General features: G+C 69.4%; 52 protein-coding genes and 2 pseudogenes. 32 read left to right on the forward strand and 22 right to left on the reverse strand.

The window, feature by feature from the left end:
- Positions 1 to 591 precede the first annotated feature (591 nt).
- The 10 genes from KBB57_RS14210 to KBB57_RS14255 form a co-directional block, all read right to left on the reverse strand.
- A complete protein-coding gene (locus KBB57_RS14210; RefSeq protein ID WP_290751402.1) occupies positions 592 to 1,311 on the reverse strand; it encodes a GntR family transcriptional regulator in 720 nt (239 codons plus the stop codon).
- A 126-nt stretch (positions 1,312 to 1,437) separates the two neighbouring features.
- Complete coding sequence (locus tag KBB57_RS14215) at positions 1,438 to 2,127, reverse strand: GntR family transcriptional regulator (RefSeq protein WP_290751404.1); 690 nt, start codon at positions 2,125 to 2,127, stop codon at positions 1,438 to 1,440.
- A gap of 89 nt (positions 2,128 to 2,216) precedes the next feature.
- Complete coding sequence (locus tag KBB57_RS14220) at positions 2,217 to 2,411, reverse strand: 4-oxalocrotonate tautomerase family protein (protein ID WP_290751406.1); 195 nt, start codon at positions 2,409 to 2,411, stop codon at positions 2,217 to 2,219.
- A 14-nt stretch (positions 2,412 to 2,425) separates the two neighbouring features.
- Positions 2,426 to 3,454 (reverse strand): proline racemase family protein, encoded by a 1,029-nt coding sequence (locus KBB57_RS14225; RefSeq protein WP_290751408.1) that lies wholly within the window; start codon positions 3,452 to 3,454, stop codon positions 2,426 to 2,428.
- 75 nt (positions 3,455 to 3,529) lie between these two features.
- Positions 3,530 to 4,633 carry a mandelate racemase/muconate lactonizing enzyme family protein gene (locus tag KBB57_RS14230; RefSeq protein ID WP_290751411.1) on the reverse strand — a complete coding sequence of 368 codons (1,104 nt, stop codon included), beginning with the start codon at positions 4,631 to 4,633 and terminating at the stop codon, positions 3,530 to 3,532.
- A gap of 55 nt (positions 4,634 to 4,688) precedes the next feature.
- Positions 4,689 to 5,411, reverse strand: a complete 723-nt coding sequence (locus KBB57_RS14235) for an amino acid ABC transporter ATP-binding protein (RefSeq protein ID WP_290751414.1) — start codon at positions 5,409 to 5,411, stop codon at positions 4,689 to 4,691.
- Complete coding sequence (locus KBB57_RS14240; RefSeq protein WP_290751416.1) at positions 5,404 to 6,057, reverse strand: amino acid ABC transporter permease; 654 nt, start codon at positions 6,055 to 6,057, stop codon at positions 5,404 to 5,406. The genes KBB57_RS14235 and KBB57_RS14240 overlap by 8 nt, the downstream gene beginning before the upstream one ends.
- A gap of 15 nt (positions 6,058 to 6,072) precedes the next feature.
- Positions 6,073 to 6,738, reverse strand: coding sequence for an amino acid ABC transporter permease (locus tag KBB57_RS14245; RefSeq protein ID WP_290751419.1), 666 nt, complete (start codon positions 6,736 to 6,738; stop codon positions 6,073 to 6,075).
- A gap of 66 nt (positions 6,739 to 6,804) precedes the next feature.
- On the reverse strand, positions 6,805 to 7,611 hold the full coding sequence (locus KBB57_RS14250; RefSeq protein WP_290751423.1) for a transporter substrate-binding domain-containing protein: 807 nt from the start codon (positions 7,609 to 7,611) through the stop codon (positions 6,805 to 6,807).
- A gap of 266 nt (positions 7,612 to 7,877) precedes the next feature.
- The gene (locus KBB57_RS14255) at positions 7,878 to 8,249 is read right to left on the reverse strand and encodes a hypothetical protein (protein ID WP_290751426.1); all 372 of its coding nucleotides are present in this window, start codon (positions 8,247 to 8,249) and stop codon (positions 7,878 to 7,880) included.
- A 5-nt stretch (positions 8,250 to 8,254) separates the two neighbouring features.
- On the opposite strand from KBB57_RS14255, the gene KBB57_RS14260 reads away from it, so the two are divergent.
- Complete coding sequence (locus KBB57_RS14260; RefSeq protein ID WP_367272703.1) at positions 8,255 to 8,677, forward strand: Lrp/AsnC family transcriptional regulator; 423 nt, start codon at positions 8,255 to 8,257, stop codon at positions 8,675 to 8,677.
- Between the two features lie 97 nt (positions 8,678 to 8,774).
- Positions 8,775 to 9,734: a dihydrodipicolinate synthase family protein gene (locus KBB57_RS14265; RefSeq protein ID WP_290751428.1), complete on the forward strand. Its 960-nt coding sequence runs from the start codon at positions 8,775 to 8,777 to the stop codon at positions 9,732 to 9,734.
- Between the two features lie 60 nt (positions 9,735 to 9,794).
- Here KBB57_RS14265 and KBB57_RS14270 read toward each other — a convergent pair whose 3' ends face one another.
- Positions 9,795 to 10,826, reverse strand: a complete 1,032-nt coding sequence (locus tag KBB57_RS14270) for an Ldh family oxidoreductase (RefSeq protein ID WP_290751430.1) — start codon at positions 10,824 to 10,826, stop codon at positions 9,795 to 9,797.
- Between the two features lie 213 nt (positions 10,827 to 11,039).
- Between KBB57_RS14270 and KBB57_RS14275 the strand changes: the two genes are divergently transcribed.
- The 8 genes from KBB57_RS14275 (at position 11,040) to KBB57_RS14310 (ending at position 19,472) form a co-directional block, all read left to right on the forward strand.
- The gene (locus KBB57_RS14275; protein WP_290751432.1) at positions 11,040 to 12,287 is read left to right on the forward strand and encodes an FAD-binding oxidoreductase; all 1,248 of its coding nucleotides are present in this window, start codon (positions 11,040 to 11,042) and stop codon (positions 12,285 to 12,287) included.
- A 3-nt stretch (positions 12,288 to 12,290) separates the two neighbouring features.
- Positions 12,291 to 13,292: a 4-hydroxyproline epimerase gene (locus KBB57_RS14280; protein ID WP_290751435.1), complete on the forward strand. Its 1,002-nt coding sequence runs from the start codon at positions 12,291 to 12,293 to the stop codon at positions 13,290 to 13,292.
- Positions 13,289 to 14,965: an aconitase family protein gene (locus tag KBB57_RS14285; protein WP_290751437.1), complete on the forward strand. Its 1,677-nt coding sequence runs from the start codon at positions 13,289 to 13,291 to the stop codon at positions 14,963 to 14,965. The genes KBB57_RS14280 and KBB57_RS14285 overlap by 4 nt, the downstream gene beginning before the upstream one ends.
- 260 nt (positions 14,966 to 15,225) lie before the next feature.
- The gene (locus KBB57_RS14290; protein ID WP_290751440.1) at positions 15,226 to 16,449 is read left to right on the forward strand and encodes a sugar ABC transporter substrate-binding protein; all 1,224 of its coding nucleotides are present in this window, start codon (positions 15,226 to 15,228) and stop codon (positions 16,447 to 16,449) included.
- A 100-nt stretch (positions 16,450 to 16,549) separates the two neighbouring features.
- Positions 16,550 to 17,467 (forward strand): carbohydrate ABC transporter permease, encoded by a 918-nt coding sequence (locus KBB57_RS14295; protein ID WP_290751442.1) that lies wholly within the window; start codon positions 16,550 to 16,552, stop codon positions 17,465 to 17,467.
- Positions 17,467 to 17,931: a hypothetical protein gene (locus KBB57_RS14300; protein ID WP_290751445.1), complete on the forward strand. Its 465-nt coding sequence runs from the start codon at positions 17,467 to 17,469 to the stop codon at positions 17,929 to 17,931. The genes KBB57_RS14295 and KBB57_RS14300 overlap by 1 nt, the downstream gene beginning before the upstream one ends.
- 15 nt (positions 17,932 to 17,946) lie before the next feature.
- Complete coding sequence (locus KBB57_RS14305) at positions 17,947 to 18,297, forward strand: carbohydrate ABC transporter permease (protein ID WP_290751527.1); 351 nt, start codon at positions 17,947 to 17,949, stop codon at positions 18,295 to 18,297.
- A gap of 14 nt (positions 18,298 to 18,311) precedes the next feature.
- Positions 18,312 to 19,472, forward strand: coding sequence for an ABC transporter ATP-binding protein (locus KBB57_RS14310; protein WP_290751447.1), 1,161 nt, complete (start codon positions 18,312 to 18,314; stop codon positions 19,470 to 19,472).
- Between the two features lie 14 nt (positions 19,473 to 19,486).
- On the opposite strand, the gene KBB57_RS14315 is transcribed toward KBB57_RS14310, so the two are convergent.
- Positions 19,487 to 20,281 (reverse strand): GntR family transcriptional regulator, encoded by a 795-nt coding sequence (locus KBB57_RS14315; RefSeq protein WP_290751450.1) that lies wholly within the window; start codon positions 20,279 to 20,281, stop codon positions 19,487 to 19,489.
- Positions 20,282 to 20,376: 95 nt separating this feature from the next.
- Here KBB57_RS14315 and KBB57_RS14320 point away from each other — a divergent pair, with 95 nt between their 5' ends.
- From KBB57_RS14320 to KBB57_RS14350, 7 genes are all read left to right on the forward strand, one after another.
- A complete protein-coding gene (locus tag KBB57_RS14320) occupies positions 20,377 to 21,576 on the forward strand; it encodes a mandelate racemase/muconate lactonizing enzyme family protein (protein ID WP_290751452.1) in 1,200 nt (399 codons plus the stop codon).
- Between the two features lie 8 nt (positions 21,577 to 21,584).
- Complete coding sequence (locus KBB57_RS14325; protein ID WP_290751454.1) at positions 21,585 to 22,352, forward strand: SDR family oxidoreductase; 768 nt, start codon at positions 21,585 to 21,587, stop codon at positions 22,350 to 22,352.
- A 22-nt stretch (positions 22,353 to 22,374) separates the two neighbouring features.
- Positions 22,375 to 23,406 carry an L-idonate 5-dehydrogenase gene (locus KBB57_RS14330; RefSeq protein WP_290751456.1) on the forward strand — a complete coding sequence of 344 codons (1,032 nt, stop codon included), beginning with the start codon at positions 22,375 to 22,377 and terminating at the stop codon, positions 23,404 to 23,406.
- A gap of 21 nt (positions 23,407 to 23,427) precedes the next feature.
- On the forward strand, positions 23,428 to 24,357 hold the full coding sequence (locus KBB57_RS14335; protein WP_290751459.1) for a sugar kinase: 930 nt from the start codon (positions 23,428 to 23,430) through the stop codon (positions 24,355 to 24,357).
- A gap of 32 nt (positions 24,358 to 24,389) precedes the next feature.
- Positions 24,390 to 25,460, forward strand: coding sequence for a DctP family TRAP transporter solute-binding subunit (locus tag KBB57_RS14340; protein ID WP_290751462.1), 1,071 nt, complete (start codon positions 24,390 to 24,392; stop codon positions 25,458 to 25,460).
- Positions 25,461 to 25,638: 178 nt separating this feature from the next.
- The gene (locus tag KBB57_RS14345; protein WP_290751465.1) at positions 25,639 to 26,166 is read left to right on the forward strand and encodes a TRAP transporter small permease; all 528 of its coding nucleotides are present in this window, start codon (positions 25,639 to 25,641) and stop codon (positions 26,164 to 26,166) included.
- A complete protein-coding gene (locus KBB57_RS14350) occupies positions 26,166 to 27,446 on the forward strand; it encodes a TRAP transporter large permease (RefSeq protein ID WP_290751468.1) in 1,281 nt (426 codons plus the stop codon). The genes KBB57_RS14345 and KBB57_RS14350 overlap by 1 nt, the downstream gene beginning before the upstream one ends.
- Before the next feature lie 107 nt (positions 27,447 to 27,553).
- Here the strand turns inward: KBB57_RS14350 and KBB57_RS14355 are convergent, their stop codons facing one another.
- Both KBB57_RS14355 and KBB57_RS14360 read right to left on the reverse strand, forming a co-directional pair.
- Complete coding sequence (locus KBB57_RS14355) at positions 27,554 to 27,859, reverse strand: hypothetical protein (protein ID WP_290751470.1); 306 nt, start codon at positions 27,857 to 27,859, stop codon at positions 27,554 to 27,556.
- A 674-nt stretch (positions 27,860 to 28,533) separates the two neighbouring features.
- Complete coding sequence (locus KBB57_RS14360) at positions 28,534 to 28,851, reverse strand: DUF2934 domain-containing protein (protein ID WP_290751474.1); 318 nt, start codon at positions 28,849 to 28,851, stop codon at positions 28,534 to 28,536.
- Between the two features lie 164 nt (positions 28,852 to 29,015).
- Here KBB57_RS14360 and KBB57_RS14365 point away from each other — a divergent pair, with 164 nt between their 5' ends.
- The 3 genes from KBB57_RS14365 to KBB57_RS14375 are packed head-to-tail and all read left to right on the forward strand — an operon-like array spanning position 29,016 to position 32,388.
- Positions 29,016 to 29,663 (forward strand): DUF6766 family protein, encoded by a 648-nt coding sequence (locus tag KBB57_RS14365; RefSeq protein WP_290751476.1) that lies wholly within the window; start codon positions 29,016 to 29,018, stop codon positions 29,661 to 29,663.
- A 2-nt stretch (positions 29,664 to 29,665) separates the two neighbouring features.
- Positions 29,666 to 30,304 carry a cysteine hydrolase family protein gene (locus KBB57_RS14370; RefSeq protein ID WP_290751478.1) on the forward strand — a complete coding sequence of 213 codons (639 nt, stop codon included), beginning with the start codon at positions 29,666 to 29,668 and terminating at the stop codon, positions 30,302 to 30,304.
- 26 nt (positions 30,305 to 30,330) lie between these two features.
- Positions 30,331 to 32,388 (forward strand): NAD(+) synthase, encoded by a 2,058-nt coding sequence (locus tag KBB57_RS14375; RefSeq protein ID WP_290751481.1) that lies wholly within the window; start codon positions 30,331 to 30,333, stop codon positions 32,386 to 32,388.
- 102 nt (positions 32,389 to 32,490) lie between these two features.
- Here the strand turns inward: KBB57_RS14375 and KBB57_RS14380 are convergent, their stop codons facing one another.
- Positions 32,491 to 33,501, reverse strand: coding sequence for a LacI family DNA-binding transcriptional regulator (locus KBB57_RS14380; RefSeq protein ID WP_290751483.1), 1,011 nt, complete (start codon positions 33,499 to 33,501; stop codon positions 32,491 to 32,493).
- 103 nt (positions 33,502 to 33,604) lie between these two features.
- Between KBB57_RS14380 and iolG the strand changes: the two genes are divergently transcribed.
- The 4 genes from iolG to KBB57_RS14400 all read left to right on the forward strand — a co-directional run bounded on the left by iolG (position 33,605) and on the right by KBB57_RS14400 (position 38,109).
- Positions 33,605 to 34,615: an inositol 2-dehydrogenase gene (iolG, locus tag KBB57_RS14385; RefSeq protein ID WP_290751485.1), complete on the forward strand. Its 1,011-nt coding sequence runs from the start codon at positions 33,605 to 33,607 to the stop codon at positions 34,613 to 34,615.
- Between the two features lie 193 nt (positions 34,616 to 34,808).
- Positions 34,809 to 35,732, forward strand: coding sequence for a myo-inosose-2 dehydratase (iolE, locus tag KBB57_RS14390; protein ID WP_290751488.1), 924 nt, complete (start codon positions 34,809 to 34,811; stop codon positions 35,730 to 35,732).
- Positions 35,729 to 36,895, forward strand: a complete 1,167-nt coding sequence (locus KBB57_RS14395) for a Gfo/Idh/MocA family oxidoreductase (protein WP_290751491.1) — start codon at positions 35,729 to 35,731, stop codon at positions 36,893 to 36,895. Before iolE ends, KBB57_RS14395 begins: the two co-directional genes overlap by 4 nt.
- Before the next feature lie 212 nt (positions 36,896 to 37,107).
- Positions 37,108 to 38,109: a Gfo/Idh/MocA family oxidoreductase gene (locus KBB57_RS14400; protein WP_290751494.1), complete on the forward strand. Its 1,002-nt coding sequence runs from the start codon at positions 37,108 to 37,110 to the stop codon at positions 38,107 to 38,109.
- Between the two features lie 57 nt (positions 38,110 to 38,166).
- On the opposite strand, the gene dnaE is transcribed toward KBB57_RS14400, so the two are convergent.
- Positions 38,167 to 41,607 carry a DNA polymerase III subunit alpha gene (gene dnaE / locus KBB57_RS14405; RefSeq protein ID WP_290751497.1) on the reverse strand — a complete coding sequence of 1,147 codons (3,441 nt, stop codon included), beginning with the start codon at positions 41,605 to 41,607 and terminating at the stop codon, positions 38,167 to 38,169.
- 476 nt (positions 41,608 to 42,083) lie between these two features.
- Here dnaE and KBB57_RS14410 point away from each other — a divergent pair, with 476 nt between their 5' ends.
- The 5 genes and pseudogenes from KBB57_RS14410 to KBB57_RS14430 all read left to right on the forward strand — a co-directional run bounded on the left by KBB57_RS14410 (position 42,084) and on the right by KBB57_RS14430 (position 45,622).
- Entirely contained in the window at positions 42,084 to 42,953 is an 870-nt protein-coding gene (locus tag KBB57_RS14410; protein ID WP_290751500.1) for a hypothetical protein, read from the forward strand.
- A 74-nt stretch (positions 42,954 to 43,027) separates the two neighbouring features.
- The gene (locus tag KBB57_RS14415; protein ID WP_290751503.1) at positions 43,028 to 43,759 is read left to right on the forward strand and encodes a heme ABC transporter permease; all 732 of its coding nucleotides are present in this window, start codon (positions 43,028 to 43,030) and stop codon (positions 43,757 to 43,759) included.
- Entirely contained in the window at positions 43,756 to 43,941 is a 186-nt protein-coding gene (gene ccmD / locus KBB57_RS14420) for a heme exporter protein CcmD (RefSeq protein WP_290751529.1), read from the forward strand. Before KBB57_RS14415 ends, ccmD begins: the two co-directional genes overlap by 4 nt.
- 209 nt (positions 43,942 to 44,150) lie before the next feature.
- Positions 44,151 to 44,690, forward strand: a complete 540-nt coding sequence (locus KBB57_RS14425) for a DsbE family thiol:disulfide interchange protein (RefSeq protein WP_290751505.1) — start codon at positions 44,151 to 44,153, stop codon at positions 44,688 to 44,690.
- Positions 44,691 to 44,903: 213 nt separating this feature from the next.
- A pseudogene (locus KBB57_RS14430) lies at positions 44,904 to 45,622 on the forward strand (alpha-amylase family glycosyl hydrolase).
- Between the two features lie 226 nt (positions 45,623 to 45,848).
- Here KBB57_RS14430 and KBB57_RS14435 read toward each other — a convergent pair.
- From KBB57_RS14435 to KBB57_RS14450, 4 genes are all read right to left on the reverse strand, one after another.
- Positions 45,849 to 46,853 (reverse strand): ABC transporter ATP-binding protein, encoded by a 1,005-nt coding sequence (locus tag KBB57_RS14435; protein WP_290751508.1) that lies wholly within the window; start codon positions 46,851 to 46,853, stop codon positions 45,849 to 45,851.
- A 17-nt stretch (positions 46,854 to 46,870) separates the two neighbouring features.
- The gene (locus tag KBB57_RS14440) at positions 46,871 to 47,695 is read right to left on the reverse strand and encodes a carbohydrate ABC transporter permease (RefSeq protein ID WP_290751510.1); all 825 of its coding nucleotides are present in this window, start codon (positions 47,693 to 47,695) and stop codon (positions 46,871 to 46,873) included.
- Positions 47,695 to 48,687 carry a carbohydrate ABC transporter permease gene (locus KBB57_RS14445; RefSeq protein ID WP_290751512.1) on the reverse strand — a complete coding sequence of 331 codons (993 nt, stop codon included), beginning with the start codon at positions 48,685 to 48,687 and terminating at the stop codon, positions 47,695 to 47,697. Before KBB57_RS14445 ends, KBB57_RS14440 begins: the two co-directional genes overlap by 1 nt.
- A gap of 123 nt (positions 48,688 to 48,810) precedes the next feature.
- A complete protein-coding gene (locus KBB57_RS14450; RefSeq protein WP_290751514.1) occupies positions 48,811 to 50,028 on the reverse strand; it encodes an ABC transporter substrate-binding protein in 1,218 nt (405 codons plus the stop codon).
- A gap of 321 nt (positions 50,029 to 50,349) precedes the next feature.
- Here KBB57_RS14450 and KBB57_RS14455 point away from each other — a divergent pair, with 321 nt between their 5' ends.
- Positions 50,350 to 50,586 (forward strand): DUF6489 family protein, encoded by a 237-nt coding sequence (locus KBB57_RS14455; protein WP_290751515.1) that lies wholly within the window; start codon positions 50,350 to 50,352, stop codon positions 50,584 to 50,586.
- A gap of 273 nt (positions 50,587 to 50,859) precedes the next feature.
- On the opposite strand, the gene KBB57_RS14460 is transcribed toward KBB57_RS14455, so the two are convergent.
- On the reverse strand, positions 50,860 to 51,387 hold the full coding sequence (locus tag KBB57_RS14460) for a CoxG family protein (protein WP_290751518.1): 528 nt from the start codon (positions 51,385 to 51,387) through the stop codon (positions 50,860 to 50,862).
- 114 nt (positions 51,388 to 51,501) lie between these two features.
- On the opposite strand from KBB57_RS14460, the gene KBB57_RS14465 reads away from it, so the two are divergent.
- Both KBB57_RS14465 and KBB57_RS14470 read left to right on the forward strand, forming a co-directional pair.
- Entirely contained in the window at positions 51,502 to 51,789 is a 288-nt protein-coding gene (locus tag KBB57_RS14465) for a DUF2282 domain-containing protein (RefSeq protein WP_290751520.1), read from the forward strand.
- 172 nt (positions 51,790 to 51,961) lie between these two features.
- A complete protein-coding gene (locus KBB57_RS14470; protein ID WP_290751522.1) occupies positions 51,962 to 53,563 on the forward strand; it encodes a GMC family oxidoreductase in 1,602 nt (533 codons plus the stop codon).
- 258 nt (positions 53,564 to 53,821) lie between these two features.
- Here KBB57_RS14470 and KBB57_RS14475 read toward each other — a convergent pair.
- Positions 53,822 to 53,931, reverse strand: a pseudogene (locus KBB57_RS14475) (IS630 family transposase); the annotation flags it as partial.

Here is a 53,931-nt window from a genome sequence, read left to right on the forward strand (position 1 = left end):
CAGAGACGGGCCTGACGCGCCTGCGCCGTAGGATAGCTCCCGCGCGTCAGGCCCGTCTCTCTAACTGGACAAGGGGGTTAAAATTGGACGCCGATCGGGGGTCGAGTTTGCGCGCCGATTGACACCTACCGCAACGTGGTGCCCTTCCCGCGCACCGCGGGGTGCTCGAGCCGCCCGCCGGCAGCGACATCCGCCGCTGGCAGATGACCTTCGACGCCGCCCAGACCTTCTACTTCAAGCCCAAGGCCGGGCGGATCGTGGTCTCGCCGGTCGACATGGCGCCTGCGACGCCCAGGCCGACGAACTCGAGGTGGCGATTGCCATCGACCGCATCGAGACCTCACCACGATGCAGGTGCGTTCGGTCAAGCATAAATGGGAGGGGCCTTCGCACCTTCGCCCCGATCACGAGCCCGTCATAGGTCTCGACCCCAAGGCGCCGGGCTTCGTCTGGCTCGCTGGCCAGGGCGGCAACGGCCTCATGGGCGGCCCCGCCGCCGACCGGCTCGCCGCGAGCTTCGCCATCGGCGCCGGCATTCCCGCCGACATTGCTCGGGGTCACCGAGGAGGCCATCCCGCCGACGCGCCGGAACTACCGGGCGCGGTTCAGAGAAATTTCCTGTCGTTGGTCGCGCGTGATCATCTGCTGGATCTGCTCGACGATCTGATCGGCGTGCGTCGTCGCCAGGCGGTCCGCAGCCTCCACATCTCGGGCGTCGATGGTCGCAATCATAAGGTCATGCTCCTCGACATAGCGCATCGGCAGGCGATCGTCATAGGACGAGTAGTAATAAATGCGCATGATCCTGCGCCCGTCGTCCAGCAACCTGCAGAACAGGCCAGTATAGTACTGGTTGCGTCCGGCCTCCGCTATGGCGGCATGGAAGTCGCGATTGGCAGAGATCATCGCCAGGGCGTCCTGCGCTTCCACCGCCCGAACGAAGTCCGCTTGGCGCGCCCGGATGGTCTCCAGGTCCGGATCGGTGCGGTTCTGCGCGGCCAGGCGCGTCGTGACCCTGTACATCAGGGTGATCGCGTCGAAGAACTGATTCAGATTGACGAAGTCGATGTTGGACACGATCGTCGAGCGGTTTGGAAGGGTCTGGACCAGGCCCTCTCCGGCCAGACGCACCAGCGCCTCACGGATCGGCGTGCGCGACATGGAGAACTGCTCGGCAAGCTGTATCTCGTCAATCGGACTGCCGGGGAGCAGGACGAGGTTGAGGATGTCGTCGCGCAGCATCTGGTAGACGAGCTTCACCCCCTGGCCGCGCTTCCGCTCTGACAGTGCCGTTGCTGATCCGTCGCTCATGCCCGTCCTCGCTCCGCGGACCTGAGCGTAGCTGACGATCGATCGGAGACACAATCCAAACCCGCTCGGAACGAGCTGGGCCATCGAGGTCGCCGGAACGCAATCGCCATCCAGTGGCAAGCGCGATCACGAAGCTCTGGGCTCCCCGCGGTACTTGGGAAGGTTGTCGAGGAGAGACCGGCAGGCGCTCATTATGTGCTCGAACAGCAGTTTCCCGGCCAGCTCCGCGTCCCTCTCGATGCATGCGGCGAGTATTCCTCGATGTTCGACGTCCGCCGTCTCCTGACCTCTCGAAAGGCTGAGCTGCAACCTGAGGTATCGTTCGAGGCGGTCGTTGACCGAGCGTATGGTGCTGACGAGAAACGGCCGCTCGGCATCGTCGTAGAGGCAGCTGTGAAACTGCCAGTTCAGCTCGGCCCATCGTCGCACGTCGGTCTCCCGGGCGAATGCATCGCAGAATGTCTGCGCGCGCTCGAAGGTCGCGCTGTTCATGTGTGGAAGCGACAGCTTGATCGCCTCCGATTCAAGGATGGCGCGGACCTCGAATATCTGGACGATCTCCGGCGCGGAGACGCTGGTGACGATCGCGCCACGGTTGCGATGGAACTCCACCAGACCCTCGGCCTCGAGGCGCTTCAGCGCCTCCCGGACCGGGATCTTGCTGACGCTGAACAGGCGCGCGACATCGTCCTGCCGGATCGGCTCGCCCTCGTCGAGCGACCCGTCGGTGATGACGTTCCTCAAGTACTTCAGGATGATATCTGACGCGCTGGGTGACTCTCCGAGGTTGATGACCTGAGCTGCAGGAAGCGGCATCGCGGCTCTCCTTGCTCGCGCACCTTCAGGCGGCGAAAGTCGGGGGCGGCGCCCCGACGACCGGCCGGGCGGGGTCGCGTTCCGGTGGATCAGGGGAATCGCTCGGGGCCGAGCGGCTGACCGGCCACCACCCAATCCGCCGGCGAAACCTCGGTGAACATGACCGTCGTGCTTTCCGGGCTCACGCCGGCGATGTCTTGCAGGGCGCGCGTAATCGCCCTGGCCACCTCGAGCTTCGCCTGCGAGCTCCTGCCGGGGAACAGCTCTATCCTGACGATCGGCATCGAATGGCGCCCTTCTACAACTCGGTCGGCCACGTGTCGGACAGGCGATAGCCTGCCGGAAAGGGATCGTCCGGATCGACCATCAGCTGTTGGGTCCCCACCACCCAGGCACGACCCGAGATGATCGGGCTGATCCCCGGCGTCCCGTTGATGTCGAGCGCGCCGTCGATGCGGCAGTGGAATTCGGTGTCGATGATCGACCTGCCCGTGAACCTGTCGCCGACCTTCATCACGCCCCTGGCGTGCAGGACCGCCATCCGCGCCGAGCAGCCGGTCCCGGTCGGGGAGCGGTCGATCTTGCCGGGCCTGATGGCGACGGCGTTCTTGCCGACGAAAACGCCATCCTCGACGGAGAGCGGGTTCGTGAACTGGCAGAAGGAGATGTGGTTCCAGTCGTTGGCCGGGTGCCGAAAGCCGAGCTGCTCGTTCGCCGCCCTGGTGATCCGCATGCCGGTCTGCGCGAGATCCCGGGCCTGGTCCGGCGCGATGGCGAGGCCGACCGAGGCGGCGTCGACGATGACGAAGCTGTCGCCGCCGTAGGCGGTGTCGACGGTCAGGGTGCCGATCCCCTCGACCTCGAGCGGTGCGTCGAGCCGCGCGGCGAAGGAGGGGACGTTCTTCACGGTGATGCGCTCGGCCTTGCCGCCCCGGCACTCGGCTTCGACCTCGATGATGCCGCCGGGAGGCTCGAGAACCATCCGCGTCACCGGTTCGGTCATCGGCACGATGCCGGTGTCGAGCAGCACCGTGGAGACGCAGATCGAGTTGGAGCCCGACATCGGCGGCGTGTCGGAGGGTTCCATGATGATCCACCCCATCAGCGCCCGCGGATCCTTCGGCGGCACGAGGAGATTGACGTGGCGGAAGACCCCGCCGCGCGGCTCGTTCAGCACGAAGTTTCGCAGCGTCTCGTCCGCGGCGATCCAGCGCGACTGGTCCCAGACCGTATCGCCGGGTGGCGGCGCGACCCCACCGACGATGACGTCGCCGACTTCGCCTTCAGCATGGCAACTGACAACGTGAATGATCTTGGATGAGCGCATCGGATGTACACTTATTTCGAAGTTCTGGTGACGACTGAGCGCAAGCCCCGGTTGGCGGTCGTTTGGGCTGCCCGGTCAGGAAAATGCGGCCAGGGGTTCGCCGAGCATCGAGCGGTCGACCTCGATGCCGAGCCCTGCGCCCGTCGGAGCCGAACCCATTCCTCGGCTGGAACGGGGCTGGTAGCCGGCGACGTGTTCGTTGGTCCAATCGTTGAAGAACGACGCATGCAACAAGGATTCCGGCAACGAGCTTGCAGCGACATGGGCGACCGCAGCCGAGATGACGTCGCCACCCCACATATCCTCAATACAGAAGGTCATGGCCAGGTCCTGTGCCTGGTTGCGCATGGCGACGGCGGCGCTGATGCCTCCGACACGGCCCAGCTTGATGTTGATCGATCCGGCCCTGGCTTCGTATTTCGCGCGGTAAAGATCTGCGGCGGTCACCACGGTTTCGTCCATGATCAGAGGAAGAGTGGTCATGGACTTGACGATCGCGCAGTCGGCCGTATCCCGGCAGGGCTGCTCGACGTAGAGGTCGAGGTCCTCCATCAGCCTGACAGCGATGATGGCGGACTGCAGGTTCCAGCCGCCGTTCGAGTCGGCGATGATCACCATATCGTCTGCAGCTGCCTCCATGACAGCGCGGCTGCGCGCAGCGTCGTCATAGGGATCGTTCCCGACTTTGAGCTGGAAACGACGGATGCCTGCCCCTCCGCGCGTCGCGACATATTCCGCCATTTGCTCAGGGGTTGCCAAAGGGACTGCTTCATAGAGCGGGAAGCTTTCCAGTTGCACGCCCCCCAGCAAGGCAGAGACAGGAAGATTGACCGACTTGCCGAACAAGTCCCAGCAGGCGATGTCGACCGCGCTTTTCGCGTTGGCATGTCCCATCAGGACTCCGTTCATCGTCCGGCCGACGCGGCCGATATTAGTCGGATCCAGTCCGATCAGGTTCGGCGCGAGCTCCTCGAGCGCAGCGCGTGTGCTGCCGTGGAACGTCGGAAGGTATGTGCCTGAAAGCGTGGCTGTTTCGCCCCAGCCTTCCTGGCCATCATCCGTGATGATACGAACCAGGGTGGAATGCTGATGGGTCGCGGCGCGTCCGCCCGACATCACATATTCGCCGTGCGCATAGGTGAGCTTGTACCCGTAGATTTCAATGGACTTGATTTTCATGGGTCGGTCGCCTTTGGCTTCTTGATAAGCGATGCCCTGCCCGGGCCTAGTCGGGCTAGCGCGTGGCAGCGAGGAACGCCTGGAGTTCCGGGTCCTTGGGTGACCCGAACAGGTCCGCCGGCGGCGCGATCTCGGCCATCACCCCCTTGTGGAAGAAGGCGACCCGGTCGGAGACCTCGCGGGCGAACTTCATCTCGTGGGTGACGCAGATCATCGTCATGCCTTCCGACGCCAGCATGCGCAGCGTGTCGAGCACCTCGCCCACCAGTTGCGGGTCGAGCGCCGACGTCACCTCGTCGAACAGCATGTAGTTCGGCGACATGGCGAGCGCGCGGGCGATCGCCATGCGTTGCTGCTGGCCGCCGGAGAGGCGCGCGGGGTAGACGTTCAGCTTCTCGGCCAGCCCGACGTGGGTCAGCTGCTTCACCGCCATCGCCTCGGCCTCGGCCTGCGACTGGCCGAGCACCTTGCGGGGCGCGAGCATGACGTTCTCGAGCACCGTCAGGTGCGGGAAGGCGTTCCACTGCTGGAAGACGATGCCGATCTTCTGGCGCAGCTTGTTGAGGTTGGTGGACCTGGCATGGACCTCGGTGCCGTCGACGACGATCCGGCCGGAGTTGATCGGCTCGAGACCGTTGATGCAGGTGAGAAGCGTCGACTTGCCCGAGCCGGAGCCGCCGATGATGGTGAGGACCTCGCCCTTGCCGACCGTGAGGTCGATCCCCTTGAGGACCTCCAGCGCCCCGAAGGATTTGTGAACGTTCTCGATCTCAATCATTGGACCACCGCTTTTCGAGGTAGCCGCCGAAGCGGGCGAGGGGAAAGCTGATGACGAAGTAGAAGAGACCGCAGATCATCAGCAGGAGGAGCGGCTCCTGCAGGCGGGTGATGAGGATCTGGGTGGCCTTCAGCAGCTCCGTCACCTGCACGATGTAGACGAGCGCCGAGTCCTTCATCACCCCGAGCGCGAGGCCGATCCAGGAAGGCAGGGCGACGCGGGTCGCCAGCGGCGTGACGATGTTCGCCATGTCCTGCCACCAGGTCATGCCGAGCGATCGCGCCGCGCGGCGGGTCGTGGCCGGGACCGAATCGATGGCGCCGCGCACGATCTCGGCGCAATAGGCCGCGGTGTAGAGCGTCAGCACCGCGCAGGCGACGGTGAAGCCCGAGATCTTCAGCTTGAGGACCATTCCGAGAAAGGCGTTGGTCAGCACCAGCTGGATGAGGAGCGGGATCGACCGGAAGATGTCGAGGACGAAGGTGACGGGGGCGGCCCACCAGGGACCGACCTGGAGCCGGAATACGCCGAAGACGATGCCGAGGATGGTGCCGAGGGCGACCGAGATCGCGGTGACGAGCAGGGTCATCCCCGCGCCCCTGGCGAGGAAGAGCAGGTCGGCGGAGGTGAGGGAGGTGTCGAACATGGCGGGGTCCTCTCCTCAGTACCGGAACAGGCGGCGGGCGATCAGCGCCGCGCCCGTCTGGATGATCTTGACGATCACGTAGAAGATGGCGCCGGCGAGCGCGAAGAGCTCGAAGGTCCTGAAGGTCAGGGCGTTCAGATCCTGGGTGACGCCGTAGAGGTCGCGGTTCATCCCGACGGTCACGCCGAGCGAGGTCATCAGGATGGCCCAGACCATCTGGTTGGTCATCGGCAGGAAGGAGATGCGCAGCATCTGCGGCAGGACGATGTAGCCGAAGGCCTGGCGGGGAGTCATGCCGAGCGACCGGCCGGCGCGGGCCTGGGTGTCCGGGATCGCCTTCAGGGCGCCGCGGAAGTTCTCCGCCAGGTATCCGGCGTTGTTGAACGTGATGCCGACGAGGAGCGAGACGAAGGGGCTCAGATGCACCCCGAAGCTCGCGAGCCCGAAATGCGCCATGTAGATCTGGAAGAGCGCAGGGGTATTGCGGGCGATCTCGACCCAGGTTCGCGCGATGCCCGAAAGCACCCGGTTTCCGGAGAGCCGGAAGCCCGTCAGCATGATCGCGAGCAGGATGCCGAGCGCCATCGACAGCAGCGCGATCTCCATGGTCACGAGCGCGCCGTCGAGCATCTGCGGAAGCTTGGCGAAGGCCTGCTTCCATTGGAACGTGTATGAGAACATGCCGGACCGCCTCCTGGCTGCGCAAAGCGGGCTGGCGCTGCGGACGTGCCGCAGCGCCAGGAGCGATCAGCGGTAGACGTTCGGCACCACCAGGCTCGGGGCCTCGCCGCCGACCCACTTCTCGTAGAGCTCGGCATAGCGGCCGGTGCGGACCTGCTGGTTGATGAAGAGGTTGAGGTAGTTGATGAAGCCGGCCTCCTCGCGGTTGGTGAAGAGCGCCACGTAGTCGATGTCGAAGGGCGCCGTGCCGACGACGGAGATGCCGGGGAAGTTGCCTGTCTTGACGTTCGCCTGGGCGACGGTCGAGGTCGACACCGTGGCGTCGAGCTGGCCCTGGCTCACGGCGAGGAAGACGTCGGCCTGGGTCTGGTATGGCCGGAACTCGCCGCCGCCCCATTCCTTGACCTGGGCCTCGAGGGCGATCGCCTCGTAGGTGCCGGCGGTGGCGCCGACGGTCTTGCCCTTCATGTCCTCGAAGGACTTGATGCCCGACTTGTCGTTGGCGGTGACCGCCATCTCGAAGGCGAAGTACGGAACGGTGAAGCCGACGGTCTTGGCGCGCTCCAGCGTGTCGGAGGTGGAGGCGACGCCCACGTCCACCTGACCGCTCATCAGGGCCGGGATGCGCTGCGGGAACGGCGTCTCGACGATCTCGGCCGTCACGCCGAGGGCCGCGGCGAGGTCGTTGCAATAGTCGACGTCGAAGCCGATCGGATTGTTCGAGGCGTCCCGCGAACCCATGGGCGGGAAGTCGAGCACCACGGCGCAGCGAAGCGTGCCCGAGGCGATGACGTCGTCGAGTTTGTCGGCCTGCGCGGCAGTACCGAGGCCGAGGGCCAGGACAAGCCCGCCAGCCACATGAAGCAGCTTCATCCACATCTCCTGCTGAGTTGTTGGTTATTTCGTATACGATATACCATACGAGCGACCCAGATTCGAGTCAAGGGACTTTCAGTTCGGGACCCCTTGACATCGGTAGTTGCGCGAGTCGGCCGCTGTGAAGTCAACAGCATCGCAAAAAGCACATCGGCGCCCGTGCGACCCTCGCGCGGGTTGTCCTGCCGAAAGGCGCAAGTCCACATTGCCGGCCCGAGCGGGCGGTAGCTTACCGTGCTCAGGAAATGGCCAAGGGGCTGGCGTCACCTCCTGCCGCCGCCCGTGTTGATCGAGGTCGAGACCTCCTCCAGCAGCCAGCTGAGACAGTAGGCGCTCGCCCCTGACGCGAGTTCTGCCGAGGTGGCCGACTGCGCGAGGACGAGCGGCTCCGGCAATGCGGCGATTCGGCGGGTCACTTTCCGCACGTCATCCTCGCCCCCTTCGATGAGAGCCCCTGCGAAGGGACCATCGCCCTCCCAGTTCCGCGTCCAGATCAGGCGACGGGCCACAGATTCCGGCGGGCCGACCAACGCCGCCTGGATCCCGGCGACGGCGTCGACGGCGATGCGGTTGCCGGTGGGCCAAGGCGGCAGCGATCTGGTGGCAGAGTCCCTCCCGGGGTCGCGGACGAGCAAGATACCTGCTCTCCCAGGATGGCCGGATGACGATCACCGAGCTCGCCTCCAGGGTCGGCCTGAGCAACACGCCCTGCCACGTACGCTTTCGCCGGCTGGTCAGGGACGGCTTCATCCAAGGCTTCCGCGCGGTCGTCGACCCGAGCCGGATGGGTCTCCACCACGTGGCCTTTACCGAGGTGAAGCTCTCGACCACCAGCGACGAAGCCTTGAAGGCGTTCAATCCGGCGGTCCGGTCCATTCCGGAAATCGAGGCGTGCCACATGACCGCGGGACGCTTCGACTACCTCCTCAAGGTCCGGACCGAGGACATCGCCAGATATCGCCTCGTGCTCGGGGAGCGAATCTCGAGCCTTCCCCACGTGGCCGACACGTCGACCAGCGTGGTCCTGGAGGTCGTGAAGGAAAACCGGGGCGCGCCGTCCTGATCGGCGCAGATTTGTGTCGACAAATAAAATGCAAGGCGTATGGTGTCGCTCATGCACCGAGGATTCGCCAATCCCGCCCCTGAGAGGAGATAGAGAGATGACCGCCGGCATCTTCACCGGGACGATCCCGGCCCTGATGACCCCTTGCAAGGCCGACCGCACGCCGGACTATGACGCCCTGGTCAGGAAGGCGGTCGAGCTCGTCGGGCTGGGCATGTCGGCGGTCGTCTACTGCGGCTCCATGGGCGACTGGCCGCTCCTGACCGACGCGCAGCGGATGGAAGGGGTCGAGCGCCTCGTCGCCGCCGGCGTTCCGGTCATCGTCGGCACCGGCGCGGTCAACACCGCCTCCGCCGTCGCCCATGCCGCCCACGCGCAGAAGGTAGGGGCGAAGGGTCTGATGGTGATCCCGCGCGTCCTGTCGCGCGGCAGCGTCATCGCGGCGCAGAAGGCCCACTTCAAGGCGATCCTCGCTGCGGCGCCCGACCTGCCGGCGGTCATCTACAACAGCCCGTACTACGGCTTCGCCACCCGTGCCGATCTCTTCTTCGCGCTCCGCGCCGAGCATCCGAACCTGATCGGCTTCAAGGAGTTCGGCGGCAACGACGACCTCTCCTACGCCGCCGAGCACATCACCTCGAAGGACGACGGCGTCACGCTGATGATCGGCGTCGACACCGCGGTCTACCACGGCTTCGTCAACTGCGGCGCGCGAGGCGCGATCACCGGCATCGGCAACGTGCTGCCGCGGGAGGTGCTGCACCTGACGGCGCTCTGCCAGGCCGCCGCCAGGGGCGACGCCAACGCCCGTCGCCGGGCGGTCGAGCTCGACGACGCGCTGCACGTGCTGTCGAAGGTCGACGCTGGCCCGGACCTCGTGCTCTTCTTCAAGCACATGATGGTGCTGAGGGGGTGCGCCGAGTACACGCTCCAGTTCATGGAGACCGACGTCCTCTCGGACAGCCAGCGCGGCTTCATCGAGGCCCAGCTCGCGCTCTTCGACGCCTGGTACGCCAACTGGTCGACGCAGCCCGACGTAAAGCGCTACGCCGCCTGATCCGGCCCGGCGCACGCTCGTGAGAACGGAGGCCCTCCGGAAGCGGAGGGCCTTTTCGCGTCAGGACAGCCCGTCCAGGCCCCGCGTCCGCAGCCGCTCCAGCATTTCGGCCTCCGCGGCGGTCAGCGCCACCCCCTCGGCCTCCGACCGCGCCCGCGCCGCGAAGCGCCGCTGCGAGGGGAGCCTCGCCCCCAGGCCGACGATGGCGTCGAAGAGCTGCTCCGCCCGCGCCTGCGGATCGCCCCGCCCCGCCGCGAACCGCGCCGGATCGAAGGCGAGGATCAGCTCGCCGTGATGCGGGAGAAGGTCCATCGACCCGAGGTGGTCGAACGACTCCGGGCTGGTCAGGTCGCCGATCATCACGCCGGCGAGCAGTTCCACCATCGTCGAGATCGCCGACCCCTTGTGCCCGCCAAAGGGGAGGAGCGCCCCTTGCAGGGCGGCCTCCGGGTCGGTCGTCGGCTTGCCCTCGGCGTCGATCGCCCATCCCTCCGGCAACGGCTTGCCCGCCCGCCGGTGCAGCTCGATCTCGCCCCGCGCCACGACGCTGGTGGCGAAGTCGAAGACGTAGGGCGGGGCGTCCTTCCGCGGCCAGCCGAAGGCGATGGGATTGGTGCCGAAGAGCGCCCGGCTCCCCCCCGCCGGCGCGACGCTCGTGTAGCTCGGGCACATCGCCAGCGCAGCGAGCCCCCGGGCGGTCAGCACCTCGACCTCGGGCCAGAGCGCGGAGAAATGCGTGCAGCCGTTGATGACGAGCGCCGCGAGGCCGAGCTCGTGCGCGCGGTCGGCCAGCACCGGCGTGCCGATCTCGAAGGCCAGCGGAGAGAATCCCCCTTTGGCGTCGACCCGGATCACCGCCGACCCGTCGTCGCTCAGCGCCGGCTCCGCCTCCGGCGCGACCTTCCCCGCCCTGACCGTCCGCAGGCATCCCTCGATCCGATAGACCCCGTGCGACTTGCAGGCATCCCGCTCCCCGGCCGTGATCGTCCGCGCGACGGCGGCGGCCTGTCGCTGGCTAAGGCCGGCTTTCTCGAAAATCTCTTCGACCACGGCGCTCAGCGCCTCGATGCTCACGACGGTGGCTTCTTTCACGGCAAATTTTCCCCGCCATGGATTGCGTTGCTGCATACATACTGTATTCAAGGCCACCATCGGTGCTCAAGGGAGTATCGCTCGGATTCGGCTCGAGCGCATGCTCCTGAATCGGTCCTCCGGGAGGAGCCGCCGCAGCTCGGTGGCTTCGGTCCTTCCGGCAGCCAGGCCCTTCGAAGCATGAACTTGAGCCGTCATTGAGATAGGTGAGCTATGACGCAGGATCGGCCCGACGTGATCGTCATCGGAGCGGGCGTCCAGGGCCTCTCCGCGGCGCTCGCTCTCCTCGGCCGCGGCCTCTCGGTCACGGTGCTGGAGCGCGAAGGGCCAGCGGCCGGCGCGTCGGCCGGGAACGCCGGGGCCTTCGCCTTCACCGACATCCTGCCGCTCGCCTCGCCGGGCATCCTGCGAAAGGCGCCCCGCTGGCTGCTCGACCCGCTCGGCCCTCTCTCGGTGCCGCCGGCCTACGCGCTCAGGATCGCTCCCTGGATGTACCGCTTCTGGCGCGCCTGCTCCCCCGCGCGGGTCGCACGCTCGACCGCCGCGCAGGTGGCGCTGATGGATCTGTCGAAGGCCGAGCTCGAGCCATTCCTGGCCGCGGCCGGCACGCTGGAGATGCTGCGCAAGGAGGGCAACCTGCAGGTCTACGAGAGCGAGGCCGAGCTCCAGGCCTCGCTCCCCAGCTGGCAGGCCCGTGCCGATCACGGCATCGCCTTCCGCCACCTGACCGCACCGGAAATGGCCGAGATCCAGCCGGGCCTCTCGCCCCGCTTCACGCACGGCACCTTCACGCCCGACTGGTATTCGATCGCCGACCCGAAGCTCTACACCCTCGCCCTCGCCGACCGCTTCCGCGCCGCCGGCGGCGCGCTCGAGCGCGTCGAGGTCGCCGAGCTGCGTCCCCTCGAGGCCGAGGTGGAGGTGCGGGCGAAGGACGGCGGCACGCGCCGCGCCGGCCGCGTGGTCCTCGCCGCCGGCGCCTTCTCGCACCGCATCGCCAAGTCCCTCGGCGAGACGATCCCGCTCGAGTCCGAGCGCGGCTACAACACCACCCTGCCGCACGGCGCCTTCGACGTGAGAACGCAGGTCACCTTCGGCGGCCACGGCTTCGTCGTCACCCGGCTGGCCAGCGGCGTCCGCGTGGGCGGAGCGGTCGAGCTCGGCGGACTCGACCTTCCGCCCAACTTCAAGCGCTCGGAGGCGATGCTGACCAGGGCGCAGGCCTTTCTCCCCGGCCTGAAGCCCGAAGGCGGCGTGCAGTGGATGGGCCACCGCCCTTCCCTTCCCGACAGCCTGCCCGCCATCGGCGCCTCCCGCGCCTCGCGCCGGGTGGTCTACGCCTTCGGCCACGGCCACCTCGGCCTGACCCAGTCGCCGGGCACCGCCCGCCTCGTCGCCGACCTGGTGACCGGGGCTGAGCCGCCGATCGATCTTATCCCCTTCTCGCCGCAGAGGTTCTGAGCCATGGCCGTGCATACCTTCTCCTGCATCGACGGGCATACCTGCGGCAATCCGGTCCGCCTCGTCTCCGGCGGCGGCCCGCGGCTCGAAGGCGCGGACATGCTGGAGAAGCGCGCGCACTTCCTGCGCGACTACGACTGGATCCGCACCGGCCTCATGTACGAGCCGCGCGGCCACGACATGATGTCTGGGTCGATCCTCTACCCGCCGACCCGGCACGACTGCGACGTCGCCATCCTCTTCATCGAGACCTCCGGCTGCCTGCCCATGTGCGGCCACGGAACCATCGGCACCATCACCATGGGGATCGAGAACGGCCTCATCACCCCCCGCGAGCCCGGCAGGCTCGCGATCGAGACCCCCGCCGGACGGGTCGAGATCAGCTACCGCCAGGAGGGCCGCTTCGTCGAGGAGGTCCGCCTGACCAACGTCCCCGGCTTCCTCCATGCCGAGGGCCTGACGGCCGAGGTCGAGGGCCTCGGCGAGATCGTGGTGGACGTCGCCTATGGCGGCAACTTCTACGCCATCGTCGAGCCGCAGAGGAACTTCCGCGACATGGCCGACTTCACCGCCGGCGAGCTCGTCGGCCTCTCGCCGAAGCTCCGCCGGGCGCTGAACGCGAAGTACGAGTTCGTCCACCCCGAGCACCCGGCGATCAACGGCCTCAGCCACATCGAGTGGACCGGCGCCCCCACCGTCGCCGGCGCCCACGCCCGCAACGCCGTCTTTTACGGCGAGAAGGCCATCGACCGCTCGCCCTGCGGCACCGGGACCTCGGCCCGCATGGCCCAGCTCGCCGCCAAGGGCAAGCTCGCGGTCGGCGACGAGTTCTGGCACGAGAGCATCATCGGCTCGGTCTTCAAGGGCCGGGTCGAGGCCGCGACCACCGTGGCCGGGCGCCCCGCCATCGTCCCCTCCATCTCCGGCTGGGCGCGCATGACCGGGATCAACACCATCTTCATCGACGACCGCGACCCCTTCGCCCACGGTTTCGTGGTGAAATGACCATCGCCGCCCGGAGCATCCTCGCCGGCGTCGCTGCCGGCCCGATCCTCGCCACCGACGAGCCCCTGAGCTTCTGGGGCGGCGTCGACCCCGCCACCGGCCGGGTCATCGACACCCACCACCCGCTGCACGGCCGCTCGATCACCGGCGCGATCCTGACGATGCCGTCCACCCGCGGCTCCTGCACCGGGTCGGGCGTGCTCCTCGACCTCGCCCTGAGCGGTCGTGCGCCCGCCGCCCTCGTCTTCCGCGAGCCCGAGGATGTCGTGACCCTCGGCGCCTTGGTCGCCGCGGAGATGTTCGGCCGCTCCCTCCCCGTCGTCCGGCTCTCGCCCGACGCCTTCGCCGCCCTCGCCGGGGAAACCCGCGCGGAGATCGCCGCCTCCCGTGTCGAGGCCGGCGCGCTGTCGATCCCGCTCGCCCCCGCCGCGGCCGCCGGGCTGGCGCTGACCGCGCAGGACCGGGCGATGCTTGAGGGCGCGGAGGGAGAGGGCGTGCGGCAGGCGATGCGCATCGTCTGCGCCATGGCCATGCAGCAGGGCGCAGACCGGCTGATCGACGTGACCCAAGGCCACATCGACGGATGCATCTACGCCAGCCCCGCCAACCTCACCTTCGCCGAGCGGATGGCCGCGACCGGCGCCCGCGTCCGCATTCCCACCACGATGAACGCGATCTCCGTCGACCACGCCAACTGGCGGCGACAGGGCGTCCCCCCGGACTTCGGCCGCCCCGCGCAGCGTCTCGCCGACGCCTATGTCCGCATGGGCTGCCGCCCGACCTTCACCTGCGCGCCCTACCTCCTCGACACCGCCCCGGCCGAAGGCGAGACCATCGCCTGGTCCGAATCGAACGCCGTCATCTTCGCCAACAGCGTCCTCGGCGCGCGCACGGCGAAGCACCCCGACTTCCTCGACCTCTGCATCGCCCTGACCGGCCGCGCCCCGCTTGCCGGCGTCTACCTCGACGCCGACCGCCGGGCGCGCCGCATCGTCGACGTCGACCTGCCGTCCCGGATCGACGACGCCTTCTGGCCCCTCGTCGGCTACCTCGCCGGCAAGGCCGCCCCCGACCGCATCCCGCTCCTGCGCGGCCTCGCCGCCGCGGCGCCCTCCCGCGACGACCTCAAGGCCCTCTGCGCCGCCTTCGGCACCACCTCCGCCGCGCCGATGCTCCACGTCGCGGGCGTCACCCCCGAGGCGGCGCGCGTCGCCCCCGACGCCGACCACGCCACGATCACCCGCGCCGACATGGCCGCGGGATGGCAGCTTCTCAACCAGGGCAGCGACGAGATCGACCTCGTCGCGATCGGCAGCCCCCACGCCTCAATCGGCGAGTGCCGGGCGCTCGCGGAGGCGCTGGCCGGCCGGAGCGTGCGGGTCGCGACCATCGTCACAGCCGGCCGCCAGGTCATCGCCGACCTGCAGGCCGCGGGCGCCTACGCCTCCCTCCAGCGATCTGGCGTCGAGATCATCCCGGACCTCTGCTGGTGCTCGATCACCGAGCCGGTCTTTCCCGGCCGGACGCGGACGGTCATGACGAATTCGGGCAAGTACGCCCACTACGGACCGGGCCTGTCCGGCCGCGCTGTCCGCTTCGGAAGCGTGGCGGCCTGCGTCGAAGCCGCCGTGACCGGCCGGGCGCCCGGCGGCCTGCCGCCATGGCTGCGATGAGGCGTCGACGTTGTGCCACGCCGTCCCCGCGGGCTGGCGGGCGCGTCCTGCCTAGGGTGCGGCGATCGGACGAACGATGGCTTCCATATTTACGAGAAATATCAATGCGGTGATGGCACGCCGGGTCTCTGCGACATGGATATTGACTTTTGTGAAATTTCACAACATTCTACTTCTACCGCAAGGAATCGGATGCTCGCTGCGCCGGCTCGATAAATGCGGGACAAAGGGAGAGAGACACCGGCATGACACCCCGTTTCATGGGACGCGTCACGCGTTCCGCGCTTCTCGCCTGCGGCGTCGCGGCCACGACCCTGGTCTGCACCGCGCCTGCTTTCTCCAAGGACGTCATCACCTTCGCAGCGGCGGTCTTCGCCGAGGCGGGCCGGGGCGAGAAGGCCAAGGCCTGGGTCGAATCGTTCAACCGGAGCCAGGACGAGGTCGAGGTCCAGCCGATCGCGATCCCGTTCTCGACCCTCGCCAACACCGTCTTCACCCAGATGGGCGGCGGCGGCGGGCCGGACCTGGTGCGCTTCGACCAGACCGACTATTTCTCGGCTGCGCCCTCCGGGCGGCTCCTCCCCATCGACGAGGTCGTCGACACAAGCGCCTACGCCTTCATGCCTCCCGACCGCTTCCTGCCGGTCGACGGCAAGCGGTACGGCCTGCTCTTCGACATCACCGGCTACGCGCTCCTCTACAACACCTCGATCCTGCCCGAGCCGCCGACCACGTTCGACGCCTTCCTGCAGGCGGCGAAGGACCACACCAGGGACGGCATCTACGGCTTCGCCTTCCGGGCCACCATGGCCGAGCGGGCGGGCTTCTGGCAGGATCTCTGCAACTTCGTCTTCGGCCATGGCAGACGCTGGAGCGACGACGCCGGCAACCTGACGCTGAACAGCCCCGAGGTCGTGGCGGGCGTCGCGGCGTACAAGGCGGTCTATGACGCCGAGGTCATTCCCAAGGGCGCCGACGCGGCCACCTACCGCCGGATGTTCTGGGAGAACAAGATCGCCATGAACATCGACAACGGTGGCGTGGCGGCGATCTTCCACCAGAACTCGCCCGAGCTCACCTTCGCGGCCGCGCCCTCGCCGTTCCCCGATCCGGCCCAGGGCCTGATCATGACCATGCTCTCGGTGAACGCCAACACCCAGCACAAGGACGCGGCGGCGACCTTCATCACGTGGGCCTACGCGCCGGAGAACCAGAAGGCCTTGCAGCAGGCGATGGGAACGAGCGTCGGCACGGTGCTGGAGCTGACCCCGGAGGAGCAGGCCGAGCAGCCCTGGCTCGCCGTCTACGACAAGCAGATGGAGACGGCCCTGCCGCAACTGGTCATGGGTCACGAGGACAAGACCCCCGAGATTCAGCAGGTGGTGCTCGAGAAGGTCCTCGAGGTCCTGCAGGGCGGCGCCGACCCGCAGGAGGCGATGGACCAGGCCCAGCGGCTGGTCGAGCGGCGGGTCCTGCGCAACTGAGCGCGGCGCCCTCCGGGCGCGCTCACCTCCGCCTTTCCGATGTCACGAGCCCACGGCCGCCCGGCCGTGGGAGCGGAGCCCTCACATCCGGACAAGTCTCATGGCACAAGCACGAAGCGGCCGCACCAGGCTCGAAGGCAGCCGGTGGACGCCCTACCTCTTCGCCGCGCCGATCGCCCTCTACCTGCTGCTCTTCCAGTTCTATCCGCTGGTCCAGCAGTTCTTCCTCAGCTTCACCGCGACCACGCTGCTGAACCCGAACGACAATCCCTTCGTCGGCTTCGAGAACTACGCCTTCCTGTTCGAGACCGGCGAGTTCCCGCGGGTGCTGTGGATCACGCTGGTCTACACCGTCGCCTGCGTCGTGCTGGCGATCGGCTGCGGCCTCGGCGCGGCGCTGCTGCTCGACTCGCCTTTCGTCGGGCGCGGCGTGGCGCGCGCCCTCGTCACCGTGCCCTGGGCGGCGCCATCGGTGGCGGTCGCGCTGATCTTCACCTGGATGTTCAACTCGCAGTACGGGATCTTCAACCACGTGCTCGGGGCGCTGCACCTGCCCTTTGCCGAGGAGAACTGGCTCGACAATCCCTCGCTCGCGCTGCCGGCGATCCTCATCACCACGGTCTGGCAGATCTTCCCCTTCTCGTCGGTCGTCATCCTCGCGGCGCTGCAAGGCGTGCCGCAGGAGTTGCGCGAGGCGGCGGTCATCGACGGCGCCGGGCGGCTCAACGTCTTCAGGACCGCGGTCTGGCCGACGATCGAGCCCACCGTGCTCATGCTGGCGCTCTTCGTCACCATCTGGTCGCTGCGCCGCTTCGACCTGATCTGGCTGATGACCCAGGGCGGGCCGATCGGCGCGACCAACACGCTGGTGATCGAGCTCTACCGCACCGGCTTCGTCTATCGCGATCTCGGAACGGCGGCGGCGATCGGCATGATCGGTCTGACGATCGCGATCGTCGTGACGCTGATCTACTTCAAGATCACGCAGATGTCCGAGAAGGCGCAGGGGAGGCGGTGATGCGCGGCCAATCCTGGACGTCCACCCTGCGCATCGTCGCCGTCCTGGCGCTGCTCGGGATCGCGGTCTTCCCGATCTACTGGATGCTCGTCACCTCGCTCACGCCCTCGGCCGAGCTCTTCGCGGACAGCCCGAACCTCCTGCCGCGGCTGTCGGAGGCGGGAGTCTACCGCGAGGTCTTCGGCACGATCCCGGTGGCAACCTGGCTCAGGAACAGCTTCCTGGTCGCAGCGGGCACCACCGTGCTCAGCATCCTGCTCGCCATCCTGCCGGCCTATGCGCTCTCGCGCTTCCGCTTTGCCGGAATGGCGGTGCTCGGCTTCGCGCTCTTCGCCACGCAGATGCTGCCGGAGGCGATGCTGGTGGTGCCGCTCTACTCGATCTTCGGCAAGCTGGCGCTGCTCGACTCGATCGGCGGGCTCGTCCTCGCCAACACCGCCTTCGTCGTGCCGGTGATCACCTAGATCCTCAAGGGCGCCATCGACGGCGTGCCGATCGAGGTCGAGGAGGCGGCGCGGATGGACGGCTGCTCGCGCATCGACATCGTGCTCGCCACCGTCATCCCGTTGATCGCGCCGACGCTCGCCGCCGCCTCGGTGATCGCCTTCTTCCACGGCTGGAACGAATACGTCTTCGCCCAGACCCTGGTCAGCAGCGAGAGCCTGCGCACCGCCTCGGTCGGGCTGGCGAGCTTCGTGGGCGAGCTCTCCACCCCCATCCACGCCGTGATGACCGTGGGCGTCATGTACACGCTGCCGGCGGTCTTCTTCTACCTCCTCGTCCAGCGCCACGTCGTCTCCGGCATGACCGCCGGCAGCGTCAAAGGTTGATCGGGAAAACCACCATGACATCCATCACGCTTCGCCAGGTCGCCAAGCACTTCGCCGCCAGGGAAGTCATCAAGAACATCGACCTGAACGTCGAGGATGGCGATTTCCTGGTCCTGCTCGGACCCTCGGGCTGCGGCAAGTCCACGCTGCTGCGGATGCTCGCGGGGCTGGAGACCATCACCAGCGGCGAGATCCATCTCGGCGACCGGCGGGTCGACCAGCTTCCGCCGAGCGAGCGGGACATGGCCTTCGTGTTCCAGTCCTACGCGCTCTATCCACATCTGACGGTGCGGCGGAACATGACCTTCCCGCTGCTGATGAAGCGGTTCAAGTGGTGGTACCACATCCCGGTCATCGGCGGCATGGCCAAGCGCCGGATCGAAGGGACCCCCGAGATCGCCGACCGCGTCGAGAGGACGGCGCGCATCCTGTCGCTGACCGAGATGCTCGACCGCTTCCCGCGCACCCTCTCCGGCGGGCAGAGGCAGCGGGTGGCGCTCGGGCGGGCGATGGTGCGCCAGCCCGAAGTCTTCCTGATGGACGAGCCGCTCTCCAACCTCGACGCCAAGCTGCGCACCACCATGCGCTCAGAGATCTCGCGCCTGCACCAGGAGATCGGCGGCACCTTCGTCTACGTCACCCACGATCAGGTCGAGGCGATGACGATGGGCACCAAGATCGCGCTGATGCGCGACGGGATCATCCAGCAGTTCGGCACCGCCCGCGAGATCTACACCGACCCGGCCAACACCTACGTCGCGCGGTTCATCGGAACCCCGCCGATGAACCTCATCGAAATGCGGGTCGAGGGTGACGAGGGCGTCGTCGGAAGCCGGCGCCTGCCGCTGGCCGGCCCGCTCGCCGCCGCCATCCGCTCCGGCGGCCCGGACGTGCTGCTCGGCGTCCGGCCGAACGCGATCGCGATCACTGCGCCCGACCTCGAAGGGACGATCCCGGGCACGGTGACCATGGTCGAGCACGTCGGCGCCGAGTCTGTCATCGCTGCCCGTCTCGACGGCGCGCGCACCGCCCATGCGGCAGACGGCGACATGGACGCGGTGATGGTCACCGTCTCGGGCTACAGCGAGCTCGCCCTCGGCGACAAGGTCGGCCTGCGGCCGGACCTCGCCCAGGCCGTCGCCTTCGCGCCCGGCGGCGAGCGGCTTCGGCCATGATTGCGACGGCTGGGTCAGATCCCGGGAAGCGGCTCCAGGCTGCTGTCGAGCAGCGCCGGATCGACCTCGCGCTCGATGGCGTCGAACATGCCGTCGACAAAGGTGATGAGTCCGTCAGACGCTTCGAGCGCCTGCGGGACCCGGCGGTTCACCACGGCGTCGAGAACCGCGATGTGGCAGTCGATGGTGCCGAACAAGCTGGCCTCGCCACCGACGTGCTGGTGGTGGATCCAGCCGATGCGCCGGAAGATCGTGTGCAGCGGCCGAAGCGTATGCTCGAGGAACGGCTCGCCCGCGGCCAGGAGCAGGACCTTGTCGATGCGGCGGTCGAACGTGTTGAACTCGCCGATCGTCATGGTCTCGCGGCGCTCGCGCAGCGCGCGGGCGATGTGCGTCATCTGGCTGCGATACGTGCCGGTGGAGCGCTCGATGACCAGCGCCAGCACGAAGCGCTCGAGGTCGCGCCTGAGCTGCAGCAGCAGCCGCTCGCGCGCGAGATCGATCGGCGCGATGCGGATGCCCTGGCGAGGCTGGACCGTCAGCAGCGTGTCGGCCGCCAGCCGGTTGACCGCCTGGTGCACCGGCGTCCGGCTCGACCCGGCGATGCGCTGCAGGTCCTGAATCGACATCACGCTGCCCGGCTTGAGCTCGCAGACGATGATCAGGCTCTCGAGCTGCTCGTAGGCCTGCTCGACCAGGTTCGTCTGGTTGCGCCGCGGCGGGGGCGCTTCCTGCACCACGTCGAGCGTCGCCGTCTTCCTTGCCACAGTATCCCTTTCCGACCCCATGCGCTTCGGGAAGAAGAACATGCGACGGGGCGTGCTTCAAGGCATGTCGTGAAATTTCATATTTGCAGCAACGCCATGATTGGCCAGACCGGCCGGCGCGACCCATGGGGACAGCAATGAAGATCACCGCGATCCGGACCTTCCGTACGGAAGAATTTTCCAACGTCCTCTGGGTTCATGTCGAGACCGACGCCGGCGTCGTCGGTCTCGGCGAGACCTTCTACGGCGCCGGCGCCGTCGAGGCGCACATTCACGACGTTCTGGCCGGCCGGCTGCTCGGTCGCGATCCGCTGCGGATCGAGGCACATTCGCGCGAGCTCGTGAACCTGCCGATGGCGCAGTCCTCCACTGGCGCAGAGTACCGCGCGGCCTCGGCGATCGATCTCGCCCTCTGGGACATCTTCGGCAAGGTCTGCGGCCAGCCGGTCCATCAGATGCTCGGCGGCCTCTGCCACGATCGCGTGCCGGTCTACAACACCTGCGCCGGCTACGGCTACGTGCGCTCGAACAAGATCAAGCCGGTCGACACCTGGAACTTCGGCGCGGCCGACGGCCCCTACGAAGACCTCCAGGGCTTCATGACCGACGCCGGCGCGCTGGCCGAGAGCCTGCTCGGGCAGGGCATCTCGGCGATGAAGATCTGGCCCTTCGACCCGCCCGCGATCGAGAACGACGGCCGCTTCATCACCGCCGAGCAGATGAAGCGCGCGGTCGAGCCCTTCGAGAAGATCCGCAAGGCGGTCGGCGACCGGATGCAGATCATGGTGGAGTTCCACAGCCTGTGGAACCTGACCACCGCGAAGCGGATCGCCCGTGTCCTCGAGGACTACGATCCGACCTGGTACGAAGATCCGATCCGCATGAACTCGGTCACGGCGCTGGCCGAGCTCGCAGCCTCGACCTCCGTTCCGATCTGCGCCTCCGAGACGCTCGGCTCGCGCTTCCCCTACAAGGACATGCTCGAGGCCGGCGCCATCGGCGTGGTCATGACCGATCTCGTCTGGACCGGCGGCCTCACCGAGGGCCGCAAGATCGCCGCGCTGGCCGACACCTACCACCGCCCCTATGCACCCCACGACTGCACCGGGCCGGTGGCCTACGTCGCGGCGGTGCATTCCTCGCTGTCGCAGCCCAACACCCTGATCCAGGAGTCGGTGCGTGCCTTCTACACCGGCTGGTACAAGGAGCTCGTCACCGAGCTGCCGCGCATCGAGAACGGCTGCGTCCTGCCGATGGAGGGTCCGGGCCTCGGCACCGAGCTGCTGCCGCAGGTCTTCGAGCGCCCCGACCTGACCACCCGTCTTTCCAGCCTCTGAGGAAGCCCATGTCCGACACTCCCTTCGGCCTCGCCGGGCGCACCGCGCTCGTCACCGGCTCCTCCCGCGGCCTCGGCCTCGCCATCGCCCGCGGTCTGGCGCAGGCCGGCGCGGCGCTGGTGCTGAACGGCGTCGACGCCACCCGCCTCGCGGACACCGCCGCCACGCTGCGCGCCGAGGGCCTCGACGTGCGCACCGCCTGCTTCGACGTTACCGACGAGGCGGCAGTCGTGGCCGCATTCGCCGCGCTCGACGCCGGGGGCGTCGCGATCGACATCCTGGTCAACAACGCGGGCACCCAGTTTCGCCGGCCGATGGTCGACCTCGACACCGCCGACTGGCAGCGGGTGATCGACACCAACCTGACCAGCGCCTTCGTCGTCGGCCGCGAGGCGGCGCGCCGGATGATCCCGCGCGGGCGCGGCAAGGTCATCAACATCGGCTCGCTGACCAGCGAGCTCGCCCGGGCGACGGTCGCGCCCTACACGGTGGCCAAGGGCGGCATCAAGATGCTGACCAAGGCGATGGCCGCCGAGTGGGGCGGGCACGGCATCCAGGCGAACGCCATCGGCCCCGGCTACATGCTGACCGACATGAACGAGGCGCTGATCGCGAACCCCGAGTTCGACGCCTGGGTCAAGGGCCGCACCCCGGCCCGGCGCTGGGGCAAGCCCGAGGAGCTGGCCGGCACCGCCGTCTACCTCGCCTCCCCGGCGTCGGACTACGTCAACGGCCAGATCATCTACGTCGACGGCGGGATGATCTCGGTCCTCTGATCCCTCACACGGAAAGCACCTCATGCGCGGCGTCATCCTCCATGCCCCGAAGGACCTGCGGATCGAGCCGGTCGCCGAGGAGGCCCCGGGTCCGGGCCAGGTCCGGGTGGCGATCCGGGCCGGCGGGATCTGCGGCTCGGACCTGCACTACTACAACCACGGCGGCACGGCTTCGATCCGCATCCGCGAGCCGATGGCGCTCGGCCACGAGATCGCCGGCACGATCGCCGAGGTTGGGGCAGGCGTCGAAGGACTCGCCCCCGGGATGCGGGTCGCCGTCAACCCCAGCCGCGCCTGCGGCCGCTGCATCTATTGCCAGGCGGGCAGGCAGAACCAGTGCCTCGACATGCACTTCATCGGCAGCGCCATGCGAATGCCCCACGATCAGGGCGGGTTCCGCCAGAGCCTGACGGTCGAGGCCGCCCAGGCCGTGCCGATCGCCGACGCGCTCTCCTTCGGCGAGGCCGCGATGGCCGAGCCGCTGGCGGTCTGCCTGCATGCGGCGCGGATCGCCGGGCCGCTGATCGGCAGGCGGGTGCTGATCACCGGCGCGGGTCCGATCGGCAACCTGGTCGTGGTCGCGGCCCGGCTCGGCGGCGCCCGCGAGATCGTCGTGACCGACCTCGACCCCTTCGCCCTCTCGATCGCCGAGCGCGTGGGCGCCACCACCACGCTCGACCTCGCCGCGGACCCGGAAGCGCTGGCGCCCTACGCCGCCGGCAAGGGGGTCTTCGACGTGCACTTCGAGGCGTCCGGCAGTCAGGCGGCGCTGCGCGGGGCGCTGCCGGTGGTGCGGCCGGGCGGCGTCGTCGTGCAACTCGGCCTCGGGGGCGACTTCGCGCTGCCGATCAATGCGATCATCACCAAGGAGCTGCAGATCCGCGGCTCGTTCCGCTTCCACGAGGAGTTCGAGCTCGCCGTCGCCCTGATGGGCCAGGGGCTCGTCGACGTGAGGCCGGTGCTCACCCACACCATTCCCTTCGAGCAGGCGGTCGAAGCCTTCGAGACCGCCAACGATCGGAGCGTCGCCATGAAGGTTCAACTTTCTTTCTGAGCGCCAACAAGAGGAAAACCGATGCCGGTCTTCGCGAGTATTGGCGAATGCATGGTCGAGCTGAGCTCTGCCGGCGACGGCCTCTATCGTCGGGGCTTTGCGGGGGATACGTTCAACACGGCCTGGACGCTGCGGGGGCTGACCGATCCGGGGGCGATCCGGGTACGCTACGTGACGGGAGCGGGCAGCGACCCGCTCTCCGATGACCTCCTGCGCTTCATCGAGGGCGCCGGCATCGAGCCGGTGGCCCGACGGGTGACCGGCCGCACGGTCGGGCTCTACATGATCACCCTCGATGGCCACGAGCGGTCGTTCGCCTACTGGCGCGACACGTCCGCCGCCCGGTTGCTCGCCGAGGACAGAGCCGCCCTGACCCGGGCGCTGGAGGACGCGGACTGCGTCTATTTCTCGGGGATCACCCTTGCGATCCTGACGCCCGAGCACCGGCGGACGTTGCTCACGGCGCTCGACGCGGTGCGCGGGCGCGGCGGAATGGTCGCCTTCGATCCCAACATCCGGCCGGCCCTGTGGGCCGATCAAGCGGAGCTCCGCGCCGAGATCGAGGCGGGCTGCCGTGTCGCGACCGTGGCGCTGCCGACCTTCCCCGACGAACGGGACCTGTTCGACGATGCCTCTATCGAGGCCTGCGCTGCCCGCATCGCCGGCTACGGCGTATCGGAGGTGGTGGTGAAGAACGGAGCGGATCCCGCCCTCGTGTGCTTGGGCGAGGAGGCGGTCGGCATCCCTGCGATCGAGGTGGCCAACCCCCTCGATACGACGGGTGCGGGCGACAGCTTCAACGCCGGATATCTCGCCGCCCGCCTCGCCGGGGCCGCTCCCGTCGAGGCGACGCGCAACGGGCACCGAACGGCGGCGCGCGTGGTGCAGTCGCACGGCGCTCTCGTGGACCTGGCGGCGCTGCGGGCGCTGCGCGGCGGAGACGACCAATGACAACTCGAAGAAGTCACCCGAAGGAGGATGCGATGACGAAACTGGGGATAGAGCGCCGATCGAGCGATCTCGGGCAGGGCTGGAGTTGGCCCGTGTCGCGAAGGACGATGCTGGGCGCCATCTGCGCCGCGTTCGCGCTCTGGGTGGCTCCGGTCAGCCCGACCGCGGCGCAGGACGTCAAGGTGGCGAAGCTCGGCCACAGTTTCGCCGACAGCCATCCGCGCGCCGCGGCCGTGAAGTTCTTCGCCGAGGAGGTCGAGAAGGCCACGAACGGCAGCGTCACGGTGACGGTGTTCGGCAACGCCGCGCTCGGATCCGAAGAGAAGATGCTGATCGCGCTCCAGTCCGGCACGATCGACTTCTACATGGGATCGCTTGCGCCGATCGCCACGCACAAGAAAGAGCTCCAGATCTTCGATATCCCCTTCCTGTTCGAGAACGAGGAGCAGGCGGCGGCGGTGCTCGACGGCCCGGCGGGGACGGATCTTCTCGCCAGCCTCTCGGACATGCGCATGCACGGCCTCGTCTGGTCCGGCGGCGCCATGCGCAACCTGTCGAACAGCCAGCATCCCGTGGCGACGCTCGCCGACATGGAAGGGCTGAAGGTCCGGGTCATGCAGAGCCCGATGGCGCTGGCGAGCTTCAAGGCGCTCGGCATGAACGCCGTGCCGATGGCCTTCACCGAGGTCTACACCGCGCTCGAGACCAAGGCGCTGGACGGCTACGAGCATCCGTTCGTCGATATGTACGCGAACAATATGTACGAGGTGCAGGAGTACCTGACCGTCACCAACCACGTCTACACGCCGGTCGCTCTGGTCGCGTCGAGCAAGTTCTGGGACTCGCTGACGCCGGAGCAGCAGGCCGCCGTCCAGTCCGCGGCCGAGAAGACCCGGACCTTCCAGCGCGAGGCCGAGGACCGCGACGCCGCCGAGGCGCTCGGCAAGCTCGAAGCCGAGGGCATGGAGACGACCGTGATGCAGCCGGCCGACATCGAGGCGGTCCGCGCCGCCATCGAGCCGGTGGTGACCGAGAACATCGACGTCATCGGGAGAGACTTCGTCGAACGGTTCTACGCCGAGATCGCCGCGAACAAGAACTGAGCCACGCAATACAGGAACGGGTCGGCGAGGATCGCCGACCCGTTCCCGAAGCTCTCATACCGCTCCTGTAATCGACGCAGCGCCATAGTCCGGATGGCGGACACCGCTTGGCCAAGCTGCTCTGAAGGATCGAACGATGCGCGCACTCATAGATGCAGGTGTCAGCGGCTTTTACCGCATGATCGAAATACTTCTCGTCCTCTGCATGGCCGTAATGCTTGTCATGGTGTTCGGGAACGTCATGCTGCGTATGCTCTTCAATACCGGAATAGACATCTCGGAAGAGCTTCCCAGATTCGCCTTCGTGTGGATGACTTTCCTCGGGGGCATCATCGGCCTCTACCGCCGCAACCACCTCGGCGTCGACATCATCGTCCAGGCGCTCCCGATCGCAGGGCGCAAGATATGCTGGACGATCAGCCAGGTCGTCATCCTGATCTGCGCGCTCGTCATCTTCTACGGCACGTGGATGCAGCACGACATCCTGAAGATGACGCAATCCCCGGTCGCCGAGATCAGCATGCTGTGGGTCTTCGGCGTCAGCTACGTCACCGGCGCGGCGATCGCGCTGATCTGCGTGTCCAATCTCGTCCGGCTGGCCATGGGGGACATCCGCGACGACGAGCTGATCGAGGTTCTCGAGGAAGGCATGGACGAAGCCCTGGACGCGGCGCGCTCGACCCAGGCGCAGGAGGAGAAGCGCTGATGATCATCTTCGTCTTCATAGGATCGCTTCTCGGCCTCATGGCCCTCGGCATGCCGGTGGCTTTCGCGCTGATCGGCTGCGGCCTGGCCATGATGCTCTACATGGGCATCTTCGATCCTCAGATCGTCATCCAGAACATGTGGGACGGCGCCAACAGCTTCCCGCTCCTCGCCGTGCCCTTCTTCATGCTCGCCGGCGAGTTGATGAACGCCGGCGGGATGACGCGGCGCATCATCACGATGGCGATGGCCTGGATCGGCCATGTCCGCGGCGGGCTCGGCTACGTCGCGGTCATGGCCGCGATCGTCATGGCCTCGCTCTCGGGCTCGGCCGTGGCCGACGCGGCGGCGCTCGCCTCGGTGCTGGTGCCGCTGATGCGCAACGCCGGCTACGACATCAACCGGTCCTGCGGGCTGATCGCCTGCGGCGGCGTCATCGCGCCGGTGCTGCCGCCCTCGGTCGGGATGATCATCTTCGGCGTCGCGGGCGGGGTCTCGATCACCAAGCTCTTCCTCGCCGGGATCGTTCCGGGCATCCTGATGGGCATCGCCATCATGCTCGCCTGGCGCTGGAGCATCGGGCGCGACAACCCCAGCGTCGAGCCCACGCGCACCATGTCCGAGCGGCTGACCGAGACCCGCAAGGCCCTGTGGGCGCTGGTGATGCCCGTCGTCGTGATCGGCGGACTGAAGGCCGGCGCCTTCACCCCGACCGAGGCGGCGGTGATCGCGGCCGTCTACTCCCTGCTGATCGGCGTCTTCGTCTACCGCGAGATCAAGATATCCGACCTGTTCGGCCTGATGTATCGCGCGGCCGAGACGACGGCCGTGGTCATGTTCCTCGTCGCGGCCGCCGGCGTCTCGGCGTGGCTGATCACGACCGCAGCCATTCCGCAGCAGCTGGCTGCGATGGTCGAGCCGTTCATGGACAACAAGATCCTGCTGATGGCCGTGCTGATGCTGATCGTCTTCATCGTCGGCACCGCGATGGACTTCACGCCGACGGTGCTGGTCCTGACTCCGGTCCTGATGCCCGTCGTGCAGCAGGCCGGGATCGATCCGGTCTACTTCGGGGTGCTGTTCATCATGAACAACGCGATCGGACTGGTGACGCCCCCGGTCGGGACCGTGCTCAACGTCGTCTGCGGCGTGGCGCGGGCCCCGATGACCGGCGTCATCAAGGGGGTGGTTCCGTTCATGATCGCCCAGCTCACCGTTCTCGTGTTGCTGGTGCTCTTTCCGCAGATCGTGATCTGGCCGCTGGAGATGATGTCGAGATGAGCGCCGTTCGTCTGCCACCGGCTCGGTTCAACGCCGCAGCGCCCGCGGGACGGTCAGGCGACGGCGAGCATTTGTAGAAACCGCTGATCCCCTGCCCCGCAACCATCTCAAAATTGCGATCGGCCCGCCCCAAGGCGGGCCGTTTGCTTTCCGCCGAGACGCGAGGATTCCCGCCAGATCGCCCGAACATCGATCTGCAACTGCTCACCCTCGGGCGTCAGCACGATTTCCTTAACAAGCGAGCGCAGAACTTCCACGGCTTCCATCCGTTCGGCGTCGGACTCGCCGTCGAGCGCCGCGTACAGCTCGTCGACCCTGCTGTGATAGTGCGCCATGCTCGGATGCAGCAGGGGCGGCGGCTGCTCGGCCACGTGCAGCTGCGACCGAAGTTCCCGAGCTTCGAGTTCCTTCATCTGCCGCAGCAGACAAGTCGGCGGGCCGGGAGGAAGGTTCCGCGCGGCCGCCAGCCGCTCTGGGCCCGGGCCTCCTCTGGCCCGGGCGCTTTCCCTAAATAGTTTCCGGGAGGATCGGAGGCCGGAAACGACTCGTCGGCCTCCTCGTCGGTCTTCGTCCACTTCGACGGCGGCAGGTCCATCTCCTTGCGGCCGGCGGGGCGAACGTAGTCCGCATCCTTCGACCCGCATCCTTCGACCCCCTGCCCCATCGCCTTCTTCGCCGGGGTCCGCGACGCCCCGGCCCGCTTCCCCGGCGCCGCGGCCGCCGGCTCCCCGGCCCCCCCCTCGGGCCTACGGCATTCACACATCCCGGCTGAAGCCACGGATCGGGAGGAATGGGTCGCGACACTGACGCCCGACGGATTTGACCCGTGGCAAATCCGTCCGCGATCGCCCCTCGGGGGGCGAGCGCGATTCCGCGATCGCCGGGGCGATCACGGACGGATTGCGCGCGACGGGGAAATCTTTCGCCCCTGACGACCTCCGCGCCAACGCGCTCCGGTCGTCGGCGCGGCGAAAGCCGTGCTTTCGCTTGTCGCGCCGCAGCCTCGCGGGCGGAGCCCGCGTCGGTCGGTCGGCTATCGGCTTCATATCGTTCGGTCCATGGCGGCTGGAGGAGAAGTGTGAATTCGCTAGCCCTCGGGCAGGTCGGCGAGCTGCTGCGCGAAGCGGCCGCCCGCGTCCTCCTTCAGCTCGGGAGCGGGATCACGCTTCATGCCAGGGACCATGCCGGGGGCCGCGTCCTCGAACCCGGGCTGCACGGCGCGCGCCGCGTGCGACGGGTCCCCCTCGTCCGCCCCGGCGTACTCGCCGCCCCTGCCCTCCTCCACGATCTGCTTCGCCCGCATCCAGTGGTCGTGGTCGCGGCCATCGGGCCGGCCCTCGGCGTCCCGGACCGCATGGGCGACCCGGGCGATCTCGTCCGTCCTGGAAGTGTCGGCCGGCGTCATGGCAGTGCTCCTCACGCTGTGGAAGTCCGTTCAACGTTCGGGAGCGCTCCGGGTTTCGAGCCGTGCCGCCCGCCCCCCGCAAAGCCTTCCGCCCCGCGGCCGCCGCCTCGGGGGAACCGCCGGCAGACCCCCACGTTCTCCGGTGCTAAAGAGGGGAGACCCCAATGGCTGAGCTCCGAGACCCCGCGAGCGGCACCGCGAGGGCGCTGCGCGAGAACGGGCTGACGCTCGCGCTCGGCCTCCTCTTCGGCGGGGCCATCGTCGGCATGGCGCTCGCCGGGTGGAAGGCGCATGACGATTTCCTCCTGCGCCATGGCGCGCTCCCCACCGGGCTCCTCGCCTACCTCGCGAGCGGCGACTTCGTCTCGGCGGTGTTCGAGAACTGGGAGAGCGAGTTCCTGCAGATGGCCGCCTACGTGATGCTGACGGCCTTCCTGCTCCAGAAGGGCTCGGCCGAATCGCGCGACCCGGACGCGGGCGAGACGAAGGAGCCGCGGCCCCGCGGCATCGGCGGATTCCTCTACGCCTGTTCCCTCGGCATCGCCCTCGGCGCGCTCTTCGTCGCCGCGTTCCTGCTGCATCTCTGGGGGAGCTGCCGCGCCGCCGTCGCCGACGCGGCCCTCCACGGCGCCGCGCCGCCCACGGCGGTCCGGCGCCTCCTCGACGCCGGGTTCTGGTTCGAGTCGTTCCAGAACTGGCAGTCGGAGTTCCTTTCCACCGCCGTCCTCGTGGTCCTCTCGATCGTGCTGCGCTTTCGCGGCTCGCCGGAATCGAAGCGCGTGACGGCCCCGCACGCCAGCACGGGCCGCTAGCCATGGCGCGGAAGCCTACCCTGCGCGACGAGGCGCTGCCCGCCACGACGACGCATCTCTGCATCGACATGCAGCTCCTCTTCGCGCCGGGCGCGGAATGGGGGCTCGAATGGATGCCCCGCGTGCTGCCGCAGATCGTGCGCCTCTGCGAGCTCGGTCCGGAACGCACCATCTTCACCCGCTTCGTCCCGGCCCGGCGCCCCGGCGAGGGACAGGGCGCCTGGCGGAGCTACTACCGACGCTGGGCGTCGATGACGCTGGAGGCGCTCGGCGAGGACATGGCCGGCCTGATGCCGGAGCTCGCCCGCTTCGCGCCGCCGGCGGAGACGCTCGACAAGGCGGTCTACTCGCCCTGGTGGGGACCCGACCTGCGCAGCCGCCTCCAGATGCGCGGCTGCGACACGCTGGTCGTCACCGGCGGCGAGACCGACATGTGCGTGCTGGCGACGGTTCTCGGCGCGGTCGATCTCGGCTATCGAACGGTGCTGGTGCAGGATGCGGTCTGCAGCAGCTCGGACGAGAACCACGACGCGATGCTGGAGCTGTTCGCGGAACGCTACGGCCAGCACGTGGAGGTCGGCGAGACGGCCGACGTGGCCGAGCTGTGGCGCGCAGGGGAAGCGGGGGCGAGACGGTCTTGACGAAGACAGGCTTGACGAGGACGGGCATGACGAGGCGGCGCGGCGAGGGGTTCCGGTCCATGCACCGGCATGGCTTCGTCCGGGTGGCGGCCAGCATGCCGGGGGTGCGGACGGCCGACGTCGCCTTCAACCGCGACGCCATCCTCGCCGAGGCGCGCCGCGCCGACGCCGCGCGCGTGGACCTCGCGGTGTTCCCCGAGCTCTGCGTCTCGTCCTACGCGATCGACGACCTCCTGATGCAGACCGCGCTCCTCGACGCGGTGGAGGCGGCGCTCGAGGCGATCCGCGCGGCGAGCGCCGACCTCGCGCCGGTGCTGCTCCTCGGCGCGCCGCTCCGCCACGAGGGGCGGCTCTACAACGCCGCGGTGGCGATCGCGCGCGGCGAGATCCTCGGGGTGACGCCCAAGAGCTACCTGCCGAACTACCGCGAGTATTACGAGAAGCGCTGGTTCGCCCACGGCCGCGACGTCGCCGGCGCGACGATCCGCGTCGCGGGGCGCGACGCCCCCTTCGGGTCCGACCTGATCTTCGAGGCCGACGACCTGCCCGGCTTCGTCTTCCACGTCGAGATCTGCGAGGACTTCTGGTCCGCCGTCCCGCCCTCGACGCTCGCCGCGCTCGACGGCGCGACGATCCTCGCCAACCTCTCCGCCTCGAACATCACCATCGGCAAGGCCGACGAGCGCCACCTGCTCTGCGCCTCGCAGTCGGCGCGGGCGATGGCCGCCTACGCCTACTCCGCCGCCGGCCCGGGCGAGAGCACCACCGACCTCGCCTGGGACGGCCAGGGCGCCGTCTACGAGCTGGGCGAGCTCCTCGCCGAATCGGACCGCTTCCCTCGCGAGCCGCAGCTCGCCGTCGCCGACGTCGACACCGGCCGCATCCTCGCCGAGCGGATGCGCACCGGCACCTTCAACGACGCCGCCGGCGCGCTGACCTGGCGCCCCTTCCGCCGCGTGCGCTTCGCCCACCGCCCCGACCAAGGCGACATCGGGCTGATCCGCAAGCTCCGCCGCTTCCCCTTCGTGCCGAACCGCCGCGAGCGGCTGGACCAGGACTGCTTTGAGGCCTTCAACATCCAGGTCGACGGCCTGCGCCGGCGCTTCGAGGCGACGAGCGGCGATCACATGGTCATCGGCGTCTCGGGCGGCCTCGACAGCACCCACGCGCTGATCGTCGCCGCCAAGGTCTGCGACCGCCTCGGCCTGCCGCGCTCGACGATCCTCGGCTTCACCATGCCGGGCTTCGCCACCGGCGAGGCGACCAAGGGCAACGCCTGGCGGCTGATGCGGGCGCTCGGGGTCACCGGCGCGGAGATCGACATCCGCCCCGCGGCGCTGCAGATGCTGCGCGACATGGGTCACCCCTTCGCCGAGGGGACGCCCGCCTACGACGTCACCTTCGAGAACGTGCAGGCCGGGCTCCGCACCGACTACCTCTTCCGCCTCGCCAACCAGCGCCGCGGCTTCGTGATCGGCACCGGCGACCTCTCCGAGCTGGCGCTCGGCTGGTGCACCTACGGCGTCGGCGACCAGATGAGCCACTACGCGGTCAACGCCGGCGTGCCGAAGACGCTGATCCAATACCTGATCCGCTGGGCGGTCGCTTCGAACCAGTTCGACCCCGAGACCGACGCCGTGCTGGAGGCGATCCTCGGCACCGAGATCTCGCCCGAGCTGATCCCCGTGGCGGAGGGCGAGCCGATCCAGAGCACCGAGGCCAAGATCGGCCCCTACGAGCTGCACGACTTCTTCCTCTACCACATCCTGCGCTACGGACAGGCGCCGTCCAAGGTCGCCTTCCTCGCGCTGCACGCCTGGTCCGACGCCGGCAAGGGCCTCTGGCCGATCGGCTTCCCCGAGGAGGCGCGCCACGCCTACGACCTCGCGACGATCCGCAAGTGGCTGGAGGCGTTCCTGTTCCGCTTCTTCGAGATCAGCCAGTTCAAGCGCTCGGCGATCCCGAACGGCCCCAAGGTCTCCGCCGCCGGCGCCCTCTCCCCCCGCGGCGACTGGCGCGCCCCCTCCGACGCGACCGCCGCGCTGTGGCTGGAGGAGCTGCGCGAGAACGTGCCGGAGGAATGACCCCGGCGCGCGCCTCGCCCGCTCGGTGCGTCACATTCTCTTCTCCGTCACCGCCCCCCGAGAGCGCCACGACGGGACGCACCGTGTCCCTCCCCTGACCCCTCAGCAGTTCTCCCTCATGTATATCCGCACCGGCGTCACCGTCGCCGGCGGCGGCGCGTCGAGCCGGCCGAAATGCGCCGCGATCACCTCGACCGCCGTCCGCACCTCCAGCTCCGGGTTCTGGTCGATGATCGCGTCGATCCGCCCCTCGCGCAGCAGCTGCCGCCGCTCCTCCGTCAGCTCGTGCGTCACGAAGACCACGCCGCTCCGCCCCGCCGCCCGGATCGCGTCCACCACCGGCTGCGCCCCGGCGGAGGCGTTGTAGACCCCCGCGATCCCCGGATGCGCCTTCAGCGCCGCGAAGACCAGATCGCCCGCCCGCCGCCCCTGCTCCAGGCTCTGCAGCACCTCCAGCAGCCGCACCCGCGGATAGCGCGCGCCGAGCACGGCGCGGAACCCCGTCTCGCGCTCCTCGTGGCCCGCCATGCTCAGCATCCCGGCGATCATCACCACCTCGCCGCCCCCGGGCCCCAGCAGCCGCCCCATCAGGTCGCCCGCCACCCGCCCCGCCTGCCGGTTGTCCGGCCCGACATAGGTGCGCGCGCCGCCGCCGCGGATGTCGGTCGCCAGCGCGATCACCGGCTTCCCCTCCGCCGTCACCCGCGCCACCGCCGCCGCGATCCCGTCGTCCTGCGCGCTGCACAGCACCAGCGCGTCATGCTCCGGCGCCAGCGCCGCGATCGCCCGCGCCGTCCGCGCCGGCTCGGCCGGGGCGATGTGGCTGATCCGGAACTGCATGTTGAGATGCGGGAAATCGCGGTTCGCCGCCTCGAACGCCGCCTGCACCGCGGCATGGAACGGGTTCTCCCGCGGCTGGATCAAGACCGCCACCCGCAGCGTCCGCGCCGCGCGCTGGTCGAGCGCCCGGTCGAGCCGCAGCCGCCGCGCCGCCTCGAGCACCCGCCGCTCCTTCTCCGGCGCCACGCCGCCCCGGCCGTTCAGCACCCGGTCGACCGTCGCCGGCGACACCCCCGCCGCCGCCGCCACGTCCCGCGCCGTCGCCTTCGCCATCCCTGATGAGATCTCCTCAAGGCCGCCGTTCCTCGCCGGATAGCCCCGGCATATCCTCCCCGCAAGCCGGACGCATCCGCAACGCGGGCCGGAGGGAGGAACCATGACCGACATCGCCGTCTTCGGCGCCGGCCGCATCGGCCGCGTCCACGCGCTCAACGCCGCCGCGCAGCCCTCGCTGCGGGTGCGCTACCTCGTCGACCCGGGCGCCGGCGCCGGCCGCGACGACCTCGCCGCCCGCCTCGGCGCCGCGGTGGTCGAGGCGGGCGCCGTCTTCGCCGACCCGGCCATCGCGGGCGTCGTCATCGCCAGCTCCACCGACACCCACGCCGACCTCCTCGAGCGCGCCGCCGCCGCCGGCAAGGCGGTGTTCTGCGAGAAGCCGGTCAGCCTCGACTTCGCCGCCGTCGAGCGGGTCGCCGCCCGCGTCGCGGCCTCGGGCATCCCCTGCATGCTCGGCTTCCAGCGCCGCTACGACCCCGACTTCCGCGCCGTGCGCGACCGCATCGCCAGCGGCGCTTCCGGCGCGCTCGAGCACGTCGTCATGCACACCCGCGACCCCGCCCCGCCGCTGCGGACTTACGTCGAGCGCTCGGGCGGCATGTTCCGCGACCAGGCGATCCACGACTTCGACATGGCCCGCTACCTGCTCGGCGAGGAGATCCGCAGCGTCTTCGCGGTCGGCGCCTGCCTGATCGACCCGGAGATCGGCGCCGCCGGCGACATCGACACCGCGATGGTCACGCTCACCTCCGCCTCCGGCCGCTTCGTCCAGATGGTCAACTGCCGCCGCGCCCCCTTCGGCTACGACCAGCGGCTGGAGGCGATCTGCGCCCGCGAGGCGCTCTACGTCGACAACCGCCCCGCCACCACGATCCGCATCGGCGACGCCGCCGGCTTCCGCACCGCGCCCCCGGAGAGCTACTTCATCGAGCGGTTCGCCGGCGCCTACCACGCCGAGATGGCCGCCTTCGCCGACCTCCTCGCCACCGGCGCCCCGCCCCTCGCCGGCATCGCCGACGGCCTCGAGGCCCAGCGCCTCGCCGAGGCCGCCATCGTCGCCATGCAGACCGGCGCCCCCGTGACCCTGACCCCCGACTGGCGGCCAAGCTGAGACGCCGCATTAACCTTCGCGAACAAAGGTTTGATGGCCCGACAATCATGGTTGAATTCCAGCGGCTTGACCAGAATATCACGCGTGAGACCCGCGTCCGGTCACGGCCGCCCGACCGACTGGTCGGCCCCCGCCGGCCCGCCGGCGCCGGCCGATCCCGCCCGTGACCCGTCCGCTCCGAGGAGGCCCCCCCGTGACCGACCCCACCGCCCTCCCCGCCGGCGTCCGCCTCGCCGTCAGCCCGCTCTCCTGGGCGAACGACGTGCTCGAGGACCTCGGCGCCGACATCCCGCTCGCCACCTGCCTCGACGACGCCGCCGCCGCCGGCTACGCCGGCGTCGAGCTCGGCCGCAAGTTCCCCCGCGACGCGGCCACGCTCCGCCCCCTCCTCGACGCGCGCGGCCTCGCCCTCGCCTCCGGCTGGTGGTCGGGCGAGCTCGCCGGGCGCGGCGTCGCCGCCGAGATGGCGGCCATCGCCCCCCATGCCGGCCTCCTCCGCGCCCTCGGCTGCACGACGATGGTCTACGGCGAGACGGCGATGATGGCCCCCGGCGCCCCCCTCGACGCCCCCATGTCGCGCCGCCGGCTGATGCCCGCCGCCGACGTCCCCGCCTACGCCGCCCGCCTGACCGAGTTCGGCAAGCGCCTCGCCGGCGACTACGGCCTCGTCCCCGCCTACCACCACCACCTGATGATGGTCGCCGAGACCTTCGACGAGGTCTCCGCGCTCATCGACGCCGCCGGCCCCGAGCTCGGCCTCCTCCTCGACACCGGCCACGCCGTCGCCGCGGGCTTCGACTACGCCCGCCTGATCGACCGCTTCGGCGACCGCATCGTCCACATCCACCTCAAGGACGTCCGCCCCAACCGCCGGGCCGCCGTCCGCGCCGGCGACCGCAGCTTCAACGACGCCGTCCGCGCCGGCATGTTCACAATCCCCGGCGACGGCGCCGTCGACTTCGCCCCCCTCGCCCGCTTCGTGGCCGCCTCCGGCTACCGCGGCTGGCTCGTCGTCGAGGCCGAGCAGGACCCCGCCGTCGCCCCCCCGCTCCCCGCCGTGACCCGCGCCCGCGCCCACGTCCTCTCCACCTTCGCCAGCATCGCGAGCCCCGCATGACCCGCACGCTCAACATCGGCCTCATCGGCTCCGGCTTCATGGGCCAGGCCCATGCCGACGCCTTCCGCCGCGCCGCCACGCTCTACCGCGACCTCCCCGCCACCCCGCACCTCTACATGCTCGCCGACGCGACCGACGCGCTGGCCGCCGACGCCGCCGCGCGCTTCGGCTTCGAGCGCAGCACCGGCGACTGGCGGGCGCTGGTGAGCGACCCGGAGGTCGACGTCGTCGACATCACCTCGCCGAACGCCATGCACCGCGAGATGGCCCTCGCCGCCATCGCCGCCGGCAAGCACGTCTACTGCGAGAAGCCGCTCGCCGTGACCCTCGCCGAGGCCGAGGAGATGGAGGCCGCCGCCCGCAAGGCCGGCGTCAAGACCATGGTCGCCTTCAACAACATCAAGACCCCGGCCGCGATGCTGGCGAAGCAGCTGATCGACCGCGGCGATATCGGCACACCGATGCGCTTCCGCGGCTGGTTCGACCAGGGCTTCTTCAACGACCCCGACCTGCCCTTCTCGTGGCGGTGCAGCCGCCAGCAGGCCGGCTCCGGCGCCCTCGGCGACCTCGGCAGCCACGTCATCTCCGTCGCCCAGTACCTGATGGGCGACATCGAGAGCGCCATCGCCCAGGCCCAGACGTTCTTCCCGACCCGCCCCGTCCCGCAGGGCGGCTCCGGCTACGGCGCGAAGGCCGGCGCCGACGCCCCCCGCGCCGAGGTCGAGAACGAGGACCAGATCCAGACCCTCGTGCGCTTCGCCAGCGGCGCCGGCGGCGTCATCGAGGCCAGCCGCGTCGCCGCCGGCAAGGTCTTCGGCGTCTACTGGGAGGTCTCCGGCACCAAGGGCACGATCCTGATGGACGGCGAGCGCTTCAACGAGCTGAAGATCGCCCGCTTCGACGACCCCAAGCCCGACCGCGGCTTCAAGACGATCTACGCCGGCAGCCAGGTCCCCCAGTTCGGCGCCTTCTTCGGCTTCGACTTCGCCGGCGGCGGCCTCGGCTACTTCGACGTCAAGGTGATCGAGGTGCGCGACCTGATCGACGGCATCGCCGGCGACGGCGACTGCTTCCCGAACTTCGCCTTCGGCCTCGCCAACGAGCGCATCATCGACGCGATGGAGCGCTCCCTCGCCTCCCGCGCCTGGGAACCGGCCTCGTGATCCGACCCCCGGACCCTGCCCGCGCGTTAACCGCGCGTGAAAAAACGGCAAGCCGGATTCCAGCCGGATTCCAGCCACATTCCAGCCCGACTTTTTCCAGTGGTCCCAAGGGGATCGTCGCCCCTTGCGGCGATCGCCCGGAATCCGCCCGACACGGAGCCCGCCCATGACCTTCCCGACCGCTCTCCCCGCCTCCCGCGTCCCCCCCGCCGATGGACGCCCCGCCGCTGCGCTGGGGCATCCTCGGCTCCGGCTGGATCGCGGAGCAGTTCATCGCCTCCGTCCGCGCCCACACGCGCCAGGCGATCGCCGCCATCGGCTCCCGCTCGCAGTCGAAGGCCGAAGCCTTTGCCCGCGAATGGAAAATCCCCGCCGCCCACGGCAGCTACGAGGCGCTCGTCGCCGACCCGGACCTCGACGTCATCTACGTCGCCACCCCCCACAACCTCCACCACGCCCACGCCCTCCTCGCGCTACGCGCCGGCAAGCACGTCCTCGTCGAGAAGCCGATGGCCCTCGACCACGCCCAGGCCGCGGAAATGGTCGCGCTCGCCCGCGAAAAGAGCGTCTTCCTCGCCGAAGCTCTCTGGACCTACTTCCTCCCGAAATTCGACGTCCTGCAACAAATCTTCGACGCCGGAACCCTCGGCGACATCCGCTCGATCCACACCGAATACGGCGAATACTTCACCCGCGGCCACCGCATCTTCAACCCCCGCCTTGCCGGCGGCCCCCTCCTCGACCTCGGGACCTACCCCGTCTCCCTCCTGACCAAGCTCCTCGGCGTCCCGCAATCCGTCATCGGCGTCGCCCAACCCGACCCCAGCGGCGTCCACGGCCAGCTCTCCGTCATCCTGACCACCGCCTCCGGCGCCCAGGGCGTCATGTCCACCAGCCTCTACGGCTTCACCCCCACCAACGCCGTCATCGTCGGCTCCGGCGGAACCCTGCGTTTCGGCAGCGAGTTCAACCTCCCCGGCCCCTTCGAGCTCCGCTCCCCCGACGGCGCCACGATCTTCCGCTACGAAGAGCCCCCCGGCCGCCATTTCGAGGGCCTCTACTACGAGGCCGCCGAGGTCGCCCGCCGCATCGCCGCCGGCATGACCGAGACCCCCTGCCGCCCCCTCCAGGCCACCCTCGACGCCATGACCACCCTCGACATGATCCGCGCCGCCACGGGCATCGAGTTCAGCGCCGCCAGCCGGGAAGGCTGACAGAGGCGAGCGAATTCACCCCATCTTCCCGCACACTTGCGCGGCGATATTTAACCCTCAGCAATCCTCGACGTGGACGACGCCGGGGACGTGCCGCAGGGCGCCGACGACCTGCGGGGTGATCGGGAACGGATCCGGCAGGTCCATCTCGATCTCGACGTCCGGCAGGTCCGGCGCGAGCAGCACCAGCCGGATCGGCCCCCGCGCCGGCGCGCCCGCCGCGCGGGCGGCGGCGAGGCGCGCCGCGAGCGAGGGCGCGGCGCCGGGGTCGTTGACGAAGACCCTGAGCCCCGCCGGCACCGCGCCCGCGACCGCCGCGTCGATCGCCTGCACCGCCTTCGCCTGCATCCGCACGTCCTCGCCGTCGCAGGTCGCCTCGACGGCAAGGAGCACGCTCGCCCCCGGCGCCAGCAGGTCGCGCGCCGGATCGAGCACGTCCGAGAACATCCGCGCCTCGAAGAGCCCCGTCGGATCGCTCAGCCGCACGAAGGCGAACCGCGCCCCCCGCGCCGACTTGCGCAAATCCACCGCCGCGATCGTCCCGGCGATCCGCCCCATCGTCGCGCCGGTCTCCGCGGCCTTGCGCGCCAGCTCGGCGTAGCTCAGCACGCCCATCCGCGACAGCCGCGCCCGATAATCGTCGAGCGGATGCCCGGAGAGGTAGAACCCGACCGCCCCGTGCTCCTGCGTCAGCCGCTCCACCGGCGGCCAGTCGTCCGGCGACGGCAACCGCGGCGGCGCCAGCGTCGCCGTCGCCTCGCCGAAGAGGCTCACCTGCGCCGAGCTCCGCTCGTCATGCGCCGCCCCCGAATAGGCCATCAGCGCCTCGATGCTCTCGAAGGCCTTGCGCCGGTTGGAATCCAGCGCGTCCAGCGCCCCGGAGCGCGCCAGCATCTCCATCGCCTTCTTGCCGATCCGCCGCAGGTCGACCCGCGCCGCGAAGTCGAAGAGCCCGGTGAACGGCCCCGCCCCGCGCGCCGCCACGATCAGCCGCATCGCCTCGACCCCCACCCCCTTCAGCGCGCCCAGCGCATAGAGGATCGCGCCGTCCTCCACCGCGAAGGTCGCCGCCGAGCGGTTGACGCAGGGCGGCCGCATCCGGATCCCCAGCCGGTCGCATTCCTGCTTGTAGGCCCCGAGCTTGTCGGTCAGGTGGATGTCGCAGTTCATCACCGCGGCCATGAACTCGACCGGATAATTCGCCTTCAGCCACGCCGTCTGGTAGCTCACCACCGCATAGGCCGCAGCGTGGCTCTTGTTGAACCCGTAGTTGGCGAACTTGTCGAGCAGGTTCCAAACCTCCTCCGCCTTCGCCTTCGGCACCCCGTTCGCCTTCGCCCCGTCGATGAACAGCGGCTTCTGCGCGTCCATCTCCGCCTGGATCTTCTTGCCCATCGCGCGCCGCAACAGGTCCGCGCCGCCGAGGGAATAGCCCGCCATCTTGCGGGCGATCTCCATCACCTGCTCCTGGTAGACGATGATCCCTTGCGTCTCGTCGAGGACCCCGTCGATCGACGGATGCAGCCCCTCCCGCGGCTCCCGGCCGTTCTTGACGTTGCAGAACTTCGGGATGTTCTCCATCGGCCCCGGCCGGTAGAGCGCCACCAGCGCGATGATGTCCTCGATGCAGGTCGGCTTCAGCTGGCGCAGCGCGTCGCGCATCCCCGCGCTTTCCACCTGGAACACCGCCACCGTCTGCGCCGAGGCATAGAGCGCATAGGTCTTCTCGTCGTCGAGCGGGATCGCCCCGATGTCGACCGCCACCCCGCGCCGCCTCAGCAAGTCCAGCGCGTTCTGGATCACCGTCAGCGTCTTCAGCCCGAGGAAGTCGAACTTCACCAGCCCGGCCTGCTCGACCCATTTCATGTTGTACTGCGTCGCCGGCGTCTCCGAGCGCGGGTCGCGATAGAGCGGCACCAGCTCGACGAGCGGCCGGTCGCCGATCACCACCCCCGCCGCATGGGTCGAGGCGTTGCGCAGCAGCCCCTCCACCTGCGCGGCGATGTCGAGGAGCCGCTTCACCTGCGGCTCCCGCCGCGCCTCCTCCATCAGCCGTGGCTCGTCCGCCAGCGCCTTGGTCACCGAGACCGGCTTCACCCCGTCGAGCGGGATCATCTTCGACAGCCGGTCCACCTGCCCGTAGGGCATCTGCAGCACCCGCCCCACGTCCCGCACCGCCGCCTTCGACAGCAGCGCCCCGAAGGTGATGATCTGCGCCACCCGGTCGCGCCCGTAGCGCCCCTGCACGTAGGCGATCACCTCCTCGCGCCGGTCCATGCAGAAGTCGATGTCGAAGTCCGGCATCGAGATGCGCTCGGGGTTCAGGAACCGCTCGAACAGCAGCCCGTACCGCAGCGGGTCCAGATCGGTGATCGTCAGCGCATAGGCGACGAGGCTCCCCGCCCCCGACCCGCGCCCCGGCCCCACCGGAATGTCGTGCGCCTTCGCCCACTTGATGAAGTCGGCGACGATCAGGAAATACCCGGGGAAGCCCATCCCCTCGATCACCCCGAGCTCGAACTCCAGCCGCTCGCGATAGGCCTCCGGCGTCACCGAATGCGGGATGACCGCGAGCCGCGCCTCCAGCCCCTCCCGCGCCTGCCGCTTCAGCTCCTCGACCTCGTCCTCGGCGAAGCGCGGCAGGATCGGCTTGTGCTTCCGCGGCCGGAAGGCGCAGCGCCGCGCGATCTCCACACTGTTCTCCGCCGCCTCCGGCAGGTCGGCGAAGAGCTCGGCCATGGCCGCCGCCGGCTTCAGCCAGTGCTCCGGCGTCAGCCGCCGCCGCGGCTGCTGCTGGTCGACATAGGCCCCCTCGGCGATGCAGAGGAAGGCGTCGTGGGCCTCGTACATCCCCGGCGCGGCGAAATGCACGTCGTTCGTCGCGACCAGCGGCAGGTCGAGGTCGTAGGCGAGCCCGACCAGCCCCGGCTCCGTCGCCGCCTCGGCCGGGGTCCGCGGGGCGTCGTTCTCCGGGTGCCGCTGGATCTCGACATAGAGCCGCCCCGGGAAGATCGCCGCCAGCCGCTCGGCCAGCGCCCGCGCCTTCGCCGGCTGGCCCTCACGCAGCATCGCCCCGAGCGGCCCCTCCGCCCCGCCGGTCAGGCAGATCAGCCCCTCGGCATGGCCGGCGAGCAGGTCGAGGTCGATCTCCGGCACGGGCGCGAGGTAGGCCGCCGACGAGAGCGCCATCAGGTTGCGAAACCCCGCCTCCGACTGCGCCAGCAGCAGGACCGGCCGCGCCGCCGGCGGCCGGTCGCCGGGATGCGCGGGCGCCGCGAACGCGAGCGCAAGGTCGCAGCCGACGATCGGCTGCACCCCCGCCTTGGCGGCGTATTCCGAAAATTCCAGCGCCCCGAACAGGTTGCCCCGGTCGGTCAGCGCCATCGCCGGCGCCCCGTCGGCCTTGGCGAGCTTGACGAGGTCGCCGATCTGGATCGCGCCCTCGAGCAGCGAATAGACGGAGCGGACGCGGAGATGGATGAATCGGGGCTCGGGCATGGAGCGACCCTAGCCGCCCCGCCCGTCGGCGACCAGCGGGGCCGCACGCCCCGCGCACGCTCGCAGCCCGATCCTCGGGGACCACTGCGCCGGAGCGATCGGGTTGGAGCGGCGCGCCCCGGCGACGCCAGACGGATTCGACCCGCGTCAAATCCGTCCGCGATCGCCCTCCGAGGGCGAGCGCGTCGCCGCGCTCGCCGGGGCGCTCACGGACGGATTGCGCGCTTCCGCAGAAATCTGCGCCCCTCACGGCTTCCGCGCCACCGAGCTCCAGCCGTTGGCGCGGCGAAAGCCATGCTTTCGCTTGTCGCGCCGTGGCCTCGCGGGCCGAGCCCGCCTCGGTCGGCCGGCAATCGGCTTGGTTCGGTCTGTTAGAGAAGCGCAAATCCCTGCCCGCCCGATCCCGAACGTGGACCGGAAGCCAGAATCCTGCTAAGCTGTCCTCACCATTTTTCACCATGCATTGAGTCCGAATCATGAGTTCGGTCCCTCCTGACGCCCCGAAAAAGGAGCCCGCCAAATGGGCCCCGCCCGCGATCCTCGTCGCGGTCGCCTTCTTCCTCGGCCTCTTCGCCAGCACGATGGGCGCCGTCGCCACCGTCAAGGGCTGGTTCCGCGAGCCGCCGCTGCCCAAGGTCGGCGAGGAATACCTGATGATCGAGGTCGGCGAGGAAGGTCTCGACGGGACCCTGAAAGGCCTGCCGGAGCAGGTGCAGGGCCTTCGCATCGTCGTCCCCAAATGGCTCGACGACGCGCCGGCCATGGCCGACCGGCTGCGCGAGGTGTTCTGCGACGGCAACGAGGTGACGATGGAGGCCGCCTTCACCCCCGAGGAGGCCGACCGTCGTGACGCCCTGATCCAGGATTGCCGCGACAGCGCCGAGCAGACCCTGCTCGTCGGAACCTACGCGCTGCGCTCCTTCGATCCCACGATCCTCACCGGCCTCACCATCGACCTCGCGGTGCTGGAGAACGAGGCCGGCTACATGGACGCTTATGACGGCTTCGTCGCCGCGTCGCTCGACGCCGGCAAGAAATGCCTCGTCTGGGCGATGGACGAGGAATGCGTCGCCAACTGGACCTCCACCGAGGCGCTGGGCGACCTGCCCCCCGTCGGCCCCGGCGAGACCCTGATCGTGCCGATCTTCCTCGCCTCGATGTTCGGCTGGACGGTCAGCGACCCCGAAGACCCCGCCGCCGGGTCGTCCGCGCATGACGGCTGGGCCGCGCTGCCGATGCGCTTCCCGGCCAAGGTCTCGCTCGGCGACCGCACGCTGATCGCCGCGCCGCGCGCGATGCACGAGACGCCGAGCCTCCGCCAGGGCTTCTACGCCGGCCGCGGCTGAGCCTCGCAGCCGCGTGACCCCGCCGCGCCGGGCGCGCCTTGTGGACGCGGCCGGTTCGCGCTTAGAAGCGTTCCATGTCGCTCTGGAGATACGCCAATCCGGCCGAGTTCATGCGCGTGACCGGGCCGGTCATGCCGTGGCTCTGGGGGCTCGCCGCCGCCGCGCTGGCGCTCGGCCTCGGCTGGGGCTTCTTCGCCACCCCCGACGACTACGCCCAGGGCGCGACCGTCAAGATCCTGTTCATCCACGTCCCCGCGGCGCTGATGGCGATCAACGCCTGGCTGATGATGCTCGTCGCCTCGCTGATCTGGTTCATCCGCCGCCACCACGTCTCGGCGCTGGCCGCCCGCGCCGCGGCGCCGGTCGGCGCCACGATGACGCTGGTCGCGCTCGCCACCGGCGCGCTCTGGGGCCAGCCGATGTGGGGGACGTGGTGGGTCTGGGACCCGCGGCTCACCTCGTTCTTCGTGCTCTTCCTCTTCTACGTCGGCTACATCTCGCTCTGGGAGGCGATCGAGGACCCGGACAAGGCCGCCGACCTCGCCGCCATCGTCTGCCTCGTCGGGTCGGTCTTCGCGCTCCTGTCGCGCTACGCGGTGTTCTTCTGGAGCCAGGGCCTGCACCAGGGGCCGTCGCTCTCCATGGACGCGCGCGAGAACGTCGACGACACCTTCTACTTCCCCCTCCTCGTCGCCATCGCCGGCTTCGTCCTGCTCTTCGTCGCGCTGACCCTGACGCGGACCCGGACCGAGATCCGCGCCCGGCGCCTGCGGGCGCTCGAGGCGCTCGAGACGCGGGCCGCCTGATGCCCGACCTCGGCGCCTACGCGATCCCCGTCCTCGCCGCCTACGGCGTGACGCTCGCCCTCCTCGGCGGGCTGGTGGCGACCTCGCTCACGCGCGCCGCCCGCGTGCGCCGCGCGCTGGCCGAAGCCGAGGCGGCGCGCGCGGGCATGGGCGCACAAGCGGGGCGCAACGATGCGGCGTAGCCTCCTACTCGCGCGGGCCGAGGCGGCGCGCCGACGCGCAGGCGTGGGCGGCACGCAAACCCGAGGCGCAGCGATGCGGCGTAGCCTCCTCCTCGCCCGGATGCGCCGCCCCTTCGCCGCCGAGGCGGCGCGCGCGGCTGGCGCGGGCATGGCCGCCGCAATCGCAGGCGGCGCCGGGGCGGGCGGGCGTGACAAACCGGGGCGCAACGATGCGGCGTAACGTCCTCATCGCGCTGCCCCCCCTCCTCTTCCTCGCCTTCGCGGCGATCGCCTTCGTCGCCCTGAAGAGCGCCCACCGCGACGAGCTGCCGAGCGCGCTGACCGGCCATCCCGCCCCGTCCCTCGCCGGCGCCGGCGCGCTGGGCGACCTGCCGCAAGTCGACGACGCCATGCTGCGGTCGGGCGAGATCACGCTGGTGAACTTCTGGGCCAGCTGGTGCGGCCCCTGCCGGATCGAGCATCCCGAGCTGAAGGCGCTCGCCGCCGCCGGGGTGCGCGTCGTCGGGGTGAACTACAAGGACGACCCGGCCAAGGCGGCCGGCTTCCTCGCCGAGCTCGGCGATCCCTACGCCGCCGTCGCCACCGACCCCACCGGGCGGATCGCGCTCGACTGGGGCATCTACGGCGTGCCCGAGACCTTCGTCGTCGCCGGCGACGGCGCCATCCTCCTGCGCTACCCCGGCCCCCTCACCCCCGAGATCGTCACCGGCCGCATCACCCCCCTCCTCTCCGCCGCCGGCGGCAGCTGAGCCGCTACCGCTCCCTTAAGAAGCGGCAAGCCGGATTCCAGCCCCCACACTGCACGACGGTGGAGCCGAAGCCCGGCCGGGAGCACATCGCGACGCCGAGGCCAGACGGATTTGACCCGTGGCAAATCCGTCCGCGATCGCCCCGGCGAGCGCGTCGCCGCGCTCGCCGGGGCGATCACGGACGGATTGCGCGCTCCCGGAGAAATCCGGCTCGTGCTCGACCTCGTCGTCAACCACACCAGCGACGAGCACGCCTGGTTCGTCGAGAGCCGCGCCTCCGCCGACAACCCGCGCCGCGACTTCTACATCTGGCGCGAGGGCCGCGCGGACGGCCCGCCGAACGACTGGCGCTCGTTCTTCTCCGGCTCCGCCTGGAGCGGGACGCTGCGACCGGCGCCTGGTACATGCACCTCTCCGCCGAGGGCCAGCCCGACCTGAACTGGGAGAACCCCGAGGTGCGCGCCGAGGTCCACGACCTGATGCGCTTCTGGCTCGACAAGGGCGTCGACGGGTTCCGCATGGACGTCATCGCCTTCATCTCCAAGGACCCGGCCTTCCCCGACTACCCGCCCGAGCACCGGGCGCGGCCGGAATACTACCGACGGCCCGCGCCTGCACGAGCACCTCGCCGAGCTCCGCCGCGAGGTCCTCGCGCCCTACGACCGGCCGCGATCACGCTGCGCCACGCCCTGCCGGAACTCGTCTACGGCGACTACGCCGACCTCGCGCCGGAGCACCCGACGCTCTTCGCCTATTCCCGGTCGATCGACGGCGCCGGCGCGCTGGTGCTACTCAACCTCTCGCGCGAGACCATCGCCGCCGACCTGCCCGGCGCCCGCGCGGGCGAGCTCCTCGCCGGCAACCTCGACGCGCCTGCCGACCCGCGCCTCCTCCGCGGCTGGGAAGCCCGCGTCCACCGCCTGGAACGCTGACCCCGCGCCTGCGGAAGCCGCCCGACGCCGTCCTCGCTCTCCTCTCACTAGGTCCGGCCGGGCGTAAGTCCCCGCCCTCACCCCGTCCTCATGCCCCGCCCCGGGCAGGGGTCCGCCTGCGCGCTTGCCGAGAGCGACTCCGGAGCGCAAAGGCGCTCCGTCGATTCTCCCGGGAACGAGCCCGCGGCCTTCAACCAATCGCCCGGAACGCCGACCCCCGCAGGGATCAGCGCATCGGCGCGCCCTTCTCGTCGAAGCGGTGGAGGTTCTCCTCCAGCGGCCGGATGCCGATCTTCGCGCCCCACGGGATCGAGGTCTTGCCCTCCTGCCGCACCAGCACCGGCTCCTCGGCGCCGATCTCGACGAAGAGGTAGTTGTCCGAGCCGAGGTTCTCGGCGTGGACCACGTCGCCCGTCCAGACCGGGCTCGCATTGTCCACCACCATGTGCTCCGACCGGATCCCGATGGTGTGCGCCCCGAAGCCCCGGGCGATCTGCCCGTTGATGAAGTTCATCTTCGGACTGCCGATGAAGCCGGCGACGAAGATCGAGTTCGGCTTCTCGTAGAGCTCGGTCGGAGTGCCGACCTGCATGACGAGCCCATCCTTCAGCACGCAGATCCGGTCCGCGAGCGTCATCGCCTCGACCTGATCGTGGGTCACGTAGATCATCGTGACGTTGTTCATCGCGTGGTGGAGCCGCGCGATCTCCAGCCGCGTCTGCACGCGCAAGGCGGCGTCGAGGTTCGACAGGGGCTCGTCGAACAGGAACACCCGCGGATCGCGCACGATCGCCCGCCCGATCGCCACGCGCTGGCGCTGCCCGCCGGAAAGCTGCTTCGGCAGGCGGTCGAGCAGGTGGTCGATCTGCAGCATCTTCGCCGCCTTCTCGACCCGGGCGCGGATCTCCGCCTCGCCGGCATGGGCGAGCTTCATGCCGAAGGCCATGTTGTCGTAGACCTTCATGTGCGGATAGAGCGCGTAGCTCTGGAACACCATCGCGATGCCGCGCCGCGACGGCGCGAGGTCGTTGACCCGCTCGTTGTCGAAGATCAGGTCGCCCGAGGTGATGTCCTCGAGGCCGGCGATCAGCCGCAGGAGCGTGGACTTGCCGCAGCCCGAGGGGCCGACGAAGACCATGAACTCCCCGTCCTCGATGTGGAGGTTCACGCCCTTGATGACGTCGACCGAGCCGTAGGACTTGCGGACGTCGTTGAGTTGCAGTTGCGCCATGACGCGAGCCCCCCGGATCAGCCTTTGACGCCGCCGGCGGTCAGGCCAGCCACGATCTTGCGTTGGAAGATGAGCACGAGAACGATCAGCGGCACCGTCACGATCACCGAGGCCGCCATGATGATGCCCCAGGGCGTCTCGTACTGGCTCGCGCCCGACAGGAGCGCGATCGCCACCGGAACCGTCCGCGTCGTGCTCGACGAGGTGAAGGTCAGCGCGAACAGGAACTCGTTCCAGGCGCCGATGAAGGCGAGGAGGCCGGTCGTCACCATCGCCGGCCACATCAGCGGCAGGAACACCTTGGAGATGATCACCCAGGGAGTCGCCCCGTCGACGATCGCCGCCTCCTCGATCTCGACCGGCAGGTCGCGCATGAAGGTGGTCAGCACCCAGACCGTGAAGGGCAGCGTGAAGATCGTGTAGGAGAGGATCAGCGCCCAGGGCGTGTTGAAGATGCCGATGAAGCGGATCAGCTCGAAGAGGCCGGCGAGAACCGCGATCTGCGGGAACATCGACACGGCGAGGATGGTGAGCAGCAGCAGCGTCCGCCCGCGGAACTGCACGCGGGCGAGCGCATAGGAGGCGGTGACCCCGAGCAGCAGCGCGCAGGCCACCGTCAGCGTCGCCACCAGCACCGAGTTCAGGATGTTGCGCGGGAAGGCGCCCTGCGACAGCACGTCGACATAGTTCTGCCAGTTGAACTCGGTCGGCCAGTAGCTGACCTGAAAGAGCGCCGTCCCCGTCTTGAAGCTCGTGATGATCGCGTAATAGAACGGAAATATCGCGATCACGACGATCACCACGACGGCGAGGTAGAAGGCGGCTGTCTTGACGATCGCCATCACTTCGACCCTCCGAGATCGACCTTGCCCAGCCAGATATAGAGCACCACGCAGAGCGCGATGATCAGGAACAAGAGCGTCGACTGCGCCGATCCATAGGCGAACTTGTCGAAGTCGATCAGGTTCTCGCGGCTGATGATCGACATCGTCTTGGTCGCCGGCGAATTCGGCGTCAGCACGTAGATCAGGTCGAAGATCCGGAGCGCGTCGAGCATGCGGAAGATCACCGCCACCATCAGCGCCGGCTTCACCAGCGGCAGGGTCACCTTGAAGAACACCTTGACCGGATTGATGCCGTCGATCTTCGCCGCCTCGTACATGTCGCGCGGGATCATCTGCAGGCCGGCGAGGCAGAGCAGCGCCATGAACGGCGTCGTCTTCCACACGTCGACGATGATCACGGCCCAGAAGGCGGTGTCGGCGCTCGCGGTCCAGGCGATCTTGTGATCGATGATCCCGAGGCCCATCAGCATGTCGTTGACCATGCCGAACTGGTCGTTGAAGAGCCACGCCCAGAGCTTCGCCGAGACGATCGTCGGGATCGCCCAGGGGATCAGCACCGCGGCCCGCACGATCGCCCGCCCCTTGAACTCGGCGTTCAGCACCAGCGCCACCAGCAGCCCCAGCACCGTCTCCAGCCCGACCGAGATGATCGCGAAGCGGAAGGTGTTGTAGACGGCGTTCCACCAGGCCGGATCGACCAGCGTCCCGCGCCAGATGACGCGGCCGCTGTCGAGCGTGCGCCACGTCAGATAATTGGCGAAGCCGATCCACTCGCCGCCCGAAAGGTTGCTCAGCGACGTGTTGGTGAAGCTGAACCAGATGGTGCGCAGAAGCGGCCAGGCGGCCACCGCCATGAGCGCGATCATCATCGGCAGCAGGAACAGGCGGGCGGCGCGAACGCGCTCGGCCTGAAGCTCGGACCGGTGGCCCGGCCGCGCGGCTGGCCTCGATCCCTGCGGCGGACGTCCGTCGAGCGCCGTGGTCGTCACGTCGATCCCCTCCCCGTCTCGTCCTTTTTGTGGTCAGGCCGGAGGGGCGTCCCCTCCGGCGGCCGGGCGACGCTCAGGCGCCGCCGCGGCTTCGTGGCCGGACTCGTGGCCGGCGTGTCCCGACTACCAGCCGGCGCCCTTCAGGTCGTCGAGATCGACCTCGAGCAGTTCGAGATTCTCCGCGGCGGTGCCGTTGCCGGAGAGCGTCTCGTGGACCGCGGTCCAGAACTTCGAGGAGACCTCGTTGTAGGCGACCTTGGTCGGGGCCGAGGGCCGCGGCACGGCGTTGAGGAAGATCTCCTTCCAGCGCGGGATGATCGGCTGCTTCTCGGCGATCTCCGGGTCGTCGTAGAGCGAGATGATGGTGGGCAGGTTCGCCGCCATCAGCGCGTGCTTCTTCTGGAACTCCGGCGAGGCCATGAACATGGCGAGCGAGATCGCCTCGTCCTGGTGCGGCGAGAACTTCGACACGGCGGCGTTCCAGCCGCCGAGCGTCGCGGCCGAGGTGGTGTCCCCGCCGCCCGAGGGCAGCGGCGCCACGTCGAAGAGCCCCTTCACCGGGCTGTCGGCGCTGTTGCCGAGCGCATAGGCATAGGGCCAGTTGCGCATGAAGACGGCGTTGCCGGTCTGCCAGACGCCGCGGGCCTCCTCCTCCATGTAGGAGAGCACGCCCGGCGGCGAGATCGTCCCGACCCAGCCCTTGGCCTGGTCGAGCGCCTTCTCGGCGCTGTCGTTGTAGATCGAGATCGTGCCGTCGGGCTGGATGATCTGCCCGCCGCCGTTCGACTTCACCCACTCCAGCGCATTGCAGGTCAGGCCCTCATAGGCCGCGCCCTGCCAGACATAGCCCCAGAGGTCGTTGGCGCCCTCGGCGCGCTCGGCGTCCTGGATCTTCTGGGCGGCCGCGGTCAGCTCGTCCCAGGTCTTGGGCACCTCGACGCCGTGCTTCTCCAGCAGGTCCTTGCGGTAGTAGAGCGCCGGCGCGTCGGTGAAGATCGGCAGCGCGACGAGCTTGCCGTCCACCGTCTGGCTCTCGATGATCGACGGGAAATGCGTCGGCGCCAGATCCTTGGCCGCCTCGCTCAAGTCGACGAAGTTGTCGGCGAGCTGCGGCGCCCAGATCACGTCCACCATGTAGACGTCGATGTCGGGGTTCTGCGCGGCGAGCCACAGCCGGTACTGCGCGAACTGGTCGGTGGTCGAGGACGGCATCGGCACGATGTTGACCGTGTTGCCGGTCGACGCCTCCCAGTCCTTGAAGATCTCCTTGAAGACGTTGATGGCGTTGCCCGTGGCGCCGGTGACGAAGTTCACCTGCACGGCCTGGGCGGACGTCGCCATCAACGTAAGGAGCGACGCCGCGGCCAGCAACGGCCCGGCCAGGCGTCTCGTTCTCGGCGTCGACATCGTGGAAGGTCCTCCTCCTGGACGGGTCCGATCGGAATCCGACCTCCGCCTCTGGCGGTTGCCGGGCCCGGAGCGGGGCGTCTTGTTCGATTCTTGTTATCCAAAACGCTTCGGATGAAGTCTTGCCGCGAATCGAACGGCTCTGTCAACCGATCGTTGCGCAGCCTCCTCCGCGGCCGCCGCCCCCTCGCGCGGCCGCCCCGGGCCGGCTACTATGCCTGCGACGCGAGCCGCCCCCTGCCCCGAGGACCGCCCATGAAGATCACCGTGAACGTCGACTGCACCCCCGAGGAGGCCCGCGCCTTCCTCGGCCTGCCCGACGTCAAGCCGATGCAGGAAGAGCTGATGGGCGAGATCAAGGACCGGATGACCTCCAGCCTGCGCGCCATGCAGCCCGACGAGATGCTGCGCACCTGGCTCCCTGCCAACCTCAAGGGCTTCGAGCAGATGTACGAGTCGTTCCTGCGCATGAGCGCCCCACGCCGCGAGTGACCCTGCCGCCGGACCCCGAGCCGCGATCCGGCGTCTCCGTCCTTGGTGCGGGGGGCCTGAAGGCTGACCGGCGTCGCACCGACCACGGCGAAGCGGATGATGATCGCGCCCTCGCGCCCGGCCGCCGGAAATGGTTCCAATGTCATGAATTTACTTAAAAAACAAAGGCATGGCCCATGTCCCCCCGTGGACGCCACGCCATCGCCCGGCAGACCGGCCCCGCCGGGGCAGGCCTGCCGGGCGCAGGCCCCGGCGGAGGCCCGCGAAGGGGGCCTACCCCTTGCCGACCAGCCGCTTGAACCAGCCCGCCTTCTTCTCGCCGCCCTCGGTCTCACCGACGGCGGCCTCCTCCTCCGGCGGCCCCTCCACCGCCCGCGCGAAGCTCTCGAAGAAGCCGTCCGCCATCTTCTTGGCGAAGCCGTCGATCAGCCGCGCCCCAAGCTGGGCGATCTTGCCGCCCACGTTGGCCTTGACCACGTAGGAGAGCAGCGTGCCCCCGCCCTCGGCCTCCGCAAGGCTCACGTCGGCCGAGCCCTTGGCGAAGCCCGCCGCCCCGCCCTTGCCCTCGCCGGCGATGGTGTAGCTCTCGCCCGGGACCACGTTCGACAGCTGGACCGCCCCCTGGAAGGTCGCGCTAACCGGCCCGACCTTCTGCTTGACCACCGCCTCGAAGCCGTTCTGCGGGTCGCCTTTCAGCTCCTGGCAACCCGGGATCGCCGCCTTGAGCACCTCCGGGTTGTTCAGCGCCGCCCAGACCGTCGCGCGGTCGGCGGCGATCTGCCGCGAGCCTGTCAGTTCCAACTCCGACCTCCCTGCTGTCCCGGGCGCGACCATACCGGTAAACCGTCCGGCGTCAAAGCCAGCCTTGCCGGGAAGCCCCCGCCGCGACACATAGAGCCGCGAAGGAGCCCGACCATGCCCGTCCCCGCCGCCGCCCTCGTCGTCCTCGCCCCCTCCCTCCTCCTCGCGCTGGCGCCCCCGGCGCAGGGCCAGCAATCCGAACGCTGCTACGGCGTCTCCCTCGCCGGCCGCAACGACGGGATCGGCGAAACCGAAACGCCCGGCGGCTCCATGGTCGACTTCCAGGGTGACGCCTGGAGCTGGACCCCCGCCGGCCGCTGCACCATACTGCCCCTCCCGCCCCAACCCGACGGCACCCCCCGCCGCGGCGCCTACCAGCCCCTGACCCGCGACCTCCCCTGACCTGCCTCCTCGCGAACCGCGAAATCCGCTCCGAGCCGAGCCGCCCAACGCCAGCGCCGGCGGCCGCGAGCCGTTGAGCGCCAAATGCGATAGCCCTACCGCCCATACGCCGACGACTAGACCTGTGGCAGACTGCAATCGCGGCGCCTGGCGGGCGCGACCGGAGAGAGCTATGGAAAGCTATGACTATATCGTGGTCGGGGCTGGCAGCGCGGGTTGCGTTCTGGCGAACCGGCTGTCGGCGGACCCCGCCAACCGGGTGCTGCTCCTCGAGGCGGGCGGCCGCGACAACTACCACTGGATTCACATCCCGGTGGGCTATCTCTACTGCATCGGCAACCCGCGCACCGACTGGGGCTTCAAGACCCAGGCCGAGGCGGGGCTGAACGGCCGGGCGTTGCTCTATCCGCGCGGCCGGGTGCTCGGCGGCTGCTCCTCGATCAACGGCATGATCTACATGCGCGGGCAGGCGGCGGACTACGACCACTGGCGCCAGCTCGGCTGCTCGGGCTGGGGCTGGGACGACGTCCTGCCTCTCTTCAAGGCGCAGGAGGATTTCTACCGCGGCGCCGACGACGCCCACGGCGCGGGCGGCGAGCTCCGGGTCGAGACGGCGCGCGTCCGCTGGGCGGTGCTCGACGCCTTCATGGCGGCGGCGGAGCAGGCGGGCATCCCGCGCACGCCCGACTTCAACCGGGGCGACAACGAGGGCAGCGGCTATTTCGACGTGACCCAGCGCAGCGGCTGGCGCTGGAGCGCCGTCCGCGCCTTCCTGCGCCCCGCCGAGCGCCGGCCGAACCTGCGCGTGCTCACCGGGGCGGAGGTCGAGCGGCTGGTCATCGAGGGCGGCGAGGCGCGCGGCGTCGTGTTTCACCATCAGGGCCAGCGCAAGGAGGCCCGGGCCACGCGCGAGACGGCGCTGGCCGCCGGCGCCATCGGCTCGGTGCAGGTGCTGGAGCATTCCGGCGTCGGCCGCGGCGAGGCTTTGCAGGCGGCCGGGATCGCGCCGGCCGTCGAGGTCGAGGGCCTCGGCGAGAACCTGCAGGACCACCTGCAGCTGCGGCTGGTCTACAAGGTCACGGGCGTGCCGACGCTGAACGAGAAGGCCTCGCGGCTGGTCGGCAAGGCCTTGATCGGGCTCGAATACCTGCTGAAGCGCTCGGGGCCGATGTCGATGGCGCCGAGCCAGGTCGGCATCTTCACGCGCTCGGGCCCGGAGAAGGCGACGGCGGATCTGGAATACCACGTGCAGCCTGTTAGCCTCGACAAGTTCGGCGACCCGGTGCACGCCTTCCCGGCGATGACGGCGAGCGTCTGCAACCTCCGCCCCGAGAGCCGCGGCTCGGTCCACGTGACGAGCCCGGATTTCCGCGGCCATCCGGCGATCCGGCCGAACTACCTCTCCGCCGCGGCGGACCGCGACGTGGCGGTCAGGGCGATCCGGCTGACGCGGCGGATCGCCGAGCAGCCGGCCTTCGCCCGCTTCCTTCCGGAGGAATACCTGCCGGGCGCCGCGATCGAGAGCGAGGAGGATTTGGTCAAAGCCGCTGGGGCGATCGGCACGACGATCTTCCACCCGGTCGGCACGGCCCGCATGGGCGCCGACGCGGGCGCGGTGGTGGACACGCGGCTCCGGATGCGCAAGCTCGGACGGCTGCGCATCGCCGACGCCTCGGTCATGCCGACGATCACCAGCGGCAACACCAACGCGCCGACGATGATGATCGCCGAGAAGGCCGCGCGGATGATGCTCGAGGACGCGCGGGCCGGCTGAGGCCGCTCCGCGCCTCGGCTCGGCCGGGGTCGGGGGTCGTCGCGACGGTCTGGCCGCTGATCGGAAAGTTCTCGACGGCGCGGAGCGTATACACGGCCCAGTAGGCGCTGGCGGGAGTCGATCGGGCAACATTCCGCCCGCCGAGGCCAAAGACCGCTGTTTCGCTGAGCGGCGATACGGCATGCCGTGGCGGGAAACCGGTGCGGTTCACAAGCTCCGACGGCGGCTAGGAGCTGTGGACTCTAGAGCGATAGCCGATCATTCTGGATCGTATCCGCAGGCGGCGAAATAGTTGGCGAACTCGGCTTGGCGGAAGGCGTCGAGGCCACGCCCGATGGCGCTCCATAATCCGTCGACGGTGCGCTCGG

Source organism: Amaricoccus sp. (assembly GCF_017993425.1).
In the GTDB taxonomy this organism is placed as follows: domain Bacteria; phylum Pseudomonadota; class Alphaproteobacteria; order Rhodobacterales; family Rhodobacteraceae; genus Amaricoccus.

Excerpts from the sequence above, each read along its gene's own strand:
- KBB57_RS14210 (WP_290751402.1), bottom strand. The coding sequence starts at position 1,311 with ATGAGCGACGGATCAGCAACGGCACTGTCAGAGCGGAAGCGCGGCCAG.
- KBB57_RS14215 (WP_290751404.1), bottom strand. The coding sequence starts at position 2,127 with ATGCCGCTTCCTGCAGCTCAGGTCATCAACCTCGGAGAGTCACCCAGC.
- KBB57_RS14220 (WP_290751406.1), bottom strand. The coding sequence starts at position 2,411 with ATGCCGATCGTCAGGATAGAGCTGTTCCCCGGCAGGAGCTCGCAGGCG.
- KBB57_RS14225 (WP_290751408.1), bottom strand. The coding sequence starts at position 3,454 with ATGCGCTCATCCAAGATCATTCACGTTGTCAGTTGCCATGCTGAAGGC.
- KBB57_RS14230 (WP_290751411.1), bottom strand. The coding sequence starts at position 4,633 with ATGAAAATCAAGTCCATTGAAATCTACGGGTACAAGCTCACCTATGCG.
- KBB57_RS14235 (WP_290751414.1), bottom strand. The coding sequence starts at position 5,411 with ATGATTGAGATCGAGAACGTTCACAAATCCTTCGGGGCGCTGGAGGTC.
- KBB57_RS14240 (WP_290751416.1), bottom strand. The coding sequence starts at position 6,057 with ATGTTCGACACCTCCCTCACCTCCGCCGACCTGCTCTTCCTCGCCAGG.
- KBB57_RS14245 (WP_290751419.1), bottom strand. The coding sequence starts at position 6,738 with ATGTTCTCATACACGTTCCAATGGAAGCAGGCCTTCGCCAAGCTTCCG.
- KBB57_RS14250 (WP_290751423.1), bottom strand. The coding sequence starts at position 7,611 with ATGAAGCTGCTTCATGTGGCTGGCGGGCTTGTCCTGGCCCTCGGCCTC.
- KBB57_RS14265 (WP_290751428.1), top strand. The coding sequence starts at position 8,775 with ATGACCGCCGGCATCTTCACCGGGACGATCCCGGCCCTGATGACCCCT.
- KBB57_RS14275 (WP_290751432.1), top strand. The coding sequence starts at position 11,040 with ATGACGCAGGATCGGCCCGACGTGATCGTCATCGGAGCGGGCGTCCAG.
- KBB57_RS14280 (WP_290751435.1), top strand. The coding sequence starts at position 12,291 with ATGGCCGTGCATACCTTCTCCTGCATCGACGGGCATACCTGCGGCAAT.
- KBB57_RS14285 (WP_290751437.1), top strand. The coding sequence starts at position 13,289 with ATGACCATCGCCGCCCGGAGCATCCTCGCCGGCGTCGCTGCCGGCCCG.
- KBB57_RS14290 (WP_290751440.1), top strand. The coding sequence starts at position 15,226 with ATGGGACGCGTCACGCGTTCCGCGCTTCTCGCCTGCGGCGTCGCGGCC.
- KBB57_RS14295 (WP_290751442.1), top strand. The coding sequence starts at position 16,550 with ATGGCACAAGCACGAAGCGGCCGCACCAGGCTCGAAGGCAGCCGGTGG.
- KBB57_RS14300 (WP_290751445.1), top strand. The coding sequence starts at position 17,467 with ATGCGCGGCCAATCCTGGACGTCCACCCTGCGCATCGTCGCCGTCCTG.
- KBB57_RS14310 (WP_290751447.1), top strand. The coding sequence starts at position 18,312 with ATGACATCCATCACGCTTCGCCAGGTCGCCAAGCACTTCGCCGCCAGG.
- KBB57_RS14315 (WP_290751450.1), bottom strand. The coding sequence starts at position 20,281 with ATGTTCTTCTTCCCGAAGCGCATGGGGTCGGAAAGGGATACTGTGGCA.
- KBB57_RS14320 (WP_290751452.1), top strand. The coding sequence starts at position 20,377 with ATGAAGATCACCGCGATCCGGACCTTCCGTACGGAAGAATTTTCCAAC.
- KBB57_RS14325 (WP_290751454.1), top strand. The coding sequence starts at position 21,585 with ATGTCCGACACTCCCTTCGGCCTCGCCGGGCGCACCGCGCTCGTCACC.
- KBB57_RS14330 (WP_290751456.1), top strand. The coding sequence starts at position 22,375 with ATGCGCGGCGTCATCCTCCATGCCCCGAAGGACCTGCGGATCGAGCCG.
- KBB57_RS14335 (WP_290751459.1), top strand. The coding sequence starts at position 23,428 with ATGCCGGTCTTCGCGAGTATTGGCGAATGCATGGTCGAGCTGAGCTCT.
- KBB57_RS14340 (WP_290751462.1), top strand. The coding sequence starts at position 24,390 with ATGACGAAACTGGGGATAGAGCGCCGATCGAGCGATCTCGGGCAGGGC.
- KBB57_RS14345 (WP_290751465.1), top strand. The coding sequence starts at position 25,639 with ATGATCGAAATACTTCTCGTCCTCTGCATGGCCGTAATGCTTGTCATG.
- KBB57_RS14350 (WP_290751468.1), top strand. The coding sequence starts at position 26,166 with ATGATCATCTTCGTCTTCATAGGATCGCTTCTCGGCCTCATGGCCCTC.
- KBB57_RS14355 (WP_290751470.1), bottom strand. The coding sequence starts at position 27,859 with ATGAAGGAACTCGAAGCTCGGGAACTTCGGTCGCAGCTGCACGTGGCC.
- KBB57_RS14360 (WP_290751474.1), bottom strand. The coding sequence starts at position 28,851 with ATGACGCCGGCCGACACTTCCAGGACGGACGAGATCGCCCGGGTCGCC.
- KBB57_RS14365 (WP_290751476.1), top strand. The coding sequence starts at position 29,016 with ATGGCTGAGCTCCGAGACCCCGCGAGCGGCACCGCGAGGGCGCTGCGC.
- KBB57_RS14370 (WP_290751478.1), top strand. The coding sequence starts at position 29,666 with ATGGCGCGGAAGCCTACCCTGCGCGACGAGGCGCTGCCCGCCACGACG.
- KBB57_RS14375 (WP_290751481.1), top strand. The coding sequence starts at position 30,331 with ATGACGAGGCGGCGCGGCGAGGGGTTCCGGTCCATGCACCGGCATGGC.
- KBB57_RS14380 (WP_290751483.1), bottom strand. The coding sequence starts at position 33,501 with ATGGCGAAGGCGACGGCGCGGGACGTGGCGGCGGCGGCGGGGGTGTCG.
- iolG (WP_290751485.1), top strand. The coding sequence starts at position 33,605 with ATGACCGACATCGCCGTCTTCGGCGCCGGCCGCATCGGCCGCGTCCAC.
- KBB57_RS14395 (WP_290751491.1), top strand. The coding sequence starts at position 35,729 with ATGACCCGCACGCTCAACATCGGCCTCATCGGCTCCGGCTTCATGGGC.
- KBB57_RS14400 (WP_290751494.1), top strand. The coding sequence starts at position 37,108 with ATGGACGCCCCGCCGCTGCGCTGGGGCATCCTCGGCTCCGGCTGGATC.
- dnaE (WP_290751497.1), bottom strand. The coding sequence starts at position 41,607 with ATGCCCGAGCCCCGATTCATCCATCTCCGCGTCCGCTCCGTCTATTCG.
- KBB57_RS14410 (WP_290751500.1), top strand. The coding sequence starts at position 42,084 with ATGAGTTCGGTCCCTCCTGACGCCCCGAAAAAGGAGCCCGCCAAATGG.
- KBB57_RS14415 (WP_290751503.1), top strand. The coding sequence starts at position 43,028 with ATGTCGCTCTGGAGATACGCCAATCCGGCCGAGTTCATGCGCGTGACC.
- KBB57_RS14425 (WP_290751505.1), top strand. The coding sequence starts at position 44,151 with ATGCGGCGTAACGTCCTCATCGCGCTGCCCCCCCTCCTCTTCCTCGCC.
- KBB57_RS14435 (WP_290751508.1), bottom strand. The coding sequence starts at position 46,853 with ATGGCGCAACTGCAACTCAACGACGTCCGCAAGTCCTACGGCTCGGTC.
- KBB57_RS14440 (WP_290751510.1), bottom strand. The coding sequence starts at position 47,695 with ATGGCGATCGTCAAGACAGCCGCCTTCTACCTCGCCGTCGTGGTGATC.
- KBB57_RS14450 (WP_290751514.1), bottom strand. The coding sequence starts at position 50,028 with ATGGCGACGTCCGCCCAGGCCGTGCAGGTGAACTTCGTCACCGGCGCC.
- KBB57_RS14455 (WP_290751515.1), top strand. The coding sequence starts at position 50,350 with ATGAAGATCACCGTGAACGTCGACTGCACCCCCGAGGAGGCCCGCGCC.
- KBB57_RS14465 (WP_290751520.1), top strand. The coding sequence starts at position 51,502 with ATGCCCGTCCCCGCCGCCGCCCTCGTCGTCCTCGCCCCCTCCCTCCTC.
- KBB57_RS14470 (WP_290751522.1), top strand. The coding sequence starts at position 51,962 with ATGGAAAGCTATGACTATATCGTGGTCGGGGCTGGCAGCGCGGGTTGC.